At 63.5% G+C, this 56,220-nt stretch carries 52 protein-coding genes, 1 tRNA gene and 3 pseudogenes (2 of these 56 only partly in view); 39 read left to right on the forward strand and 17 right to left on the reverse strand.

Going from position 1 to position 56,220, the window contains the following annotated elements; genetic code table 11:
• The 20 genes and pseudogenes from SJI00_RS02990 to SJI00_RS03080 form a co-directional block, all read left to right on the forward strand.
• Positions 1-302, forward strand: the 3' portion of a protein-coding gene (locus SJI00_RS02990; protein ID WP_322460252.1) for a tail assembly protein. It extends 283 nt beyond the left edge of the window; 302 of the gene's 585 nt are visible here — the last part of the coding sequence; the start codon falls outside the window, past its left edge; its stop codon occupies positions 300-302.
• 33 nt (positions 303-335) lie between these two features.
• Positions 336-3,554: pseudogene (locus tag SJI00_RS22490) on the forward strand (TipJ family phage tail tip protein); the annotation flags it as partial.
• 2,157 nt (positions 3,555-5,711) lie between these two features.
• Positions 5,712-7,595 carry a phage tail tip fiber protein gene (locus SJI00_RS22495; protein ID WP_416220990.1) on the forward strand — a complete coding sequence of 628 codons (1,884 nt, stop codon included), beginning with the start codon at positions 5,712-5,714 and terminating at the stop codon, positions 7,593-7,595.
• The gene (locus SJI00_RS03000; protein ID WP_322460254.1) at positions 7,592-7,972 is read left to right on the forward strand and encodes a hypothetical protein; all 381 of its coding nucleotides are present in this window, start codon (positions 7,592-7,594) and stop codon (positions 7,970-7,972) included. Before SJI00_RS22495 ends, SJI00_RS03000 begins: the two co-directional genes overlap by 4 nt.
• Entirely contained in the window at positions 7,956-8,126 is a 171-nt protein-coding gene (locus tag SJI00_RS03005) for a hypothetical protein (RefSeq protein ID WP_322460255.1), read from the forward strand. Before SJI00_RS03000 ends, SJI00_RS03005 begins: the two co-directional genes overlap by 17 nt.
• Before the next feature lie 57 nt (positions 8,127-8,183).
• Positions 8,184-8,408 (forward strand): hypothetical protein, encoded by a 225-nt coding sequence (locus SJI00_RS03010; RefSeq protein ID WP_322460256.1) that lies wholly within the window; start codon positions 8,184-8,186, stop codon positions 8,406-8,408.
• A 59-nt stretch (positions 8,409-8,467) separates the two neighbouring features.
• On the forward strand, positions 8,468-9,007 hold the full coding sequence (locus tag SJI00_RS03015) for a glycoside hydrolase family 24 protein (RefSeq protein WP_322460257.1): 540 nt from the start codon (positions 8,468-8,470) through the stop codon (positions 9,005-9,007).
• Positions 9,004-9,525, forward strand: coding sequence for a DUF2514 domain-containing protein (locus tag SJI00_RS03020; RefSeq protein WP_322460258.1), 522 nt, complete (start codon positions 9,004-9,006; stop codon positions 9,523-9,525). Before SJI00_RS03015 ends, SJI00_RS03020 begins: the two co-directional genes overlap by 4 nt.
• Before the next feature lie 163 nt (positions 9,526-9,688).
• Entirely contained in the window at positions 9,689-10,483 is a 795-nt protein-coding gene (locus SJI00_RS03025) for a DNA adenine methylase (protein WP_322460259.1), read from the forward strand.
• Positions 10,484-10,537: 54 nt separating this feature from the next.
• On the forward strand, positions 10,538-10,747 hold the full coding sequence (locus tag SJI00_RS03030; protein WP_322460260.1) for a hypothetical protein: 210 nt from the start codon (positions 10,538-10,540) through the stop codon (positions 10,745-10,747).
• A 77-nt stretch (positions 10,748-10,824) separates the two neighbouring features.
• A complete protein-coding gene (locus SJI00_RS03035; RefSeq protein WP_322460261.1) occupies positions 10,825-11,121 on the forward strand; it encodes a hypothetical protein in 297 nt (98 codons plus the stop codon).
• Positions 11,118-11,315, forward strand: a pseudogene (locus SJI00_RS03040) (hypothetical protein); the annotation flags it as partial. The gene SJI00_RS03035 and the pseudogene SJI00_RS03040, both read left to right, overlap by 4 nt.
• A gap of 296 nt (positions 11,316-11,611) precedes the next feature.
• Positions 11,612-11,715 (forward strand) — tRNA-OTHER (locus SJI00_RS03045).
• A gap of 301 nt (positions 11,716-12,016) precedes the next feature.
• Positions 12,017-12,322: a DUF6388 family protein gene (locus SJI00_RS03050; protein ID WP_322460262.1), complete on the forward strand. Its 306-nt coding sequence runs from the start codon at positions 12,017-12,019 to the stop codon at positions 12,320-12,322.
• 240 nt (positions 12,323-12,562) lie between these two features.
• Positions 12,563-13,873 carry a trigger factor gene (gene tig / locus SJI00_RS03055; protein ID WP_322460263.1) on the forward strand — a complete coding sequence of 437 codons (1,311 nt, stop codon included), beginning with the start codon at positions 12,563-12,565 and terminating at the stop codon, positions 13,871-13,873.
• Between the two features lie 91 nt (positions 13,874-13,964).
• Positions 13,965-14,606 (forward strand): ATP-dependent Clp endopeptidase proteolytic subunit ClpP, encoded by a 642-nt coding sequence (gene clpP / locus SJI00_RS03060; RefSeq protein WP_312936257.1) that lies wholly within the window; start codon positions 13,965-13,967, stop codon positions 14,604-14,606.
• Positions 14,607-14,714: 108 nt separating this feature from the next.
• On the forward strand, positions 14,715-15,998 hold the full coding sequence (clpX, locus tag SJI00_RS03065) for an ATP-dependent Clp protease ATP-binding subunit ClpX (protein ID WP_312936256.1): 1,284 nt from the start codon (positions 14,715-14,717) through the stop codon (positions 15,996-15,998).
• Between the two features lie 158 nt (positions 15,999-16,156).
• Positions 16,157-18,553: an endopeptidase La gene (gene lon / locus SJI00_RS03070; RefSeq protein ID WP_322460264.1), complete on the forward strand. Its 2,397-nt coding sequence runs from the start codon at positions 16,157-16,159 to the stop codon at positions 18,551-18,553.
• A gap of 155 nt (positions 18,554-18,708) precedes the next feature.
• Positions 18,709-18,981, forward strand: coding sequence for an HU family DNA-binding protein (locus tag SJI00_RS03075; protein WP_312936351.1), 273 nt, complete (start codon positions 18,709-18,711; stop codon positions 18,979-18,981).
• Between the two features lie 185 nt (positions 18,982-19,166).
• Positions 19,167-21,038, forward strand: a complete 1,872-nt coding sequence (locus tag SJI00_RS03080) for a SurA N-terminal domain-containing protein (RefSeq protein ID WP_322460265.1) — start codon at positions 19,167-19,169, stop codon at positions 21,036-21,038.
• Positions 21,039-21,133: 95 nt separating this feature from the next.
• Here the strand turns inward: SJI00_RS03080 and SJI00_RS03085 are convergent, their stop codons facing one another.
• Entirely contained in the window at positions 21,134-22,174 is a 1,041-nt protein-coding gene (locus SJI00_RS03085) for a patatin-like phospholipase family protein (RefSeq protein ID WP_322460266.1), read from the reverse strand.
• A gap of 150 nt (positions 22,175-22,324) precedes the next feature.
• On the opposite strand from SJI00_RS03085, the gene SJI00_RS03090 reads away from it, so the two are divergent.
• Together SJI00_RS03090 and SJI00_RS03095 are read left to right on the forward strand one after the other, a co-directional pair.
• Positions 22,325-22,603 (forward strand): hypothetical protein, encoded by a 279-nt coding sequence (locus SJI00_RS03090; protein ID WP_312936354.1) that lies wholly within the window; start codon positions 22,325-22,327, stop codon positions 22,601-22,603.
• 15 nt (positions 22,604-22,618) lie between these two features.
• Positions 22,619-23,389 (forward strand): CHAD domain-containing protein, encoded by a 771-nt coding sequence (locus tag SJI00_RS03095; RefSeq protein WP_322460267.1) that lies wholly within the window; start codon positions 22,619-22,621, stop codon positions 23,387-23,389.
• Between the two features lie 3 nt (positions 23,390-23,392).
• On the opposite strand, the gene SJI00_RS03100 is transcribed toward SJI00_RS03095, so the two are convergent.
• The 4 genes and pseudogenes from SJI00_RS03100 to SJI00_RS03110 all read right to left on the reverse strand — a co-directional run bounded on the left by SJI00_RS03100 (position 23,393) and on the right by SJI00_RS03110 (position 26,075).
• Positions 23,393-23,626 carry a hypothetical protein gene (locus tag SJI00_RS03100; RefSeq protein ID WP_322460268.1) on the reverse strand — a complete coding sequence of 78 codons (234 nt, stop codon included), beginning with the start codon at positions 23,624-23,626 and terminating at the stop codon, positions 23,393-23,395.
• A gap of 76 nt (positions 23,627-23,702) precedes the next feature.
• The gene (locus SJI00_RS22500; RefSeq protein ID WP_416220991.1) at positions 23,703-24,587 is read right to left on the reverse strand and encodes a methyl-accepting chemotaxis protein; all 885 of its coding nucleotides are present in this window, start codon (positions 24,585-24,587) and stop codon (positions 23,703-23,705) included.
• Positions 24,573-25,232: pseudogene (locus SJI00_RS22505) on the reverse strand (HAMP domain-containing protein); the annotation flags it as partial. The gene SJI00_RS22500 and the pseudogene SJI00_RS22505, both read right to left, overlap by 15 nt.
• A 36-nt stretch (positions 25,233-25,268) precedes the next feature.
• Positions 25,269-26,075 carry a TatD family hydrolase gene (locus tag SJI00_RS03110; protein WP_322460270.1) on the reverse strand — a complete coding sequence of 269 codons (807 nt, stop codon included), beginning with the start codon at positions 26,073-26,075 and terminating at the stop codon, positions 25,269-25,271.
• Between the two features lie 148 nt (positions 26,076-26,223).
• On the opposite strand from SJI00_RS03110, the gene SJI00_RS03115 reads away from it, so the two are divergent.
• The 3 genes from SJI00_RS03115 to greB all read left to right on the forward strand — a co-directional run bounded on the left by SJI00_RS03115 (position 26,224) and on the right by greB (position 28,709).
• Positions 26,224-27,633 (forward strand): MltF family protein, encoded by a 1,410-nt coding sequence (locus SJI00_RS03115; protein ID WP_322460271.1) that lies wholly within the window; start codon positions 26,224-26,226, stop codon positions 27,631-27,633.
• A 217-nt stretch (positions 27,634-27,850) separates the two neighbouring features.
• Positions 27,851-28,165 (forward strand): hypothetical protein, encoded by a 315-nt coding sequence (locus tag SJI00_RS03120; RefSeq protein WP_322460272.1) that lies wholly within the window; start codon positions 27,851-27,853, stop codon positions 28,163-28,165.
• A 61-nt stretch (positions 28,166-28,226) separates the two neighbouring features.
• A complete protein-coding gene (greB, locus tag SJI00_RS03125) occupies positions 28,227-28,709 on the forward strand; it encodes a transcription elongation factor GreB (protein ID WP_322460273.1) in 483 nt (160 codons plus the stop codon).
• A gap of 3 nt (positions 28,710-28,712) precedes the next feature.
• On the opposite strand, the gene SJI00_RS03130 is transcribed toward greB, so the two are convergent.
• The gene (locus tag SJI00_RS03130; RefSeq protein WP_322460274.1) at positions 28,713-31,220 is read right to left on the reverse strand and encodes an ABC transporter permease; all 2,508 of its coding nucleotides are present in this window, start codon (positions 31,218-31,220) and stop codon (positions 28,713-28,715) included.
• A complete protein-coding gene (locus tag SJI00_RS03135) occupies positions 31,220-31,903 on the reverse strand; it encodes an ABC transporter ATP-binding protein (protein ID WP_322460275.1) in 684 nt (227 codons plus the stop codon). The genes SJI00_RS03130 and SJI00_RS03135 overlap by 1 nt, the downstream gene beginning before the upstream one ends.
• Positions 31,904-31,913: 10 nt before the next feature.
• Here SJI00_RS03135 and SJI00_RS03140 point away from each other — a divergent pair, with 10 nt between their 5' ends.
• From SJI00_RS03140 to SJI00_RS03150, 3 genes are all read left to right on the forward strand, one after another.
• Positions 31,914-32,519 (forward strand): arylesterase, encoded by a 606-nt coding sequence (locus SJI00_RS03140; protein ID WP_322460276.1) that lies wholly within the window; start codon positions 31,914-31,916, stop codon positions 32,517-32,519.
• 57 nt (positions 32,520-32,576) lie between these two features.
• Positions 32,577-32,858 carry a hypothetical protein gene (locus tag SJI00_RS03145; protein ID WP_322460277.1) on the forward strand — a complete coding sequence of 94 codons (282 nt, stop codon included), beginning with the start codon at positions 32,577-32,579 and terminating at the stop codon, positions 32,856-32,858.
• A gap of 106 nt (positions 32,859-32,964) precedes the next feature.
• On the forward strand, positions 32,965-33,942 hold the full coding sequence (locus SJI00_RS03150; protein WP_322460278.1) for a L,D-transpeptidase family protein: 978 nt from the start codon (positions 32,965-32,967) through the stop codon (positions 33,940-33,942).
• Between the two features lie 118 nt (positions 33,943-34,060).
• Here the strand turns inward: SJI00_RS03150 and SJI00_RS03155 are convergent, their stop codons facing one another.
• The gene (locus tag SJI00_RS03155; RefSeq protein ID WP_312933975.1) at positions 34,061-34,312 is read right to left on the reverse strand and encodes an Lpp/OprI family alanine-zipper lipoprotein; all 252 of its coding nucleotides are present in this window, start codon (positions 34,310-34,312) and stop codon (positions 34,061-34,063) included.
• A gap of 489 nt (positions 34,313-34,801) precedes the next feature.
• Between SJI00_RS03155 and SJI00_RS03160 the strand changes: the two genes are divergently transcribed.
• Entirely contained in the window at positions 34,802-35,083 is a 282-nt protein-coding gene (locus SJI00_RS03160) for a GNAT family N-acetyltransferase (protein WP_016714752.1), read from the forward strand.
• Positions 35,084-35,139: 56 nt separating this feature from the next.
• Here SJI00_RS03160 and SJI00_RS03165 read toward each other — a convergent pair whose 3' ends face one another.
• Positions 35,140-36,216 (reverse strand): 3-deoxy-7-phosphoheptulonate synthase, encoded by a 1,077-nt coding sequence (locus tag SJI00_RS03165; protein ID WP_322460279.1) that lies wholly within the window; start codon positions 36,214-36,216, stop codon positions 35,140-35,142.
• Between the two features lie 249 nt (positions 36,217-36,465).
• On the opposite strand from SJI00_RS03165, the gene SJI00_RS03170 reads away from it, so the two are divergent.
• The 3 genes from SJI00_RS03170 (at position 36,466) to cysB (ending at position 39,123) form a co-directional block, all read left to right on the forward strand.
• Entirely contained in the window at positions 36,466-37,416 is a 951-nt protein-coding gene (locus tag SJI00_RS03170; RefSeq protein WP_322460280.1) for a putative 2-dehydropantoate 2-reductase, read from the forward strand.
• 109 nt (positions 37,417-37,525) lie between these two features.
• On the forward strand, positions 37,526-38,023 hold the full coding sequence (locus tag SJI00_RS03175; RefSeq protein WP_322460281.1) for a universal stress protein: 498 nt from the start codon (positions 37,526-37,528) through the stop codon (positions 38,021-38,023).
• A gap of 125 nt (positions 38,024-38,148) precedes the next feature.
• Positions 38,149-39,123 (forward strand): HTH-type transcriptional regulator CysB, encoded by a 975-nt coding sequence (cysB, locus tag SJI00_RS03180; protein ID WP_322460282.1) that lies wholly within the window; start codon positions 38,149-38,151, stop codon positions 39,121-39,123.
• A 274-nt stretch (positions 39,124-39,397) separates the two neighbouring features.
• On the opposite strand, the gene SJI00_RS03185 is transcribed toward cysB, so the two are convergent.
• The 5 genes from SJI00_RS03185 to rloA all read right to left on the reverse strand — a co-directional run bounded on the left by SJI00_RS03185 (position 39,398) and on the right by rloA (position 45,255).
• Positions 39,398-40,132, reverse strand: a complete 735-nt coding sequence (locus tag SJI00_RS03185; protein WP_322460283.1) for a phosphoadenylyl-sulfate reductase — start codon at positions 40,130-40,132, stop codon at positions 39,398-39,400.
• A gap of 185 nt (positions 40,133-40,317) precedes the next feature.
• The gene (gene pabB / locus SJI00_RS03190) at positions 40,318-41,682 is read right to left on the reverse strand and encodes an aminodeoxychorismate synthase component I (RefSeq protein ID WP_322460284.1); all 1,365 of its coding nucleotides are present in this window, start codon (positions 41,680-41,682) and stop codon (positions 40,318-40,320) included.
• Between the two features lie 515 nt (positions 41,683-42,197).
• Positions 42,198-43,178 carry an alpha-L-glutamate ligase-like protein gene (locus SJI00_RS03195; RefSeq protein WP_322460285.1) on the reverse strand — a complete coding sequence of 327 codons (981 nt, stop codon included), beginning with the start codon at positions 43,176-43,178 and terminating at the stop codon, positions 42,198-42,200.
• Positions 43,178-44,713 carry an osmotic stress tolerance membrane protein RloB gene (rloB, locus tag SJI00_RS03200; protein WP_322460286.1) on the reverse strand — a complete coding sequence of 512 codons (1,536 nt, stop codon included), beginning with the start codon at positions 44,711-44,713 and terminating at the stop codon, positions 43,178-43,180. The genes SJI00_RS03195 and rloB overlap by 1 nt, the downstream gene beginning before the upstream one ends.
• A gap of 5 nt (positions 44,714-44,718) precedes the next feature.
• Complete coding sequence (gene rloA, locus SJI00_RS03205) at positions 44,719-45,255, reverse strand: retropepsin-like aspartic peptidase RloA (RefSeq protein ID WP_322460287.1); 537 nt, start codon at positions 45,253-45,255, stop codon at positions 44,719-44,721.
• Positions 45,256-45,546: 291 nt separating this feature from the next.
• Between rloA and SJI00_RS03210 the strand changes: the two genes are divergently transcribed.
• The 5 genes from SJI00_RS03210 to prpF all read left to right on the forward strand — a co-directional run bounded on the left by SJI00_RS03210 (position 45,547) and on the right by prpF (position 52,275).
• Complete coding sequence (locus SJI00_RS03210; RefSeq protein ID WP_322460288.1) at positions 45,547-46,263, forward strand: GntR family transcriptional regulator; 717 nt, start codon at positions 45,547-45,549, stop codon at positions 46,261-46,263.
• A complete protein-coding gene (gene prpB, locus SJI00_RS03215; RefSeq protein ID WP_322460289.1) occupies positions 46,260-47,150 on the forward strand; it encodes a methylisocitrate lyase in 891 nt (296 codons plus the stop codon). The genes SJI00_RS03210 and prpB overlap by 4 nt, the downstream gene beginning before the upstream one ends.
• A gap of 64 nt (positions 47,151-47,214) precedes the next feature.
• Positions 47,215-48,342 carry a bifunctional 2-methylcitrate synthase/citrate synthase gene (gene prpC, locus SJI00_RS03220; RefSeq protein ID WP_322460290.1) on the forward strand — a complete coding sequence of 376 codons (1,128 nt, stop codon included), beginning with the start codon at positions 47,215-47,217 and terminating at the stop codon, positions 48,340-48,342.
• A gap of 105 nt (positions 48,343-48,447) precedes the next feature.
• Positions 48,448-51,036, forward strand: a complete 2,589-nt coding sequence (acnD, locus tag SJI00_RS03225; protein ID WP_322460291.1) for a Fe/S-dependent 2-methylisocitrate dehydratase AcnD — start codon at positions 48,448-48,450, stop codon at positions 51,034-51,036.
• A 54-nt stretch (positions 51,037-51,090) separates the two neighbouring features.
• Entirely contained in the window at positions 51,091-52,275 is a 1,185-nt protein-coding gene (gene prpF, locus SJI00_RS03230) for a 2-methylaconitate cis-trans isomerase PrpF (protein WP_322460292.1), read from the forward strand.
• A gap of 408 nt (positions 52,276-52,683) precedes the next feature.
• On the opposite strand, the gene SJI00_RS03235 is transcribed toward prpF, so the two are convergent.
• Genes SJI00_RS03235 through SJI00_RS03245 form a run of 3 tightly spaced genes read right to left on the reverse strand, consistent with a single transcriptional unit; the run spans position 52,684 to position 54,850 of the window.
• Positions 52,684-54,039: a heavy metal sensor histidine kinase gene (locus SJI00_RS03235; RefSeq protein ID WP_322460293.1), complete on the reverse strand. Its 1,356-nt coding sequence runs from the start codon at positions 54,037-54,039 to the stop codon at positions 52,684-52,686.
• Positions 54,036-54,173 carry a hypothetical protein gene (locus SJI00_RS03240; protein ID WP_322460294.1) on the reverse strand — a complete coding sequence of 46 codons (138 nt, stop codon included), beginning with the start codon at positions 54,171-54,173 and terminating at the stop codon, positions 54,036-54,038. Before SJI00_RS03240 ends, SJI00_RS03235 begins: the two co-directional genes overlap by 4 nt.
• A complete protein-coding gene (locus SJI00_RS03245; protein WP_322460295.1) occupies positions 54,170-54,850 on the reverse strand; it encodes a heavy metal response regulator transcription factor in 681 nt (226 codons plus the stop codon). The genes SJI00_RS03240 and SJI00_RS03245 overlap by 4 nt, the downstream gene beginning before the upstream one ends.
• A gap of 151 nt (positions 54,851-55,001) precedes the next feature.
• Between SJI00_RS03245 and SJI00_RS03250 the strand changes: the two genes are divergently transcribed.
• Positions 55,002-55,664 (forward strand): cupredoxin domain-containing protein, encoded by a 663-nt coding sequence (locus SJI00_RS03250; protein ID WP_322460296.1) that lies wholly within the window; start codon positions 55,002-55,004, stop codon positions 55,662-55,664.
• A 61-nt stretch (positions 55,665-55,725) separates the two neighbouring features.
• Positions 55,726-56,220 carry the 5' portion of an NADPH-dependent 7-cyano-7-deazaguanine reductase QueF gene (gene queF, locus SJI00_RS03255; protein ID WP_322460297.1) on the forward strand. It continues 336 nt past the right edge of the window, so the window shows 495 of its 831 coding nt (coding positions 1-495); it begins with the start codon at positions 55,726-55,728; its stop codon lies beyond the right edge, outside the window.

Genomic DNA, 56,220 nt, shown 5'->3' on the forward strand with positions numbered 1-56,220 from the left:
TGGTGCTAGGCGTTGTGCTGATTGTGGCCGGCCTCCTCACCGGCGGCACAACTTCAGCTCTAGGCGTAGGGCTGCTCGCTGGCGGCGCCGGCATGGCAGTCGCCGGTGCCGTGCAGATGCTTTCGCCCACGCCGAAGACCGGCGGTCTTGATCGCAACGACGACGGCAACAACCCGTCCTACGGTTTCGGCGGCGCTGTCACCACCATCGCCCAGGGCAACCCCTACCCACTGCTGTACGGCGAGCGCGAGATCGGCGGCGCCGTCGAGTCCGGCGGCATTCGCACCGCCGATCAGCTGTAGCCCCACCCGGCCTCAACCCAATTCGGAGCAATCATGACCGCAGCCAAGAAGCCGCGCGGCCTCCGTGCGCCTGCACGCCGCCAAGTGGTGGGCCACAAAGGTGGCGAGAAGCAACAGAAAAAGCCCGTGGTGGCGTCCAACGATACCGGCTCTATCGCAACCGCCCAGCTGCTGTATATCTGGAGCTGGGGCCCCATCGTCGGCCCGGTGAATGGCCTGAAATCGATCAAGCTGGCCGGCACGCCGCTGGTGGCCGAGGACGGCACTGTCAACTACCCGGGCGTGAAGTGGCAGTTCCGCTCTGGCGAGCTGAACCAGGAGCGGCTGACGGGCATCACAGAGGCCAGCAATGAAATTCAGGTCGGCCAGGAGCTGCGCACCAAGGCCCCGTACCTGCGCAGCATCAACAACGCCATGCTCGACGCCGTGCGCGTGCGCCTCAGCTGGCCGCAGCTCACCCACCAGGACAGCACCGGCAATATCAGCGGCGTGCGCATCGAATACGCCATCGATGTGGCTACCGATGGCGGCCCGTACCAGACGCTGGTTGCCAGCGAGGTCAACCGCAAGAACATCACCAAGTACGAGCGCGACCACCGTATCGAGCTGCCGGCCGGCAGCCGGTGGACAGTGCGCGTGCGCCGGATCACGCCCGAGGCGGGTTCTGAGTTCATTCAGGATGGTATGTACGTCGAGGCCATCGCCGAGCTCGTCGACAGCGATCAGGAATACCCGCTGACGGCGGTCGGCAGTATTGAGTACGACGCCCAGCAGTTCGGCGGTGATATCGCCAAGATCGCGGTGCTGATGCGCGGCCGGATCGTCAAGGTGCCTGCGAACTACAACGCCGTCACTCGCACCTACGCGACATCCGGTCCCGGCACCAGCGGCGGCATCTGGGACGGCACCTTCAAGGAGGCGTACACCAACAACCCGGCCTGGGTGCTGTACGACCTGGTGCTGCACCCGTATTACGGCCTGGGCGAGCGTATCAACGCCTCGATGGTCAATCGCTGGTCCCTGTACCGCATCGGGCAGTTCTGCGACCAGTTGGTGCCGGACGGGATGGGCGGCCAAGAGCCGCGCTTCACCTGCAACCTGTACCTGCAGAAGCAGGCCGACGCCTGGGCGGTGATTCAGGACCTGGCCTCGATCTTCCATGGCTTGGCGTTCTGGGACGGCAGCCAGATCATCGTCAACGCCGACATGCCTCAGGATTCGGCCTACACCTACACGATGGCGCAGATCATCGGCGGCAATGCGGTGAGCTACCAAGGCTCAAAATGGCGCGACCGCCACAGCCAGGCCATCGTGTCGTTCGACGACCCGGCGCAGGGCTTCGATACCGACAAAGAACCGGTGTTCGATGAAGACGCCATTGCCGAGTTCGGCGTGCGCGAGCTGTCGGTCGAAGCACCCGGGTGCACCTCCCGTGGCCAGGCCCAGCGCGCCGGTCACTGGGCGTTGATGACCGAGCAGCTGCAAACCCGGGGCACCACGATCCGCGTGGGCCTGGACGGCTACATTCCCAAACCGGGCAAGGTCATCTCGCTGGCCGATCCCATGTTGGCTGGCCGGGCCAACGGCGGGCGCATCTCGGCAGTCGCCGGGCGCGTCGTGACGCTGGACCGTGACATCGTGGTACCAACCGGCGCGCGCCTGCTGGTCAACCTGCCCAGCGGCAAGTCCGAGGCGCGGCAGGTGCGCTCGGTGGCTGGTCGCAAGGTCACCGTCATGGCCGATTACAGCGAAGTGCCCCATGCCGAGTGCGGCTGGGCGCTGGATTACGACGACCTGAAGCTGATGCAGTTCTACGTGCGCAACGTCACGCGCCCGGAGTGGCACCAGTTCCAGCTCGAGCTGATCCAGCACGAGCCGAGCAAATTCTCGGCCATCGACTACGGCACCATGATCGACGACCGCCCGATCAGCGTGCTGCCACCTGGTGTGCAAGCCGCGCCGGCGCGTGTGCTCATCACCAGCCACTCGGCCATTGACCAGGGCATTGCCGTCACCACGATGACGATCGGCTGGGACGCTGCGCCAGGCGCGGTCGCCTATGAGGTGGAATGGCGCTGGGGTTCACGGGAATGGGTGCGCATGCCGGCCACGGGCGAGCTGGCCACCGACGTGCGCGGCGTCTACGCCGGCCAGTACCTGGCGCGGGTGCGGGCGATCAGCGCGATGGATGTGGCGTCGATCCCGACCACGTCGATGCTGACTCAGATTGCAGGCAAGACCACGCCGCCGCCGGCTGTCACGCATCTCACTACCGAAAGCCTGATCTTCGGCATCGGTTTGAAGTGGGGCTTTCCCGCTGGCGCCCAGGACACCCAGCGTACCGAGCTGTGGTACAGCGCCGGCAGCGTGCTGGCCGATGCCACCAAGCTGGCGGATCTGGCGTACCCGCAGGACAAACACACCCTGCAGGGCCTGCGCGCCGGGCAGCGCTTCTTCTTCTGGGCGCGCCTGGTGGACCGCTCCGGCAACGTGGGTCCGTGGTTCCCGAGCGGCACTACGCTCGTCACCGGCCAGGCCAGTGCCGATGCCGGCCCGATCCTCGAGCAGATCGCCAAGCAGATCGGCGAGAGCGAACTGGGCAAGGAGCTCACCAGCAAAATCGAGAAGATCGCGCTCATCGATGGCAACGGCCCGGGCTCGGTCAACGAGCGGGTCGGTACCGCCAAGACAGAGCTGGCCAAGCAGATCAGCGACGTCAACAACGCCCTCAACACCACCAAGGGCAATTTGCAGCAGCAGATCAATGCGGTGAGTGCTGACGTCACGGCTGCGAAGACCGACCTGCAGCAGCAGATTGCCAATGTTTCGGCGCTGGCCGGCTCGCTGCCGTACCGCAAGGACAAAGCCTACAGCGTCAACCAGAGCGCCCTTGGCAGCGACGGCAAGCTGTACCAGGCCATCAAGGCGGTACCGCTGAACACGCCGCCGCCGAACGCGACGTACTGGACGGATGTTGGCCAGGCCGTTGTTACGGCCAATGGCGTGGCCGCGAGGGTGTCGAAGGTCGAGACCGACGTCTCAACGCTCGACGGCAAGGTGACCGCGCAGGCCTCGCAGATCAGCGGGCTGCAAGCGGGTCTTTCCACGACCAACGACAATGTGACCAAGAAGGCCGATGCTTCAGCTGTGAACAGCCTGGGGCTGCGCGTGTCCGACGCCGAGGGCAAGCTGACGTCCCAGGCCACGCGCCTGGACGGCATGCAGACCAGCATCGACGGCAAGGCGAGCTCGCAGGCCCTGCAGCAGGTTACCAGCCGGGTGACGGCCACCGAAGATAAGGACAAGACCCAGGACCAGCAGTTGACCTCGCAGAGCCAGGCCCTGACCTCGCTCAAGGACAGTGTGGACAAGAAGGCCGATTCGTCGGCTGTTCAGTCACTGAGCAACGAGGTGAAACAGCAGGGGCAGACGCTCACGTCGCAGGGGCAGTCGCTGGTCGCTATCAACTCGACCATCGGCCAGCTGGGCGGGGAGAACTGGATTTACAACCCGTCTTTTGAAAAGACCGGTTCCGGCGGCCTGGCCGATGGCTGGGCGCGGGGAGGCGCCAGCGGCGTCACCGCCAATCCAAGCATCGTCCCTTCGGCGCTAGCCTCCGGAGAGTTTGCCCAGCGCATTGATGTGACTGGGGTATCGGCCTCGGCATGGAGCCGGATCGGGAACGTGGCCAATCGCCGGGTCAAAGTCAGCCCCGGCGCTGCTGTCACCCTGTCGGCCTATGTTCGCGGCACGGCTGGCTTGAACGTGCGTTGCGAGATCCAGTTCCTCAACGCCGCCGGCAGTGGTATCAGCGGCGTGCCCGTGGCCGCCAACACCTTGGCGACTTCGGACTATGCCCGCCTGTCGCACAGCGCAGTGGCGCCGCAGGGGACAGTCGAGTGCAACTTCTTCGTCACCTGCTACGGCACCGCGGCGATCAGCTCAGCGTTCCTTGAAGTCGACCGGTGCCAGCTGGAGTTCAGCCCCTCTGTGGGTGGCTGGCGAGATAATGGCGCGGTCAATGCCGATGCAGCCACTGCCGCTGCCTCTGCGGTGCAGAACCTCTCTGGGCGGGTGGATCAGACCGAATCGTCACTGACCTCCCAGTCGGGCGCGATCACCCAGCTGTCCAACTCGCTGAACACCACCAGCCAAGAGGTGAGCAAGAAGGCCGATGCCTCTACGGTCCAGTCGCTGGGCAATACCGTGTCGCAGCAGGGCACGGCTATCAGCGCCAACGGACGCGCCCTGACGGGGATCAGCGCGAGCCTGAGCAACCTCGGCGCAAGCGGCGTCAACCTAATCCCGGCAGAATACTGCGCGTTTGCAAAGGATCTGCCCGCGAACATGTATTCGAACGGTGGGGTGGCGATGAACACCGTGGCCGACGCTGCTGCCTTCAAGGGCTATGCGCTGAAGGCTGCCAACAGCAATGTCGATTCGCACACCTTTGGCTTGAACAGCGGGTTCACCGCGGCCGGCTGCAACATAGGCTTCAAGCCGGGCAAGTATCTGGTGTCGTTCTATGCCAGGGCAGAGGTGGCAGGTCACGTCGTCGGGGTGTACGCGCGCGTGCTCCTCGCTGATGGTTCGTCGTTCAAGACCTCGAACGCCCCGACCTTCACGTTGACCTCCGCGTGGGCCAGGTATGTAGGCGTCATCGACCTGACCGACCCGGCGTACACCGGTACGCAGATGCAGCTCGCGATCCAGAGCAACCGCTCCGGCGTCGCCAACCGGGTCACCTACTACGACCGCTTTATGTTCGAAGCTGCCGTCAACGACCAGGTAGAGCCGTCCACCTTCAGCATGGGCAACAGCTTCGACCAGTCGGCGGTGCTTGCCGAGGCGACCACGGCGCTGTCTGGCCGAGTCGGTAAAAACGAGGAAGGCCTGACCTCGACCAGTTCGCAGCTGACGCAGTTGAAGAACTCGATTGGCGGCAGCGGCGTGAACCTCTTGCCGGCCGAGTATTCGACGTTCCAGAAAACGCTGCCTGCCATTGACGGCAGCAGCTACGTGGCGAGCCTGGACAGCGATGCGGCGACCTTCAGCGGCGCCGCCTTGAAGTTCACTTGGTCGAGCGACTCGGTGGCGCTGGCCGCGTTCCTTGCGGCAAGCCGAAACGTTGGCAACATGGGCATGAAGCCGCAGAAGTTCATCATCTCGTATCGCGCGCGGGCGAGTGTCGCCGGGCACGTGGTGGCGCTATACCTGCGAAGCATCAACGCAGACGGCAGCGCCTCGAACAGCCCAGCGGCTACGCAACAGGCGCTGACCACGGCATGGGCTCGCTACTCTTATATCGCCGACCTGTCAGGAGGGGGATTCACCGGCGACAAGATGCTGCTGGCGCTGCAAATGAACCGGTCTGGGGTGTCGGGCCGATCGGTGTGGTTTGACCAGATCATGGTCGAGCAGGTGGTGGGCGATGGGACGGTGCCCAGCACGTTCGTGCCAGGCAACACCGCCGATCAAACCAGCGCTGCTGCCTCGGCAGTCGAATCGCTGAACTCGGCGGTGACTCAACAGGGCAAAGACCTCACCTCAGTTACTGGCCGCACGACCTTACTGGAAAACTCGGTCAACAGCACCAGCAGCGGCCTGGCCACGAAGGCCAGCACCAGCGCGCTACAGACCCTCACGGGTCGCGTGACGGCGACGGAAAGCGGCTTGACCGCCGCCAACTCGAGCATCACCCGCATCGGCAGCCAGGTCGGCGCCATCGGCGGTACCGGGTCCAACCTGATCCCGGCTGAGTATTCGACGTTTACCGACACGCTACCGGCATTCCGTGCCCAAGGCGGCCTCGGTATCACTGCCCAGGCGGACAGCACGGCTTATTCCGGTAGCTTGCTGAAAGTCGATTCCAGCTCAGGGTCCGGCTGGATGTGGCTGGCGGCCAGCCCCTCGGACTACAACCTTCGGCTGGTGGCCGGGCGGCAGTACATCGTCTCCTTCTGGGCCAAAGGCAGCACTGCGCACATCGTGGCGGTACGCCTGCGGTACCAGAACACCGCAGGGGGCGAGACGGAGATTGCGGCAGCGAACGTCAACGTGGCCACTGATATGGCGCGACTGAGCCTGACGTTCACGGCACCCGCGGCGCTGGTAGGACCTGCGTGCATCGTGCTGTTCACGCAGTCCGCGGCAAATGCGGGCATCACCTGGTTCGATGGCTTCATGGTCGAGGAGAAGATCGGCGAGGCTACGGCGCCGTCGGCCTTCACGCCAGGCACTTCGACGCGGCAGGCCGCTGGCCAGGCGCTCGCAGTGGCGGCGCTGGACACGAAGGTCACGCAGCAAGGGGCCAAGATCGAGTCGGAGGCCAAACGCACGGACGGGCTGTATACGTCGGTTGGGAATGCCAACGCTGCCATTCAAAGTGAAGCCTCCGCTCGCTCGGATGGCGACACAGCACTGGGTCGACGGATCGATACGGTGCAAAGCAGCGTAGGCAGCGCCAACGCCTCAATCCAGAGCGAAGCGCAAACGCGGGCCAGCGCTGACACGGCCCTGGGCCGGCGCGTTGATACGGTCCAGAGCAACCTGGGCAACACCAACGCGTCAGTGCAACAGGTCGCGACAGCTCAGGCGAATCTCAAAGGAGAGCTCAACGCCCAGTACTCAGTTCGGGTCCAGGTCAACCATCAGGGAGGGTATTACCACTTCGGCGGCTTCGGGATCGGCGTTACGGAACAGGGTGGAGTCGTCCAGTCTGCGTTCGTGGTGTATGCCGACCAGTTCATATTGATCAATGGCAATAGCGGCGGGTTGTCTTCGCCATGGTCAGTGGTGGGCGGACAGACGTTTATCGCCGATGCCTACATCCGTGACGCGAGTATCGGCACCGCCAAGATTGCCGATGCTGCTATTACCGCTGCCAAGATTGGTGTGGCAGAGGTTGATACGCTACGGATCAGGGGCAATGCGGTGACCGTCCCGACAACTTACACAGTACCCGACAGTAGCGCAGGCGCCGGCACTGGGGCATGGATGGACCTCGTTGCAATCCAAGTAACAATGGACCAGCCAGGCATGATCCAGGTCCAGTTTTCCTGTGCCCAGGACTACACCAACGCGCAGTATTTCTTCCGATCACTGTTTGAGGTGTACATCAATGGGACCAGGATCGCGACTGCAGGTGGGTCTGCGGTGTCCACATCCCCGGTATTGGTGGGCGCGATTGGCGTCGGTGCCGGGACATTCATTATCAAGGCACGCTGGTGGGCGGAGAACTCAACCATCGTCGTGCGAGACAAGGTGCTCTTTGCAATGGGGTGTAAACGATGAGCGAAATGGAGCGCTACGCGACCTACGACAGCACCGGACGGATTGTCGGGGTGCTCAGCTGTCCTGCCGGGATGGGGGCGGCGAATATTCGCCTGAACACAAGCTTGCCGGCGATCAAGGTGCCTTGCATGGTAAGCCCGGAAGAGCATTTCGTGAGTGACGGCACTGTGCGGGACCGACCCCAAGGCCTTGCCAGGCTCAAAGGCCGCACGCTTTTGGGCGTGCCGGCTGGTGCAGCGGTGACCATCGAAGGGAGTAAGTACCTGGCGGATGGAACTGACATCGAACTGCACTTTTCGGCACCGGGATGCTACCGCGTCTTGGTCAGTCTATGGCCATACCTCGAGCAGGAGTTCATCGTTGAAAATCCAGCATAAGTGCAACCATGAGGAGCGGCGCGCCGCTGATTACCCGCCGCTCGAAGAGCAGATGGATATGCTCTGGCATGCGATGGATCAAGGAACGATGCCCAAGGCCGAACCGTTTTACTCCACTCTTCAAAGAGTGAAGCAGCAGTACCCCAAGACCTGACGGTCAAACACACCGAAGCCCGCCTCTTGCGGGTATTTTTTTGCCTGGAGAAAACCCATGCCCTATGTAGCGATCAACCTCACCAACGACTACGACGCAGCCAACAAAACCCGCTATGCCACCCAGGAAGAAGCCGATGCCCGCGCTCGCGAGATCCTGAATCAGTTCCCGACTGCCCAGGTCTGCGTGGCCCAGGTGCTCAAGGACTACAGCGCCAAGGTCTCAATCACCGCCAAGGAGCCTGCCGCCGCTGTGCCGGAACATGAAGCGCCGGCCGCCTGACCTCTCGCATCCAATCCAAGCCCGCCCCGTGCGGGCTTTTTCATTTTTGGAGAACACATATGGCTCGAATCTCCGCCGCCGACGCTGGCGGCATCAATGTGCTCGCTTTCCTGGACATGCTGGCCTGGTCCGAAGGCACCTCAACCATCAAGGCCAGCGACGACGGCTACAACGTGCAGGTGGGCGGGGCGCTGTTCACTGACTACAGCCGGCACCCCGGTGTGAAGGTCTGGCTGCCGCGGTACCGCATCCACAGCAGCGCCGCCGGCCGGTACCAGTTCCTCGCCGGGACCTGGGCCGCCATCGTCAAGAACTACGGTTTCAAGGGGCGCTTCATCCCGGAAGCCCAGGACCTGGCCGCGATCAAGCTGCTGACGGAGTGCGGCGCGCTGCCGCTGATCAAAGCCGGTCGCATCGCCGACGCGATCGCCAAGGCTGCGCCGATCTGGGCCAGCCTGCCCGGTGCCGGCTACGGCCAGCGCGAGCACAAGCTGGCGGCGCTGCTCGGCATTTTTGAAGCGGAGCGGGCGGTCGAGGCCAAGCCGCAGGACCAGCTGCTGGCGATGTTTGCGGCCTGCGGCGGGGAGATGGCGGCGTGACCTGGCCGATTCGGCTTGGCCTGATCGCGCTGGTGTTGGCGTCCTACTGGGGCGCCTACCAACATGGCCGGTCGGTAGAGCGCAGCCGGGCCCTGACCGCCTCGGCGCAGCGCGACAGCGGCCACCGGCTGGCCGAGGCTGTGGGCGAGCGTAACGCCCGCGAGGAAGAACAACGAGGCGCCCAGGCGCAGGAGGAGGCGAGAGCCCATGCACACGAAAAACACCAGGTGGCTGACGCTGGCGCTGCTGGCGCCGATGCTGCTGGCCAGCGGTTGCAGCGCGACGCCGCCCAGTTCGCCACCGCCGTCAGTTGCCCCGGCCCGGATACCGCCGCTGTCTCCCGAGGCCAGGCAGCCACCCGCGCCGCCATGGTGCTCTCCGACCTGCTCGCACGGGCTGATGCTCGAGCGGGAGAGCTGGCGAAAGCGTATGACCGTGCCCGAGTAGCGGGAGAGCAGTGCGCGGCAGAGTACGACGCGCTGCTCAACAGACGGGCAAAGGGAGATGCCCACCAGTAATTCGAGGCTTCATGCAAAGAGAGCGGCCACCGGGGATGCGTCAACATCCCTGCTGACCGCCAGACCCGCAGACTAACCCTGCAAGCCCAGCCGAGGCTCCCGCTCTGTGCACAAAGCACGGCGAGCCTAGCACCTGTTTATCCATACAGTAAAGGTTTGCAAATTGACCAATCCAATTATTCCCTGGATGGGCGGCAAGCGTCGCCTGGCCGACCGCCTCATTCCTCTCTTCCCTGCTCACGAGTGCTACGTCGAGGTGTTCGCCGGCGGCGCTGCACTCTATTTCATGCGGCCCCAGCCCGCCCCCGTGGAGGTACTGAACGACCTCAACGGGGACCTCATTAACCTCTACCGCGTGGTGCAGAACCACCTCGAAGAGTTCGTCCGCCAGTTCAAGTGGGCGCTGTCATCACGGCAGATCTTCGAGTGGCAGAAGATGACCCGCCCGGAGACGCTGACCGATATCCAGCGCGCGGCGCGGTTCTTCTACCTGCAGCAGCATGCTTTCGGCGGCAAGGTCTCGGGCCAGACATTCGGTACCGCCACAACCGGCCCGGCTATCAACCTGATGCGCATTGAGGAAAATCTGTCAGCAGCCTGGCAACGGCTGGCTGGCACCTACGTCGAGAATCTCTCATGGCTGGACTGCGCGCAGCGCTACGACCGGGCGCACACGTTCTTCTACATGGACCCGCCGTATTGGCAGACGGCCGGTTACGGGGTCGGATTTGCTTTTGAGGAGTACGAGCGCATGGCTGCGTTCATGCGGGCCTGTAAAGGCAAGGTGATGGTGAGCATCAACGACCACCCGGATATCCGCCAAGCCTTCGATGGCTTCCACTTTGAGCAACTGGACATCAGGTACACCACGACTAACCAGAGGCATGGACAAGCCGAGGTCACTGGCGAGCTGATCATCATGAACTGGGAACCAGAGGCCTTGGGGCAGTTGTTCTGAGCCTCAGCTCCCGTGCCTCTATACTGCGTAGAAAGATCACCCAGGCCGTTATCGATGAATCGCACCATCCAAGGAATGAGCAAAGCGTGCGGGCCGCTGCTGAACGAGGCGATGGCCGCACTGCGCAGGTATCACGAGGCCCAGGCGGCAGCTGATTCACCTGAGCAGATCGAGCGGCTTCGCTTGGCGGCTGAGTCGGCTTTCCAAGCCGTTACCGACTATCACCTCCATGAGACCGGTCAGCTCAGTATCATCAAGCACTGACCGCTCGGCAGCCTGCCGTTTCCAAGCGCGCTAATATCTGGCTAGGATACTGTTTTTATATACAGTGTCGGTGTCCCATGCACTTCCTGCTTATCCGTCGACTTGAGCGAGGTATTGCCATCCCGGCAGGCCAGCTCCAAAAACTCCAGCCCATGCGGGCAGACGTTCACATCGTGGATTGCCACAGTACAGCGCTGAATCGCGTGTCGACTCAGGCTTGGCTGTTCAACCCCACGCCTGGCCCCGACCTAATCCCGCGCCTGCATGACGCGCGGATCAGAAATATGGCGCAACTGGGCCTGAGCATCTCAGGGGTGGAAGAGGTTGACGGCGCGCTGTATGCGCAGTCCTGGTGGTGCAGGGTGTGCTCATGAGGGGAATTCCGAAGGCGTGGAAGGATGAACTGGACGATCGCTATGAGCTGCTGATGGACCCAGACGGCCGGGAAGTTGTGCTGAGCGCGATGGCGTATGCAGCTTGGAGGCGCGAGGATGTGGGAGACGCGGAGCTATCCGACATGCTCGAGATGGCTGAGGCAGCTCGGCTGTGGGCTCTGCAGGAGTTGGAGTTTCTGTCCGGGCTGGATGAGGTGTTTCCGATGCCGGTGTCGATTGCTGGGGAGAGGGTGATTGAGGGACTCAGCACCAGGACGGTACTGGGGAGGCCAGAACGGCAGGGAGGATGGGAGCACTTGGATATTCCAGTCGTGCACGTCGACGGAGGGGCGGCAAGCTGGCTGGAGTTTGACCAGTCACAGGACGCTGACATGAAGGACGGGGCGTGAAGTCGAGCGTGAACAGATCGTGAATCACACGGTTTGCCAGCGTGTACTTCCAGTTGTTTCCTGAGACAAAATGAACAGCTGCGGGCGGCTCAAGTCGTTGATTTCAAAGGGCTGGCTGTTGCCAACTATGATTTAGGTTCCAGCGGCGCAAGCTGTAAGAGTTCGAGTCTCTTCGTCCGCACCATCTAGCGCCCGGTTGGGCACACGAATAAAGGCAGCCCTCGGGCTGCCTTTATTCGTTTCAGGTCGGTTGATGTGCCTTGCGTCCGCGTGTTTTTAGCCAATGCTCAGTTAAAGCGGGGGTGAGGGCAGGGGCGGTTTGACCCGTTCGCGTTGCCGTCCTGCGCGCAGAGGCGCAGTTTTCTGCGCACACCCTTGAATTTTCCGCACAGCCCCCCATTTCTGATCGCCACTGACACGCGTTTAGCCCTCGAGCGTCGAGTTCGAGGCAAGCGCCGTTCGCCGTGCTGGCAGAAGGAAGCCCCATGATTGCAAAAGAACACCGCCAGACCGTTGCGCTGCAGCGCTTTGCCGAGGCCAATGCGCAATTGCTCGAGGAGATAAAAAGCCTTGATGCGCGCGAGCAGGCCCAGCAGATCCAGTGGGCGTTCGAGGATCAGGCGCAGGCGCAGGGCCTGCAGGCCTGGGAGCTTGCGCTGGAGTTGATCGCCGAGTCGCCCGAGGCACTGGCCAGCATGCGCCTTGAAACCCACCAGGAGGTGGCCGAAGCGCTGGGGCTGGGCTGGGAGGAATACTGTCATTTCAATGAGCTCGACCCCGCTGCGCCTTGAGTGTCGCCGGCTGAGGTCCAGTCCATGGTTCGCAGAAGCGCGCACAGGTTTTGGTGTGTTCGCGCCCTGGTTTTGCCGGGTCTGGCGCAATGTCGCGAGGCCTTTATCACAAAAACGTCCGGCGCAGGTTTACGTCGTCTGGAGTGGGGTGACTTCTGGTGCATGAGTCACTAGAATGTTTGCCCTTGATTTCTGGAGTCGGGCTATCGCCGGCTAACGTCTGTGCAACGAGGAATATCCATGCAAGTTTCTGTTGAAAACACTTCTGCTCTCGAGCGTCGCATGACCATCGCCGTTCCGGCTGAGCGCGTCGAGAACGAAGTCAACAAGCGTCTGCAACAGACTGCCCGTCGTGCCAAGGTCCCAGGTTTCCGTCCTGGCAAAGTGCCTATGAGCGTCATCCGTCAGCGCTACGAAGCCGCTGCCCGTGAAGAAGCCTTCGGCGACCTGGTCCAGGCGTCCTTCTATGAAGCGATCGTCGAGCAGAAGCTGAACCCGGCCGGCGCGCCAGCGGTAGAGCCAAAATCGTTCGAAAAAGGCGGCGACCTCGAGTTCGTTGCGATCTTCGAAGTCTTCCCCGAGTTCACCGTTGCCGGCCTCGAGTCGATCAGCGTCGAGCGCCTGAGCGCCGAAGTGGCCGATGCCGACCTGGACAAGATGCTGGATGTGCTGCGCAAGCAGAACGTGCGCTTTGAAGCGGTTGAGCGCGAAGCGCAGACCGATGACCAGGTCACCATCGACTTCGTCGGCAAGGTAGACGGTGAAGTGTTCCAGGGCGGTTCGGCCAAGGGCACTCAGCTGGTGCTGGGCTCGGGCCGCATGATCCCAGGCTTTGAAGACGGTCTGGTCGGCGCCAAAGCTGGCGAAGAGCGTGTCGTCAACGTCACCTTCCCCGAGGACTACCAGAACCTGGAGTTGGCCAACAAGGCTGCCGAGTTCACCATCACCGTCAATGCCGTGGCTGCTCCTCAGCTGCCAGAGCTGAACGAAGAATTCTTCGCCCAGTTCGGCATCAAGGAATCGTCGCTCGAAGGCTTCCGCACCGAAGTTCGCAAGAACATGGAGCGCGAACTGCGTCAGGCAATCAAGGCCAAGGTCAAGAACCAGGTCATGGATGGTCTGCTGGAGGCTAACCCGATCGAGGTGCCAAAAGCGCTGCTGGAGAACGAAGTCAACCGTCTGCGCGTTCAGGCTGTTCAGCAGTTCGGCGGCAACATCAAGCCCGATCAGCTGCCTGCCGAGCTGTTCGAAGAGCAGGCCAAGCGCCGCGTCGTACTGGGTCTGGTCGTGGCTGAAGTGGTCAAGCAGTTCGAGCTCAAGCCTGAAGATGCCAAGGTCCGCGAGATGATCGAAGAAATGGCCTCGGCATACCAAGAGCCTGAGCAGGTCATCGCCTGGTACTACAAAAACGACGAGCAGATGAACGAAGTGCGCTCGGTTGTGCTCGAAGAGCAAGTTGTAGATACTGTTTTGCAGAAAGCGACTGTGACCGACAAATCGGTCTCTTATGAAGAAGCGGTAAAACCAGCACAGGCTCCGGCCGCTGAGTAACACGCGCCTCTCGTAGGAAGCCCTCACAAGCCAGCCTTCGCGCTGGCTTGTGCGTATTCAAGCCATGACTATTTCGGAGTGAGTGCAGGACATGTCCCGCAATTCTTATATTCAGCAGAGCTCTGACATTCAGGCCGCCGGTGGCCTGGTCCCAATGGTTGTCGAACAGTCCGCCCGCGGCGAACGTTCTTATGACATCTACTCGCGTCTCTTGAAGGAACGCGTGATCTTCCTGGTAGGGCCGGTCGAAGACTACATGGCCAACCTGGTCGTGGCGCAGCTGTTGTTCCTCGAAGCGGAAAATCCAGACAAAGATATCCACCTGTACATCAATTCCCCAGGTGGTTCGGTGACTGCCGGGATGTCGATCTACGACACCATGCAGTTCGTCAAGCCTGACGTTTCCACCATCTGCATGGGTCAAGCCTGCAGCATGGGTGCATTCCTGCTGGCTGCCGGTGCCAAGGGCAAGCGTCACTGCCTGCCTAACTCGCGGGTGATGATTCACCAGCCACTGGGCGGTTTCCAGGGTCAGGCAACCGACATCGAAATCCACGCCCAGGAAATCCTCAGCATCAAGGCGCGCCTGAACGAGTTGCTGGCCTACCACACCGGCCAGGACATCGACACCATCAAGCGCGACACCGAGCGTGACAACTTCATGAGCGCTACCCGCGCTGCCGAGTACGGTCTGGTTGACTCGGTGTACGACAAGCGGCAACTGGTTTCCTGATCACGGCGCCAGAGCAGGCGGGCGCTGTGCGCGCCTGCCTGTGGACTTGAAAAAGACCGCAGTTGCCTTCATCTTGTGTTGCAAGCCTACCCGGATTGGATCGATCGAATGACTGACACCCGTAACGGCGAGGACAGCGGCAAATTGCTCTATTGCTCCTTCTGCGGCAAAAGCCAGCACGAAGTGCGCAAATTGATTGCCGGGCCCTCGGTATTTATCTGCGACGAGTGCGTCGACCTGTGCAATGACATCATCCGTGAGGAGGTGCAGGAAGCCCAGGCCGAGAGCAGCGCGCATAAACTGCCTTCGCCGAAAGAAATCAGCGGTATCCTGGATCAGTACGTGATTGGTCAGGAGCGCGCGAAAAAGGTGCTTGCCGTAGCGGTCTACAACCACTACAAGCGCCTCAATCAGCGTGACAAGAAGGGCGACGAAGTCGAGCTTGGCAAAAGCAACATCCTGCTGATCGGACCTACCGGTTCGGGCAAGACCCTGCTTGCCGAGACGCTTGCGCGCCTGTTGAACGTTCCGTTCACCATCGCCGACGCCACCACCCTGACCGAAGCCGGTTATGTGGGTGAAGACGTCGAGAACATCATTCAGAAGCTGCTGCAGAAGTGCGATTACGATGTCGAAAAGGCCCAGATGGGCATCGTCTACATCGATGAAATCGACAAGATCTCGCGCAAGTCCGACAACCCGTCCATCACCCGCGATGTATCTGGTGAAGGCGTGCAGCAGGCCTTGCTCAAGCTGATCGAGGGCACCGTGGCCTCGGTGCCGCCTCAAGGTGGGCGCAAGCATCCGCAGCAGGAGTTCCTGCAGGTCGATACGCGCAACATCCTGTTCATCTGCGGCGGTGCGTTCTCGGGTCTGGAAAAAGTCATCCAGAACCGTTCCGCCAAGGGTGGCATCGGTTTCGGTGCCCAGGTGCGCAGCAAGGAAGAGGGCAAGAAGGTCGGTGAATCCCTGCGTGAAGTCGAACCGGACGATCTCGTCAAGTTCGGTCTGATCCCGGAGTTCGTGGGTCGTCTGCCTGTGCTCGCAACGCTCGACGAGCTCGACGAGGCTGCCCTGGTGCAGATCCTGACCGAGCCGAAGAACGCACTGACCAAGCAATACGCCAAGCTCTTTGAAATGGAGAGCGTTGACCTCGAGTTCCGCAGCGATGCACTCAAGGCTGTGGCGCACAAGGCGCTGGAGCGCAAAACCGGCGCTCGTGGTCTGCGTTCGATCCTTGAAGGCGTGTTGCTCGATACCATGTACGACATTCCTTCGGCGAAGGATGTCAGCAAGGTCGTGATCGACGAAAGCGTCATCGAGGGTACGTCCAAGCCGCTGTTGATCTACGAGAACAGCGAGCCGCAAGCCAAGGTTGCGCCCGACGCTTGAGTCGCTAGCGCACCCTCTGCAACACCCAAAGGGGCCCTCGGGCCCCTTTCTGCATTTACTGGCCGAAGCGCTTGTAATTTTGCGGACCTGCCCCCACATTAACCCCAAGCACTATTTCCACCGGTTTCCGGCCACAGGGCCGCTGTAGAGGCGAAATCATGAAGACCACCCTCGACTTGCCTCTTTTGCCATTGCGCGATGTCGTCGTATACCCGCACATGGTCATCCCGCTGTTTGTGGGGCGCGATAAATCCATTGAAGCCCTAGAGGCGGCGATGACGGGCGACAAGCAGATCCTCCTGCTGGCCCAGAAAAACCCAGCTGACGATGATCCAGGTGAAGACGCGTTGTACCGGGTCGGCACCGTTGCCACCGTTCTGCAACTGCTCAAGCTGCCCGATGGCACGGTCAAGGTCCTGGTCGAAGGCGAACAGCGCGGTGCGGTCGAGCGCTTCAGCGAACAGGAAGGGCACATCCGTGCCGAAGTCGCCCTGATTGACGAAGTCGAGGCTGCCGAACGTGAGTCCGAAGTGTTCGTGCGTACGCTGCTGTCGCAGTTCGAGCAGTATGTTCAGCTGGGCAAGAAAGTGCCTGCCGAGGTGTTGTCGTCGCTCAACAGCATCGATGAGCCGGGTCGCCTGGTCGATACCATGGCTGCCCACATGGCGCTGAAGATCGAGCAGAAGCAGGAAATTCTTGAAATCCTCGATCTGTCTGAACGTGTCGAGCACGTGCTGGCCCTGCTCGATGGCGAGATCGACCTGCTGCAAGTCGAAAAGCGCATTCGCGGTCGCGTCAAGAAACAGATGGAGCGCAGCCAGCGCGAGTACTACCTGAACGAGCAGATGAAGGCGATTCAGAAAGAGCTCGGCGATGGCGACGAAGGCCACAACGAAATCGAAGAGCTGAAAAAGCGCATCGATGCCGCCGGCCTGCCCAAAGATGCGTTGACCAAGGCCCAGGCCGAGCTCAACAAGCTCAAGCAGATGTCGCCGATGTCAGCGGAAGCCACCGTGGTGCGCTCCTACCTCGATTGGCTGGTGCAGGTGCCGTGGAAGGCGCAGAGCAAAGTGCGTCTTGACCTGGCCAAGGCCGAGGAGATCCTCGACGCCGATCATTACGGTCTGGAAGAAGTCAAAGATCGCATCCTCGAATACCTTGCCGTGCAAAAGCGCGTCAAGAAGATTCGCGGGCCCGTGCTGTGCCTGGTAGGGCCGCCCGGGGTGGGCAAGACCTCCCTGGCTGAATCCATCGCCACCGCGACCAATCGCAAGTTTGTCCGCATGGCGCTCGGTGGTGTTCGTGATGAGGCTGAAATCCGTGGTCACCGCCGCACCTACATCGGTTCGATGCCAGGCCGTCTGATTCAGAAGATGACCAAAGTCGGTGTGCGCAACCCCCTGTTCCTGCTCGATGAAATCGACAAGATGGGCAGCGACATGCGCGGCGATCCCGCCTCGGCATTGCTGGAGGTGCTTGATCCTGAGCAGAACCACAACTTCAACGATCACTACCTGGAGGTCGATTACGACCTGTCGGATGTGATGTTCCTCTGCACCTCGAACTCGATGAACATCCCGCCAGCGTTGCTGGACCGGATGGAGATCATTCGTCTGCCCGGTTACACCGAAGACGAAAAGATCAATATCGCAGTCAAATACCTGGCCAGCAAACAGATCAAGGCCAACGGCCTGAAGAAGGACGAGCTGGAGATCGATGTCAGCGCCATCCGTGACATCATCCGCTACTACACCCGTGAAGCGGGCGTGCGTGGGCTGGAGCGCCAGATCGCCAAGATCTGCCGCAAGGTGGTGAAAGAGCATGCAGGCGAGAAACAGTTCAAGGTCAAGGTCACTGGCGAGCAGCTCGAACACCTGTTGGGCGTTCGCAAGTTCCGTTACGGCCTGGCAGAGCAGCAGGATCAGATCGGGCAAGTCACCGGGCTGGCCTGGACCCAGGTCGGCGGCGAGTTGCTGACGATTGAATCGGTCGTGATTCCTGGCAAAGGCCAGCTGATCAAGACCGGCTCGCTGGGCGATGTCATGGTCGAATCGATCACCGCCGCGCAAACCGTCGTTCGCAGCCGGGCCCGCAGCCTGGGTATTCCTGCCGACTTCCACGAGAAGCATGACGTGCATATCCACATGCCTGAGGGTGCCACGCCCAAAGACGGCCCTAGCGCCGGGATTGGCATGTGCACCGCACTGGTGTCGGCCTTGACGCAGATTCCGGTACGTGCGGATGTAGCCATGACGGGTGAGATCACGTTGCGCGGCCAGGTGCTGGCCATCGGTGGCTTGAAGGAGAAACTCCTGGCAGCTCACCGCGGCGGCATCAAGACGGTGATCATTCCGGAGGAGAACGTACGCGACTTGAAGGAGATTCCTGAAAATATCAAACAGGATCTGCACATCAAACCGGTCAAATGGATTGACGAAGTCCTCCAAATTGCGCTGCAATACGCCCCCGAGCCCTTGCCGGACGTGGCTCCGGAGATTGTCGCCAAAGATGAAAAGCGCGACAGCGATGCGAAGGAAAGAATCAGCACGCACTAGGACGTATTTCCCTGGGTGGCCTTCCTTGACAATTTTTTCGAGGCCTTGCTATAAAGCGCCTCGCAACGTCACCGGGCCACCTAGTCAGCGTTATTTGTAAGCTTTATTACATACTTAGAAACAAACTCAATTTAGAGAAATTAAGGGGACTTAGAGTGAACAAGTCGGAACTGATTGACGCTATCGCCGCTTCTGCTGACATCCCGAAAAACACCGCCGGTAAGGCGCTGGACGCTGTCCTCGAATCGGTGACCGGTGCCCTGAAGCAAGGTGACGATGTGGTACTGGTTGGTTTCGGTACTTTCACTGTCAAGGAGCGCGCTGAGCGCACGGGCCGTAACCCGCAAACGGGTAACCCGATCAAGATCAGCGCTGCCAAGGTGCCAAACTTCAAGGCCGGTAAAGGCCTGAAAGACGCCGTCAACTAAGTCGTCTTTTTCAGCCGGCCCCGACCCTGTCCGGGCCGACCGCGTGACGGCGGGAATCCAGTTTTTCCCACCGGGCACGCCCGCTTTGAGAAGGCGCATCCACAGGATGCGCCTTTCTTTATATATGGACTCTACCCACGCTCCGCGGTTGTTTACGCAGTGGTACAACCGTTTCTGGGGGACGCATGCTGCAAAATATCAGGGACAATTCACAGGGTTGGATTGCCAAGACCATCATCGGCCTCATCGTGGTGCTGATGGCATTGACCGGCTTTGAAGCTATCTTCCAAGCCGCCAGCCACAGCCAGGATGCCGCCAAGGTGAACGGTGAGACCATCAGCCAGAACGAGCTGAGTCAAGCCGTGGACATGCAGCGCCGCCAGCTGATGCAACAGCTGGGCAAGGATTTCGATCCTGCACGTCTTGATGAAAAAATGCTCCGCGAAGAAGCGTTGAAGGGACTGATCGAGCGCAAGTTGCTGCTCGATGGTGCCAAGGATGCGAAGTTCGCCTTCTCCGAAGCCGCACTGGACCAGGTCATTCTGCAAACGCCCGAATTTCAGGTCGATGGCAAGTTCAGCGCAGAGCGCTTCGATCAGGTGATCCGTCAGTTGGGTTATGGCCGCATGCAGTTCCGCGACATGCTCGGCCAGGAGATGCTCATCGGCCAGTTGCGTACCGGCCTGGCAGGCAGCAGCTTCGTGACTGACAAACAGGTGGAAGCTTTTGCTCGTCTTGAAAAGCAGACCCGTGACTTTGCCTCGCTGACCTTCAAGGCGAACCCCGCCTCGGTCAAAGTCAGCGATGAAGCGGTCAAGGCCCACTACGACCAACACGCAAAGGAGTTCATGACTCCTGATCAGGTGGTGGTGAATTACATCGAGCTGAACAAGTCCGATTTCTTCGCCCAGGTCGAGGTCAGCGACGACGCATTGCAAGCGCAGTATGAGAAGGAAACGGCCAATCTGGCCGAGCAGCGTCAAGCCGCGCACATTCTCATCGAAGTCAATGACAAGACCGACGATGCACAGGCCAAAGCCCGTATCGACGAGATTCAGCAGCGTCTGGCCAAGGGCGAAGATTTCGCCACGCTGGCCAAGGAGTTCTCGCAAGACCCGGGTTCGGCCAGCTCTGGCGGTGATCTTGGTTTTGCAGGCCCCGGCGTCTATGACCCAAGCTTTGAAGATGCGCTGTACAAGCTGAACGAAGGTCAGGTCTCGGCGCCGGTGCGTACCGAGTTTGGCTATCACCTGATCAAGCTGCTGGGCGTCGAGGCGCCTGAAGTGCCGAGTTTCGCCAGCCTCAAGCCCAAGCTGACCCGCGAACTCAAGACCCAGCAGGTCGAGCAGCGCTTCGTGGAAGTGACCAAGCAGCTTGAAGATGCGGCGTTCGAGTCCTCCGACCTGGCGCAGCCTGCCCAGGACCTGGGTTTGAAGGTACAGACCTCCAAGCCGTTTGGCCGTGAGGGTGGCGAAGGCATCACCGCCAACAGTGCGGTGGTGCAAGCCGCCTTCAGTGAGGAAGTGCTCGACGAAGGCGCCAACAGCAACGCGTTGGAGCTGGACCCGGAAACCATCGTCGTGCTGCGCGTCAAAGAGCACCGCAAGCCTGAGCAACTGCCGCTTGAAACCGTGGCCCAGAGCATTCGCCAGCAGTTGGCCAAGGACCAGGCAACCGCTGAACTCAAAGCCAAGGCCGACACGTTGGTTGCAGGCCTTGAAGCGGGTTCGGTGGCGCCCGATGCCGCCCACGAGGGCCAGAACTGGAAGGTGCAGGAAGCGGTCAGCCGCAGCCAGGAAGGCATCGATCCTGTCGAGTTGCAGGCAGTGTTCCGCATGGCCAAGCCTCAAGCCAAGGACAAGCCGGCTTACAGCAGCGTGGTACTCAAAGATGGCAGCCTGGTGGTACTGAAACTCAAGGGTGTCAATGAAGGGGCCCCGGCCACCGAGCAGGAAAAGCAGCAGATTGCCCGCTACCTGGCCTCGCGCGTGGGTCAGCAGGACTTCGCCGCCTACCGCAAACAGTTGGAAATAAACGCCGACATCACCCGTTATTGAGTGAGTCGTGTGAACTGAAACGGGCCGCAGATGCGGCCCGTTTCAGTTTCTGCGGCTTTTGGTTTGTACGGCTTTGAGTTCAAAGGTCCGCGGCCTCAGCGCTGCTGGTTTTCGTAGTTGTCGAGCGTGTCGCGGGCGATTTCTCGACCCAGGGCGATCAGCTCTGGCGCTTTGTAAAACTCGAAGAAACGGCAAACCCGCTTGGGCACGTTGATCAGCACGTCCGGCGGGTAGCCGGCAATCTTGTACTGCGCCAGCGACGTTTGCATGACCTCGAAGCTCTGGTTGATCAGGTCCAGCAGTGAGGCAGGCCCGACGTTGTCGATGATGAACGAACCCGCAGCGGATTTCGGCGCACCTTCGGTTTGCGGCGCGGCGGCAGGTTGCTGCGCTTCGGGGTCGGCCGGCTCGGTCAGCCATGGGTTGGACTTGGCGGATTGCTCGGCCGCCATTTTCTGATCGATGCGCATGAGCTTTTCGGCGGGTGTGCGGCGGAACGGCAAGTGCGCGCCCAGCGAGTTGATCAGCGCATCGAAGCGCATCTTGAACGCCGGGGGGCGTTCGATGACCGGCAGTTGATAGTGGTTCTGGTTGGTGGCGTTGAGGTTGACCGCAATGATCAGGTCACAATGGCTCGACACCACCGGCACGATCGGCAGGGGATTGAGGATGCCGCCGTCTACCAACATGCGGTTACCCTGCTGCACCGGTGTGAACAGGCTGGGGATCGCTGCCGAAGCGCGCATGGCCTGGTGCAGGCAGCCTTCCTGGAACCAGATTTCCTGTTGGTGGGTGAGGTCGGCGGCAACGGCGGTGTAGGGAATGCGCAACTGCTCGATGTTGATCTCGCCGACGATCTTGCGGATCTGTCCAAAGACCTTGTCGCCGCGAATCGCGCCCAGACGGAAACTGACATCGACCAGGCGCAGTACATCGAGGTAGTCGAGGCTTTCGATCCAGCGCCGGTATTCGTCGAGCTTGCCAGCGGCGTAGACGCCGCCAATCACTGCCCCCATCGAACACCCCGCGATACAGGCGATGTCATAGCCGCGGCGCTCGATTTCCTCGATCACGCCAATGTGTGCATAGCCGCGCGCGCCGCCCGAACCCAGCACCAGTGCTACCCGTTTGCTCATGAAGTCTCCCCGCCTTGTGTGCGTGCGAGCCACAATGACCCACTGTGGGCGGGTATTCAATCGTGGCCGTCGCAGGTTGCCGCCGACACGGCACTTTCGCTGAGCTTTGCCGTCGAACAGGCACTGCGTCTCAACCTGTGAGGTCCCCTGATGAAAGCCTGGATTTGTCTTCCCCTGATCGTTCTGGCGCTGGCTGGTTGTGCAGGCAAGACGGCGTACCGAGAAAGCTGCGGGACGCAGCTCAATGCCGCCTGGAAAGAGCTGGACCTGGCCAAGGCCGAAGGCTTCGCCGGCACGGTCAGTTACTCCAAGGCGCTGTCGCTGCTGACCGGCGCCAAAACTCAGCAGCAATTCGAAGGTTTCGAGGGCTGCACGCGCAAAGCCGAGAAGGCACGCTTCTATATCCGTGAGTCCCGCGCCGGGCGTTGACCGAGGAGTCTGACCATGTCTGCCATGCTTGATCACGTCGTGGGTGAGTTGTTGTCGTTGCAGGTGCGCCTGCTTTCATGTCGCGAGCGGTTGGCGGCCAATACCGACAGTGAGGCGTTGCATGACCTGCGCACCACCACTCGGCGCTTGCGCAGCCTGGTTCGCCCATTGCGCGGTTTACCGGGCATCGAGCAGCTCGAAGACGCGGCGCGGGCCATGGGCCGCCTGACCACACCGATGCGTGATCGAGAGGTGCTCGATGCGCATCTGCTTGAACGAGGCCATGCCATGGCCGTGCACCCACTCGGGCAGCAGGCCCGGGCCTTTGCCGGCGTTGCCAGAAGCGCCGAGCTGACCCGGCTATTGGCCATCCTCGACGCATCGCCGTCGTTCCTGCGTTCGGCGCAGCGTGAAGGGCTGCTGCCCAAGCCAGGCGCGCATGTCGAAAAACGCCTACGCAAACAATGGCGCAAGCTGCGCGAAGGGTTGAAAGATCCGGCGCACGATCGGCATCGCCTGCGCTTGTTGATCAAGCGCGTACGGTATGGCGATGAGGCCTTCGCGCAGCTCGATCACGCCGGCAAAACACTGCGCACGGCGCTCAAGCGCGCGCAGGGCGATCTGGGCGACTGGCATGATCGGTTGCAGTGGCTGTTGCAGGCCGAGCAGCAACCGCAGCTGGCTGCGTATGCACCGCGTTGGCAGCAAGAGCTGCAGGCGCTGGAAGCCAAGGCGGATAAAACCCTGCAGCGGCTCGGCGCGGCACTGGCCAAGCGCCGGCACTGAAGGTCACGGCTGGAGAGGGCGGCTGCGGCGCAGCAGGCGGCCGCCGGCAATGCCCACAAGGACACCGATGGCCAGTTGGCTGACGTCTGTCGCAAACGCCCCAGACAGTACAAGCAGTGCTCCAGGCACCAGTAACAGGACCCCCAACAGCTGGCGCATCTGTTGCGCGGTGGGCTGGGCAGCCTCAGGCGAGGCGCGCCAGGTGTGGTTGAGCAGGTGGGACAGGCGTTTGTTCATGGGGCGATTCCTCTCGGCGACCCCATGAGCGTAGTGCTCTGTTGCACAGGCGGCCAATCGAGGCTGGCTATAGTGCTTATAGCGCCAGCTGGCCGATCGCCTTGTTCAACTCCCCAGCCAGGGTCGCCAGCTCGCGGCTGGTGCTGGCCGAGCCGACCGTCTGCTGCACGGTCTCTTCGGTGACGTCGCGGATGCTGACGATCGCTCGATTCATTTCTTCTGCCACTTGGCTCTGCTGCTCGGCCGCCACGGCAATCTGGGTATTGCTCTCGCGCATCTGCGCCACCGCCTGGGTAATTTCCGCCAAGGCCTCGCCCGCCTCCTTGGCCTGGCGAACACAGTCATCGGCCTTGAGTGAGCTTTCGTGCATGTAATCGACCGCATCGCGAGTGCCGCTGTGCAGGGTCGAGATCATGCCGGTGATTTCATCGGTCGAGCTCTGCACGCGTTTGGCCAGGTTGCGCACCTCATCGGCGACCACCGCAAAACCGCGACCCAGATCGCCTGCGCGGGCAGCTTCGATGGCGGCGTTGAGGGCCAGCAGGTTGGTCTGCTCGGCGATGCTGTGGATCACGCCCACCACACCGGTGATCTTCTGCGTGTCATCGGCCAGTTGCTGGATCATTTCTGCGGTCTGCTGGACGCCGCTGGACAGCCCGGCGATCGACACCTGCACGCGGCTGACCACCTGCTGGCCGCTGCCGGCCAGGGCGTTGGCGGTCTGCGACAGATCGCGGGTGGCACCGGCGTGCTGGGCGATGTGATGCACGGTGGCGGTCATTTCATTGATGGCGGTGGCTGCCTGATCGGTCTCGCTCTGCTGGCCAAGCATGCCGTGGCGCACATCACTCATGCTCGCCGCCAACTGCGCGGCGCCGGCATCCAGCTGCGCAGCCGATTGGGCCACGGTGCCGACGACGCGATGATAGGTCGACTGCATGGCGTTGAACGCAGCAGCCATCTGGCCCACTTCATCGCCGCAGGCCAGCGGTACGCGGGCAGACAGATCACCGGTTTTTTCCACATGCAGCATGACGTTTTTCAGCGTGTTGAGCTGACGCAGCAGGAAGCGAATGAGCAGCTGCGAGGCGCCAAGCATCAGCAGCATCAACCCCATCACGCACAGGGCGTAATGGCCGAAGCGGTCTAGAAAGACCTCGGTGAAGCCGGGGGCCATCGCGAGCACCGCCACACGGTTATCGCCAAGGCGCACGACCTGTGCGCCGTTGACGCCGGTGGCGTCGAGGCGGGTGCTGTCTGGCAGGGCAACCCAACCTTCGGCGTCGCGCAAGGCGACAAGCTCGGCACCGTTCAGGCTGGGCGTCTGGCCGCCGGACCACTGCAGCCGATGCGCAGCTGCCGGTAGCGGCTGCCCGGCAGGCCAGCGGGCCAGCAGCTGGGCCTCGCGCTGGGCTGCCGAACGAGCTGTGTCGGCTCGAGCCTGTTGCTCCAGGCTCACCGCGTAAAGGACCAGCAGCAGGGTGGTGAAGAAGGCCACGGCGTTGACGGCCCAGAATTTGTACTTGAGTGAAACGTTGCTAAGCCAGGCACCCATGGAAGGTCTTCTCTGAATTGAGCGGAAACGATATTGGCAAGGTGCCATCATTGTGCCCGCGCGCGTCAGTGAAGTCGTTGATGCCCGTCAAGGAATCTCGGGTAAAGCGAAAAACCGGCGTGCGCAGGCCGTGGTATGGGCTGCGGTGTGCTCGGGGGTTTCGCCACGGTGGCGAGCCACCTCGTGCAGCACGGCCGGCAAGTGGGCCGGTTCGTTGCGACCGCTCTTGGGCTTGGGCCGGAGCGTGCGCGGCAGCAGGTAGGGCGCGTCACTTTCGAGCATCAGGCGCCCTGGCGCAATGTTGCCCACCAGCGCGTGCAAGTGCGTACCGCGGCGCTCGTCACAGATCCAGCCGGTGATGCCGATGTGCAGGTCCAGGTCGAGGTAGGCGAACAACGCCTCGCGTTCACCGGTGAAGCAGTGCACCACGGCAGCGCTCAGCTGGTCGCGAAAGCCCTTGAGTATCGCCAGCAGGCGCTGGCTGGCATCGCGCTCATGCAGAAACACCGGCAGGCCGCTCTCCACCGCCAGCGCCAGTTGCGCCTCCAGGGCCTTTTCCTGTTGCGGGCGAGGGCAGAAGTCGCGGTTGAAGTCCAGTCCGCATTCGCCTACCGCCCTGACCCGAGGGTGCCTCAGCAACTGGCGCAGGTGCGCCTCGCTGCCGGCTTGCCAGTGGCTGGCATCGTGCGGGTGCACACCGGCGGTGGCGAACAGGCTTTGCGCCTGTTCATCGAAACGCTCGCACAGCGTCAGGGCTTGCTCGCTGCCAGGCAGGCTGGTGCCGGTCAGCACCATTTGCACCACGCCGGCCTGCTGCGCACGCTCGATCACGGCGGCGTGCTGCTCGTCGAAGCTGCTGTTGGTCAGGTTGACGCCAATATCGATCAGTTGCATGGTGCTACCTCGTGCCACGGGCCGGCCAGCATAGCAAACCCCCATCAGAGGAACTATTTCTTAGAACCTCAAGGGGTTGCGACGGTCTGTTGATGTCAGTTGTCATCCATGCGCCTCCTTGGGAAGCGCAGCTCAAACGGATACGCATGTGACAGTACGCTCCTTGTTCACGGCTTTACTGCTGATCGGGCTCCTGGGCGCGGGCCCGGCCAATGCGCGCTTGACGGGTCCGCAGCAGGCGGCCAGCCCAACGCACAGCCGAGACCTGGCGCAGATCCGCCAGAGCAAGGTGCTGCGGGTGCTGGTCAATCAGAGCCGCAACAGCTCCGGTGAGGTCAAGGGTGAGCCGGTCGGTGTCGAATACCATCGCCTGCGTGCACTCGAACACTTTCTCAATTCCCGCCAGGGCGGTAGTCAGGGTGTGCAGGTCAAGTTGATCCCCAAGGCCAAGGGCCAGCTTCCTGGTGCGTTGCTGCGCGGGGAGGGCGACATTGCCGCGCCAGGCGAACGCTTCGATGCGGCTGCCGTGCAGCAGCTGGCCTTCAGCGCACCGGTCGTGGACCGGGTCGCGCTGGTCGTGGTAGGGCGCAAGGGCGGGCGCAGCCTCGCTCGCGCCGAGCAGTTGTCGGGGCGCACCGTGGCATTGGTCAATGCCAGTGCTGCAGGCGTCGCCATCGAGGCCATCAACCGTCAGCTGGCGCTGCGCAAGCGGGCACCGATACGCGTCGAATGGGTCGACCCGACGCTGGCCATCGAGGATGTGCTGGAAATGGTTCAAGCAGGAATCTACCCCTTGACCGTGGTCGAACGGCCGATTGCCGAGCGCTGGCTGCGCGTGATGCCCAAGCTGCGCCTGGACACCCGCGTGCAACTCGGCCAGCCCGAGGCCGTGCGCTGGTACCTGCGGCCGGATGCGCCGGTGCTGCAAGACACCCTCAATCGCTTTCTCGCCACCTACCGCGCGCCGGAAAACCAGAATGCCGCATTCGAGCGCATCTACCGCCGCCAGTACCGCGTGCATAACCCGTTGGCCACGCAACAGCGCCGGCGTCTGGAGGCTGTGCGCACGGTGTTGCAGCGCCATGCTGCCACGCAGCAGATCGACTGGCTGAACCTGGCCGCGCTGGCCTATAAAGAGTCGACCCTCAACCCCAAGGCGCGCGGCGGCGGCGGGGCGCATGGCCTGATGCAGATCACCCCCTCGGCGGCCCAGCGGGTGGGGGTCAGTGATATCGCGACCGTTGATGGCAATGTGCAAGCTGGGGCCCGTTACCTGGCGATGATCCGGCGCAAGTTCTTCTCCAGCCCCGCGCTCAACGACCGCGAACGCATGGCCTTCACCTTGGCTGCCTACAACCTGGGTCCGGAGCGGGTGCAGGCCATGCGCGTCGAAGCGCGCCGGCGTGGGCTCAATGCCAATCAATGGTTCTTCCAGACTGAGCGGGTGGCCATGGAGCAGGTGGGCATGGGGCCGGTGAACTTCGTCAACAGCGTCAACAAATACTTCCTGGCGTACAACCGTGAGCGGGTGGCGCTGGAGCGCCCGCGCCCGCGCTGAGGGCTTGCCACGCTGCAATGCGCTGCCGCTGGACGGTAACGCGCCGCTTGTATCTTGCTCGGCAAGCCCCTAGCATGGTCCCTGCGCCGATTTAAACAGCTACTTGCGGGGCGCCAGGCAGGGCTCTCTCCGAGCTCGCCGAAATACCGCTAAAGCGCTGGTTCGGTGACGCCTCCCACCGCTGCCCAGCGGGATTCGCGAGGCAGAGATCAAACCCATGAGTTGTCCACGTACCAGCGTCTGCCTGAGCCCCCTGGCCGTTCAGCCGTCCGCCCGCACCCCCCGCATCCTGCTCGGCGGTGCCCATCAGCCCACGTTGTTGCGTCACCTTGAAGGCCTGTCACGGCGCAAGGGGCATGCCCGGGCCTTTCTCATCCAGTTCGTCGACGTTTCACTGCAGGTGGACCTTGCCCGGTACGCCAACGATCGCTTCGACCTGGCCGTGATCCAGGCACCGGCCGCAGACGTCGCCGATCAGGTGATCGCCCAGCTCACGCGCATTGCGCGACAAGGCTTGATCACGCGGCGCTGAGTGTCATCCTGATACCCTGCCGGCCGCCAGCACTGGCCGGCATGGCGCGAGGAGAGAGTTGTTGAGCACCAATATCATCACGACCGAAGGGCACCAGGCGCTCAAGCAAGAGCTCGACCATCTGTGGCGCGTATACCGCCCGGAGATCACCCAGAAGGTGGCCTGGGCGGCGTCGCTGGGCGATCGCAGCGAGAATGCCGATTACCAGTACAACAAGAAGCTGCTGCGCGAGATCGATCGACGCGTGCGCTACCTGCGCAAGCGGCTCGAAGATGTGCGGGTAGTGGCCTATGCGGCTGAACAGGAGGGCAAGGTGTTCTTCGGTGCCTGGGTCGAGATCGAGAACGACGAGGGTGAGGTCAAAACCTTTCGTGTCGTCGGCTATGACGAAATTTACGGGCGCAACGATTACATCTCCATCGACTCGCCCATGGCCCGCGCCCTGCTGAAGAAGCAGCAGGGCGACGAGATCGTGGTGCAGACCCCGACCGGCGAGGCCGCCTGGTACGTCAACCGTATCTGGTACCCCGCCAGCCCCGCCTGATCTTCACCCCGCGCGCAGTACCGCCAGCGGGCTGGCGTTCAACGCGCGGCGCGTGCCCAGCGTGCCGGCGCCGCCCACCAGCACGGCGCCGGCCAGCGGTAGCAGCAGCAACGAGGGATGTGGGCTCCAGTCCAGGGCAAAGGCATAGCGGTACAGCACCCAGGTGATCACTTCGCAGCCCAGCGCCGCGAGCACCCCACTGGCGGCCCCCAGCAGGCCGAATTCAATGCGTCGGGTACGTACCAGCAGGCTTCTCGAAGCGCCGAGGGCGCGCAGCAGTGCGCCTTGGCGAATGCGCTCGTCCAAGGTCGCTTGCAGGCCTGCGAACAGCACCGCCATTCCCGCCGCCAGCACGAACAACAGCACGTATTCCACCGCCAGGGTGACCTGGGCCAGGATGCTGCGCAGCTGGCTGAGCAGCGCATCGACCTGCAGGATGGTCACTGCCGGGAACGCCCGCGACAACGCGACCACTTCCTGGTCATGCCCGGGGGCCAGGTAGAAGCTGGTCAGGTAGGTGATCGGCAGACCTTGCAGGGTGCCGGGCTGGAAGATCATGTAGAAGTTCGGCTGGAAGCTGTCCCAATGCACGGTGCGCAGGCTGGTGACCTTGGCCTTGTGCTGCTGGTCGGCGATGTCGAAGGTCAATTCATCGCCCAGTTCCAGGCCCAGGCTGGTGGCCAGTTCCGCTTCCACCGACACCCCCGGCATGTCGTCGCGAGGGGGCGCCGCCGCCCACCAGTTGCCTTGGCTGAGGGCATTGCCCGAGGGCAGCTCGGCTGCCCAGGTCAGGCTCAGGTCGCGCTGTACCGCGCGCTCGCCGGTGGAGTCCTTGCTCACCACCTGGTTGACCGGCTCATTGTTGATGGCGATCAGGCGCCCGGGCGTCACGGGGTACAGCGGCGCCGAGCGGGCATTGACCGCCTGGAGTTGCTCGGCGAACGGCTGGCGCTGGTCGGGAAGGATGTTCAGCGCAAAGTGATTGGGGGCGTCGGCCGGCAACTGTGCCTGCCAGGTGTCGAGCAGTTCCCCACGCAACAAGGCGACCAGGCCCATGGCCAGCAGGATCAGCCCGAAGGCCAGTGCCTGGCCGGCGGCAGCCAAGGGGTGGCGCAGCAACTGGCCCAGGCCCAGGCGCCAGGTCAGTGGCGCACCGGCCAGTAGTGTACGCAGGCTGCGCAGGCCGACCAGCAGCAGCCCGCCGAGCACCACCGCGGCCACCAGCCCACCGCCGAGCAGGGCAAAGGTGAGCAGCAGGTCAAGGCTCAATCGCCACATGATCAAGCCGAGCGCCAGCAGCGCGGCGCCGTACACCAGCCAACTGCTCGGCGGTACCGGCAGCAGGTCGCGGCGCAGTACCCGCAGCGGCGGCACGCGCCCGAGCGCGGCCAGCGGCGGCAGAGCAAAACCGGCCAGCGCGACCAGACCGGTGCCGATCCCCGCCAGCGCCGGGGCGATGCCGCCCGGCGGTACGGTGCTGGGCAGCAGGCCATGCAGCACGCGGAACAGCCCCAGTTGCGCCAGCCAGCCCAACAGCGCGCCGACCAGCGCGGCCGCCATGCCGAGCATCGCCAGTTGCAGGCAGTACAAGCCCAGCGCCTGGCGCCGGGACAAGCCCAGGCAACGCAACAGCGCGCTGGCATCCAGACGCCGTGCGGCGTAGCGACTGGCCGACAGCGCCACGGCAACGCCTGCCAGCAGCACGGCCACCAGGCTCGCCATGTTCAGGTAGCGCTCGGCCTTGCCCAGCGCGCCGCCGATCTGCCGGTTGCCATCGCGGGTATCGAGCAGGCGCTGGTTGGCCGACAGGTCCTTGTTCGCTGCCTCGCGGTAGCCGGTGAGGGCCTGAGGTTCGCCGCGCCAGAGGTCGCGGTAGCTGACCCGGCTGCCGGGCTGGATCACGCCGGTGGCGCCGAGGTCGGCGATGTTCATCAGCACGCGCGGTGTGAGGCTGTAGAAGTTGTTGGCGCGGTCTGGCTCGTAGGTCAGTACGCGGGCAAGCCGCAGGGTTTTCTGGCCGACATCGACGCTGTCGCCCACGGCCAGGCCCAATGCGACGAGCAGGCGCGGTTCGACCCAGACCTCGCCGGGGGCGGGGCCGCCGCCAGGTGTCTCGGCGCCATAGGGGGCCGGAGCGCTGCGCAGCTCGCCGCGCAGCGGATAGCGCTCGTCGGCGGCCTTCACGCTCGACAGCTGAATGCCGTTGTCGCCACCGACCATGCTGGTGAACTCCACCACGCGCGCATGCGCCAGCCCAGCGGCGATGCCGCGGTCGAGCTGTTCGGCGCGTGGCGGCGAGGTGCCTTGCAGCACCAGGTCGGCACCCAGGAACTCCGTGGCGCGCAGTTGCATGGCGCCGTTCAGGCGGGCGCCGAAATAGCCAATGGCGGTGCTGGCCGCGACCGCCACCAGCACTGAAAAGAACAGCACGCGCACTTCGCTGGCGCGAGTGTCGCGGCGCAGCTGGCGGGCGGCGAGGGCGATCAGGGCAGAGACAGTCAGACGGCTCATCAAGGCTCCAGGGGCGCGACCAGGCGGCCCGCATCCAGGCGAATCGAGCGGCGGCAGCGTTTGGCCAGTCGCTCATCGTGGGTGACCAGTACCAGGGTGGTGCCGCGTTCCTGGTTGAGCTCGAACAGCAGATCGCTGATCCGCTCGCCGGTCAGGCTGTCGAGGTTGCCCGTCGGCTCATCGGCAAACAGCACCGAGGGCTGTGCGGCGAAGGCGCGGGCGATCGCCACCCGTTGCTGCTCGCCACCTGACAACTGGCGTGGCGTGTGGCTCAGGCGCTGGCCCAGGCCGACGCGCTCGAGCAGCTCGCTGGCGTGCTCACGGGCATCGCGCCGGCCTTCGAGCTCCAGCGGCAGCATGACGTTCTCCAGCGCGTTGAGGCTGTCGAGCAGCTGGAATGACTGAAAGACGAAACCCACGTGCTCTGCGCGCACCTGGGCGCGCTGGTCCTCGTCGAGCGGGGCGAGGTCTTTGCCGGCCAGGATGACCGTGCCGGCGCTGGGCTGGTCAAGGCCGGCGAGCAGGCCGAGCAGGGTCGATTTGCCCGAGCCCGAGGCGCCGACGATGGCCAGGCTGTCGCCTTCGGCCAGGGTCAGCGACAGTTCGTGGAGAATGGTCAGCTCGCCTTCCGCGCTGGTGACCACTTTGCTAAGGTTCTGCGCAACGAGAATGCTGGGGCCCATGGAGAATCCAATGCGAAGAGGGTGGTTGAGTGTCGGTCTGGTCCTGTGTTGTCTGGCGCAGACTGCGGTGGCGGGAACGTTGCTGGTGGTCGGCGATAGTATCAGCGCCGGTTTTGGCCTGGATACCGGCAAGGGTTGGGTAACCCTGCTGCAGAAACGCCTCAAGCAAGAGGGTTTCGATACGCAGGTGGTCAATGCCTCCATCAGTGGCGACACCAGCGCAGGCGGTCAGGCCCGCTTGCCAGCGCTGTTGCAGGCACACAAGCCAGCGTTGGTGGTGGTGGAACTGGGGGGCAACGATGGCCTGCGTGGGCAGCGCCCTGATCAATTGCAACAAAATCTTGCCTCGATGATCGACAAGGCCCGCGACAGTGGCGCCAAGGTAGCCCTGCTGGGCATGCGCCTGCCGCCCAACTACGGCGTTCGCTACACCACGGCGTTCGCCAATGTGTATTCGGACCTGGCCAAGGCCAAGGACGTTCCGCTGGTGCCGTTTTTCCTGGAGGGGGTCGGTGGTGTGCCTGAGTTGATGCAGGCCGACGGCGTGCACCCGGCGCTGGGTGCGCAACAGCGCTTGCTGGACAACGCCTGGCCAATCATTAAACCGCTGCTTTGACGCTTTAATCGGGGGTGGCTTTGGGCTAAAGTTGCGCCCCCGTTTCGAGTGCCCCCGATGCCGCGCCCCGCCTGGTCCCTGTTCGCTTACCAATTGATCGAGCCTGATGAGCAACTCGATCTGTTCGCCTGCCAGGAAGTTCGTGTCCACCTTGTCACCCGCCAGCTCGAACTCGGCGCGCCTGCCGACCGTACCCTGTGCGGCGGCCTGCTGCCGGCGCAGCCGCGGTGGTCGGTGGCAACCCGCAGCCTCTACCGTGATCAGCGCCTGTGCCAGCTGTGCAAGGCCATTCTGCTGGCCCAGCGGGGCGGTACTCGGCCGGTCTGGCCACTGCTCTGAGCGCCTTTCATCATCTGCCCTCGGCTGCACGAGCCCGCGCCTCCCGCTTCCCCTGGCGCGCGTGTACACTTGAATGTCTTGAACCCGATTGCCAAGGATCCACTGGATGTCGCCGCGCTTTCCTGTCGTTGCCCGTTGCCTGACTCTGGCCGCCCTGCTGGTTGCAGGCCCCGCTGTCGCGCTGGAACTGCCATTGCCACCGCCCGGTGAAGATGTGGTGGGCCAAGTGCGCACGGTCACCGCCAAGTACGAAGACACCTTCGCCGATATCGCCACGGCCAATGACCTGGGCTACCTGGAAATGATCGCGGCCAACCCGGGGGTCGATCCATGGTTGCCGGGCGCCGGCACCGAAATCATTCTGCCCACGCGCTACGTGCTGCCGCCCGGGCCGCGCGAAGGCGTGGTGATCAACCTGGCCGAGTACCGCCTGTACTACTACCCCAAGGGCGAAAGCGTGGTGTACACCTTCCCGCTGGGGATCGGGCGTGAGGGCTGGGGCTCGCCGATTGCCAACACCAAGATCATTGCCAAGACGCCCAACCCGACCTGGACCCCGCCTGCCTCCATCCGCGCCGAGCACGCCGCCGATGGCGATATTCTCCCGGCCGTGGTTCCGGCAGGCCCTGACAACCCGCTCGGGCCGTTCAAGTTCACCCTCGGTGTTCCGGGCTACCTCATTCATGGCTCGAACAAGAAGTTCGGTATTGGCATGCGTACCAGCCACGGCTGCTTCCGTATGTTGAACAACAACGTGCTGCAACTCTCGGGGCTGGTCCCGGTCGGCACCTCGGTGCGCATCATCAACGAGCCTTACAAGTTCGGCCTCAGTGCCGGCAAGGTCTATCTCGAGGCGCACACGCCGCTGGACGAGAGTGGCAATCCGTCGGTGGTCGACAAACACACGGCAGTGATCAATGCCTTGCTCAAGCGTGAAGACTTGGCCAACAGCCTGCAGATGAACTGGGACATGGTGCGTGATGTGGTGGCGGCCGAAGATGGCATGCCGGTGGAAATTGCGGTGCCGTCGACCAATGGGGGTGTTGCAGCAGGGGACGGCGGTCTTCCGCCCGAACTGCAATAAGCGCTGGTGCGCTTGATCAGCCCGCCCTGTGCGGGCTTTTTTGTGTTCGTGGCTTTTCGACGGGCAATAAAAAGCCGATCCGGCAAGGGATCGGCTTAACAATAATCCGTGAGGATTATTACTTGCGGCTGGCTTTGTCCAGCATACGCAGAGCGCGCTCATTGGCTTCGTCAGCAGTTTGCTGAGCCTTCTGAGCAGCGGCCATAGCGTCGTCAGCTTTGCGGTAAGCTTCGTCTGCACGGGCTTGGGCGCGAGCTGCTGCGTCTTCGGTAGCGGTCAGGCGAGCTTCGGTTTCTTTGGTGACGCTGCTGCAACCGGTAGCCAGAACTGCGGCCAGAGCCAGAGCAGAGAATTTCAGAACGTTGTTCATCGTGTTCCCCTTCAAGGACTTTATATCTATTAAAGAGCCATCTCTCGAAAATGAGAAACTGGCCGGCGTACATAGTACCCATTACTTGTAGTAAGTAAACTGACTGAACGCAAGAAGCTTGAAAAAATCTGGCGGCCTTGGCGGCGTGTAAGGTAACTGTCATGGCCGCTTGAGCCCGTCTGGCCTGCAGGCACTTGCAGAGTAACTTTTTCGTTGAACTAAGGGTGACTTTTCCTGTCGCTCAACGTCTATGCTTTTTGAATATCTGGCTGATCTTTGCATCATTCAACGCAGGCGTGGTCGCTGTATTATTTGCCGGCCTCGGCTTGAGTAAGCTGTTGCACAACGCCTACTATTCAAGCGTCCCGCGCAGCAGAACGATTGTGCAAGTTGTGCTGTCGAACGCGCAACGGGGGCGCAGAGGCGGTTCAGCCGTAACCACCCTATCGATAAGGCGAAGGTCTGCCAGAAGACCTGCAAGGAGCTGTGATGAGTGAAGCGTTGACCATCCACCATGACCAGGCCGGTCATCAGTTCGAGACCAATGTGGACGGTCACCGGGCCTACCTGACGTACATGGACCTGGGCAAGCAGACGCTGGACATCTACCGCACCTTCGTACCCAACGCCCTGCGCGGTCGTGGAATTGCGGCCGCCTTGACCGAACAGGCGCTGGCCTACGCCGAGCAGATGGGTTACACGGTAATTCCGTCCTGTTCTTATGTAGAACGCTACATGGAGCGCCAGCAGCGCCACTCCAGCAAAGCGTGAATCGACTACGTGAAAACGCCGGGCATTGCCCGGCGTTTTTGTACCTGCGCCAATGATCAGCCGCGCTGGCGCTTGGGCAGTACCTCCTTGAGCTTGGCGTGCATGCTGCGCAAGGCGGTCTCGGTGGCCGCCCAGTCGATGCAGGCGTCGGTCACCGACACACCGTATTGCAGGTCTTCGAGGTTTTTCGGAATGGACTGGGCGCCCCAGTTCAGGTGGCTCTCTACCATCAGGCCGATGATCGACTGGTTGCCTTCCAGAATCTGGTTGGCCACGTTGTCCATCACCAGCGGCTGCAGGGCCGGGTCCTTGTTGGAGTTGGCGTGGCTGCAGTCGACCATGATGTTCGGCTTGATCTTGGCCTTGGCCAGGTCCTGTTCGCACAGGGCAACGCTGACCGAATCATAGTTGGGCTTGCCATTGCCGCCGCGCAGTACCACATGGCCGTAGGCGTTGCCCTTGGTGGTGACGATCGACACGCCGCCCTGCTGATTGATGCCCAGGAAGCGGTGCGGCTTGGACACCGACTGCAAGGCATTGATGGCCACGGTCAGGCCGCCATCGGTACCGTTCTTGAAGCCCACGGCCGAAGACAGGCCAGAAGCCATTTCCCGGTGGGTCTGCGATTCGGTGGTGCGTGCGCCGATGGCCGACCAGCTGATCAGGTCTTGCAGGTACTGGGGCGAGATCGGATCAAGCGCTTCGGTGGCGGTGGGCAGGCCTTGCTCGGCGAGGTCGAGCAACAGTTGCCGACCGATGTGCAGGCCATCCTGGATCTTGAACGAGTCGTCCAGGTACGGATCGTTGATCAGGCCCTTCCAGCCGACGGTGGTGCGCGGTTTCTCGAAATACACCCGCATGACCAGATACAGCGTGTCCGAGACCTCTTCAGCCAGCACCTTCAGGCGCTCGGCATAGGCATGGGCGGCTTTGAGGTCGTGGATCGAGCAGGGGCCCACCACCACGAACAGGCGATGGTCCTTGCCGTCGAGAATGTTGCGCACCACTTCACGGCCCTTGGTCACGGTGTCCAAGGCCTTGCGGCTGAGGGGGATTTCTTTCTTGAGCTGATCGGGGGTGATCAGGGTGTCGTTGGAGGCGACGTTGAGGTCATCGATCGGTAAATCAGCCATCGTGTTACTCGTCAGGTCACGGGTGCCGGCCGCCAGCAACCCCGTGCGGCCCAGCAGCAGATTGTTCGCAGCGGGGAGGGCCGAACCTTAGCGCGTTAACGGGGCCTGCGACAATGGGCAAACCCCGACCGCTGTGGGGTTTTTGCAGGCCGGGGCGTTGAGTTGTCGCCCTTGGGGCGATGCCAGGCTCGAAATCGGCCTGGCTGGCGTGCCAAGATCGTCTGCTGTCAAAGCCCCCTGGAGAACTGGATGACTTCTACCCCTGTACGTATCGGCATCATTGGCAGCGGCGCCGTTGGCGGCTTCTATGGCCTGATGCTGGCCCGCGCCGGCTTCGATGTGCATTTTCTCTTGCGCAGTGACTACGCCCGCGTGCGCGACCAGGGCCTGACGCTGGACAGCGCCCGACACGGCGCGGTGTCGATGAAGGTGCAGGTCTATAACGATGCTGCCGATCTGCCGCCATGCGACTGGTTGCTGGTCGGTGCCAAGGCCACCAGCAATGCCGAGTTGGCCCCGCTGATCGTGCAGGCCGCCGCCCCTGGCGCCAAGGTGCTGTTGCTGCAGAACGGCCTGGGCGTGGAAGAGCAACTGCGCCCGGCGCTGCGCGAGGACATGCACCTGCTCGGTGGGTTGTGTTTCATCTGCGTGAGCCGCCAGGCACCTGGCGTCATCCGCCACCAGGCGTTGGGCGCGGTGAATGTGGGCTACCACAGTGGCCCGGCCGCGCACGATGACCGCCGCGGCATCGTCGATGCCGCGGCGCAGCTGTTCCACGCCGCGGGCCTCGACTCCCAGGCGATGGACGACCTGGGCCTGGCGCGCTGGCAGAAGCTGGTCTGGAACGTGCCTTACAACGGCCTGTCGGTGCTGCTGCGCGCCAGCACCACCCCATTGATGGGCGATGCCGACAGCCGCGCGCTGATCCAGGCGCTGATGGGCGAGGTGGTGCAGGGCGCACAGGCCTGTGGCTATGCAGTGGACGACGACTACGCCGCGCACCTGCTGCGCGTTACCCAGCAGATGCCCGACTACTGGCCCAGCATGTACCACGACCATGTGCAGCAACGGCCGCTCGAGCTGCAGGCGATCTACGCCGAGCCGCTGGCGCGTGCCCGCGCGGCCGGCTGCCATTTGCCGCGCATCGAGGCCCTGTACCAGGCGCTGTCATTCATCGACCGGGCCAACCGGCAAGGTTGAATCGCGTTCTGCCTGGGCCGGCTGAGCGACGCCCCACGCGGCCCTGCGGCCGGCCAAGGCGCTGCTAAGCTCAACCGTGCCCTGCCGCTGTGGCAGTCGAGGAGGCCGAATGATCCGTTCCCTGCTGTACGCCAGCGACCTGGGCGTTTATGCCCCTTTCGTGATGCAGCACGCGCTGGCCCTGGCGCGTACCTTCGATGCCAGCCTCTATGTCGTTCATGCAGTAGAGCCCATGGGCCAGTTCGCCGAGTCGTTGCTGCAGAGCTATCTGGATGAGCGCACGTTGGACCAGTTGCACAATCAGGGCGTCAACACCGTGCTGGCCAATATCGAGCAACGGGTGCTCGAGAACTTTCGCGAAGAACTGGGCGAGCCGGCCGATCTGGCGCTGATCAAGGCGGTGCGTGTGCGCCAGGGCGATCCGGCGCAGGTGATTCTCGACCAGGTGGAGCGGGTGCAGGCCGACCTGCTGATATTCGGCAGCCATAGTCAGGGTGCGGGGGTGGATGTGCCGATTGGCCGTACCGCCGTGCGGCTTTTGCAGCTGTCTACGGTGCCGGTCTACATGGTCCCGCTCTCGCAACACCTTGGGCGTAGGAAAGTATGAACCTAGCCGTCAGTTATTTCCCTGTCAGGCCGACGAAAAAGTTCTAGATTTATTTGTTTATCCACTAATATAGTTATAACCCGTCACCACCCGCTGCTGACCCAACGCTGATCCGAGGGACACCTATGAAGCTTCAACAATTGCGCTACATCTGGGAGGTGGCGCACCACGATCTCAATGTGTCTGCCACCGCGCAGAGCCTGTACACCTCTCAGCCCGGGATCAGCAAACAGATTCGCCTGCTCGAAGATGAACTGGGTGTCGAGGTGTTCGCCCGCAGCGGCAAGCACCTGACCCGTGTCACGCCCGCCGGCGAACGCATCATCACCACGGCGGGTGAAATTCTGCGCAAGGTCGAAAGCATCAAGCAGATCGCCCAGGAATTCTCCAACGAGAAGAAAGGCACGCTGTCCATCGCCACCACCCACACCCAGGCGCGTTACGCCTTGCCACCGGTGATCAGTGGGTTCATCAAGCAGTACCCGGATGTGGCCCTGCACATGCACCAGGGTTCGCCCATGCAGATCGCCGAGATGGCTGCCGACGGCACCGTCGACTTCGCCATCGCCACCGAGGCGCTGGAGCTGTTCAACGACCTGATCATGATGCCGTGCTACAAATGGAACCGCTGTGTGGTGGTGCCCCAGGGCCATCCGCTGAGCAAGCTGCCCAAGCTCACCCTGGAAGCCTTGGCCGAATACCCGATCGTGACCTACGTGTTCGGCTTCACCGGCCGCTCCAAGCTCGACGAAGCCTTCAGCCACCGTGGCCTGACGCCGAAAGTGGTGTTCACCGCGGCCGACGCCGACGTGATCAAGACCTATGTGCGTCTGGGCCTGGGCGTGGGCATCGTGGCGGGCATGGCGGTCGACGCCAAGCTCGACAATGACCTGGTGGCCCTGGACGCCAGCGAGCTGTTCGAGCCGAGCATCACCAAGATTGGCTTTCGCCGTGGCACCTTCCTGCGCGGCTTCATGTGCGACTTCATCGAGAAGTTCGCCCCGCACCTGACCCGCGAAGTGATGGCCAAGGCGATCCAGTGCCACAACAAGCAAGAGCTTGAAGCGCTGTTCGAAGGCGTCGAACTGCCTGTGCACTGAGTGCTACAGGTCTGAAAAACCGGCCTGCGAGCCTGATATCGGTCAGTTCGTAGTCCGGGGGGCCGCTTAGCGGCCCATCGCGGCAGTAGCCGCTCCGACCCTGACCGCGCGCTCCTGAGGCATCAGGTCGGCAACCGACCCGATTCAGGCGCCGCGACGCAGCAGAGCAAGCGAGGTGGCAGCTTCAGGCCGGCTGCGCCGCCCACCACAGCAATGCCGGAGCGCCGGACCGTCCGCTCCTACCCCCCGACCATGCTCGCCCGAACGCTTGCTCTCAGCCCTTGCTGATCAGGTTGCCGGCATGCAGCCCGCATTCCTTCTGCGTTGACTCCTCCCACCACCAGCGCCCCTCGCGCTCGTGCTGGCGCGGCAGCACCGGGCGAGTGCAGGGTTCACAGCCGATGCTGATGAAGCCGCGCTCATGCAGGCTGTTGTAGGGCAGTTCGAGCATGCGGATATAACCCCACACTTCTTCGCTGGTCATCTGCGCCAAGGGGTTGAACTTGTACAGCGGGCGCTCGGGTGTGGAGAACGCGCCGTCCACTTCGATGGCCGGTACATGGCTACGCGTGCCGGGGCTCTGGTCGCGGCGCTGGCCGGTGGCCCAGGCGCTGACGGTGGCCAGCTTGCGCCGCAGCGGTTCGATCTTGCGCACGCCGCAGCATTCGCCGTGGCCATCGCGGTAGAAGCTGAACAGGCCCTTTTCCTTGACGAAGGCGTCGAGCTTGTCGCGGTCGGGGCTGAGCAGTTCGATCGGCAGGTTGTACTGCTCGCGCACCTGCTCGATGAAGCGGTAGGTCTCGGGATGCAGGCGGCCGGTGTCGAGGCTGAACACCTTGACCTGTTTGTTGAGTTTCCAGGCCATGTCCACCAGCACCACATCTTCGGCGCCGCTGAAGGAAATCCACAGATCATCACCGAAGTGCTCGAAGGCGAGCTTGAGGATGTCCTGGGGGGACTTGCTGGCGTAGGTCGCGGCCAGGGCGGCGACGTCGAAAGGTTGGCTCATCAGGCGGTTTCCATCGTGATAGTGGCGCTGGGCGCTCGTAGTGGCTCGATGGTAACAAAAAATGGCAGATCAGCGACGGGGCAGGGCGTGTCGACGGTCGCTGTGCGCAAGGCCATCAGGCCTGGTTCAGGACGCGCGGGCAGTGGCAGGCGCGGGCACCTGGTGTGCACCGGCCTGACCGGTGATCAAGGTTGTTCAGGTCGCGTGCCCAGCCCTTGCAGGGTTTCCATCAATACCCTGACCTTGGCGATCGACTCCTCGTACTCAGCCTGCCAGTGCGAATCGGCCACCACCGCGCCACCGCCCCAGCAACTGACCTGACCGTCCTTGATCAGCAGGCTGCGAATGGCGATGGAGCTGTCCATTTCGCCGCGCACATCCAAGTACAGCAAGGAGCCGCAGTACAGCGCCCGGCGAGTCGGCTCCAGCTCGTCGATGATCTGCATGGCGCGGATCTTCGGCGCGCCGGTGATCGACCCGCCGGGGAAGCTGCCGGCGATCAGGTCCAGCGCATCGTTGCCCGCCGCCAGGCGCCCGGTGACGCTGCTGACCAAATGATGCACGTTGGGGTAGCTTTCCAGGCTGAACAGCTCGGGCACCTGCACCGAACCGATCTCGCAGGTGCGGCCCAGGTCGTTGCGCAGCAGGTCGACGATCATCAGGTTTTCCGAGCGGTCCTTGGCGCTGCCGAGCAGCTCGCGGGCGTTGGCGGCGTCTTGGTCGGGCGCGCTGGCACGGGGGCGGGTGCCCTTGATCGGACGGGTTTCCACCTGGCGGCCGCGCACCTGAATGAAGCGCTCGGGGGAGAAGCTCAGCAGCGTCGTGCCGTCGGCCAGTTGCAGGAAGCCCGAAAACGGTGTCGGGCAGGCGCTGCGCACGGCTTGATAGGCGTGCCAGGGGTCGCCTTCGCACCGCGCACGAAAGCGCTGGGTGAGGTTGATCTGGTAGCAGTCACCGGCCTGAATGTAGGCCTGAACACGGTCGAAGGCGGCTCGATACTGCGCAGCGTGCAGGTCCCCTTGCATGGGTGCGAGCAGGCGAAAGGGGCCAGCCTGCGCAGCGCAGCAAGAGGCGAACAGGTGCAGCAACCGATGGCGCTCGCCGGCGTCCAGCTGCGGGTGAAACACCAACTGGCTGGTGCGCAGGTGGTGGTCGGTGACCAGCGCCCAGGCGTACAGCCCCAACTGCGCGTCTGGCAGCCCCAGGTCATCCAGCGCGTGCGCCGGCAAGGGCTCCAGGCGCCGACCGAAGTCATAGCTCAGGTAACCGATCAGGCCGCCGGCGAAGGGCAGCTCGCAGTCGTCTGGCAACTGCGCCGTGCCCAGCCTGCGCAAGGCCTGGCGCAAGCGCGCAAGGTAGTCGTCGCCGCGTTCACCCGCCTGCACCTGAAACTGCTCCAGCGGCCAGGCACTGAGCAGGTCGAAGCGCCCGCGTTGAGCGTCAGGGCGGGCGCTGTCGAGCAGCACCGCACCCGGCGCAGCACGCAGGTGAGCGAAGTAGACGGCGGGGTCAGGCTGATAGGGCAGCGGGTGAAGCGTACAGGTCGGCATGGGTCGGGACAGGGCTGGCAAAGCGAGGAGGGCGATTGTAGTCCGCTGCAGGAAAGCCGCCTAGCGTCGGAGCGACATTCTCGCGCTGTTCAGCGCTGGGCTGACTTCGCGATGGCCAGCGCCGGCTGATCGTGTGAGGCGATAGCCTGATCAGCCCCAGCGCCCTCAAGGCGGACATCACCGTCCTGATGAGCCCCCAGCGCCCTCCAGGCGGGCATCACCTCCCTTGATCAGCCCCAGCGCCCTCAAGGCGGACATCACCGCCCTGATCGGCCCCCAGCGCCCTCATGGCAAACATCACCACCCTTGATCAGTCTCAGCGCCCGCACGGCAGGCGTCGCCGGCTGGGATCGGCGGGCGGTCGTCACGCGGGCAAACGCCTGTACGGCGGCTCGGCGCCACCGCCACGCGCAGCCCCCTGAACGACAGCGCCGGTGCAGCACAGGCCCCGTATCAACACCTCGATACGGGGCCTGTGCTGCACCGGCGCGGTAACAGCCTGTAAAACGCTTGGCTCAGTGCTGCGGCACGTGCCCGAACAGGTTCTGCGCCACCCGCACGCGCTCTTCAGGCGTTTCGGTCTTGCCTTCCTTGGCCAGCGCCTCGATATGCGCCTCGATGGCGTGGGTGCGCTGGGTCAGGCCGCAGTCGTTGGCGATCTGGATGTTCAGGCCGGGGCGGGCGTTGAGTTCGAGAATCAACGGGCCCTTGTCCTGATCCAGCACCATGTCCACGCCGATGTAGCCAAGACCGCACAGCTCATAGCAATTGGCGGCCAGCTTCATGAAACCGTCCCAGTTCGGCAACTGCACACCGTCTACCGAGTTGGTGGTATCGGGGTGCTTGCTGATGATGCGGTTCAGCCAGGTGCCGCGCAGGGTCACGCCGGTGGCCAGGTCCACACCGACGCCGATGGCGCCCTGGTGCAGGTTGGCCTTGCCGCCGGACTGGCGGGTCGGCAGGCGCAGCATGGCCATCACCGGGTAGCCCATCAGCACGATGATGCGGATGTCCGGCACGCCTTCGTAGCTGATGCTCTTGAAGATCTGGTCGGGGGTGACGCGGTACTCGATCAGTGCGCGGTCGCGGTGCCCGCCGAGCGAATACAGACCGGTGAGGATGCTCGAGACCTGATGCTCGATTTCCTCATGGCTGATGATCTTGCCCGACACGGTGCGGTAACGGTCCTCGAAGCGGTCGGCCACCACCAGAATGCCGTCGCCACCGGCGCCTTGCGCCGGCTTGATGACGAAGTCGCTGCGCTTGCCGAGAATCTCGTGCAGCGTATCGATCTGCTTCTCGGTCTCGATGATGCCGTACATTTCCGGCACATGAATGCCGGCCGCCAGTGCCCGCTCCTTGGTGATGATCTTGTCGTCCACCACCGGGTACAGGCTGCGCTTGTTGTACTTGAGCACGTAGTCGGCGTTACGCCGGTTGATGCCCATGATGCCCCGCGCCTCCAGGGCCTTCCAGGTCTTGATCAGTCCGAACATCAGGCATCAGCCTTCTTCAGGAACGCCTTGAAGCGTACGAGCTCGGTCAGGCGGTAGCCGCGGTAGCGACCCATCGCCAGCATGAAGCCCACCAGGATCAGCAACACGGCCGGGAAGGTGAAGACGAAGTACACCAGCTCCGGCACCATCATCAGCAGGTGCGCGAGCGATGCAGCGAACAGCGTGCCGATGGCCACTTTCATGGCATGGCCACCGCCACGCTCTTCCCAGGTGATCGACAGACGCTCGATGGTCATGGTCAGAATCACCATCGGGAACAACGCCACCGACAAGCCGCGCTCCAGGCCCAGCTTGTGGCTGAACAGGCTGATGGCGGCGATGAGCACCACCACGAAGGTGAGCACCACCGACAGGCGCGGCAGCATCTGCAGCTTCAAGTGTTCGAGGTAGGAGCGCAGCGACAGCCCCAGCGCCGTGATCACCGTGAACAAGACGATGCCGAAGCCCAGTTGCGTTTCGCGGAAGGCCAGGGCGATCAGTACCGGGGTGAAGGTACCCAGCGTCTGCAGGCCGATCAGGTTGCGCAGCACCAGGATCACCAGCACACCAATCGGGATCATCACCATGATCATGAAGGTCTGCTGGGTTTGCAGCGGCAGGCTGTAGAGCGAGTACTCGAGGAAGTCGGCGTCGGTGTTCTCGTCGGTGAGCTTGGCCAGGCGGATGGCATTCATCTCGCTGTTGTTCAGGCTGAAGGTGACATTGGCGCGTTTGCCGCCATCGACCGTGATCAGGTTTTCGTCGCCGCTCCACCACATCAGGCGGTCGTTGGGCAGGCCTTGTTCACCGGTGTCGGGGTTGAAGTACAGCCAGTCATTGCCGTTGAAGCTGCGCAGCCAGAGTTCAGGGCTCTGCGGGGTGTCTGCAACCAGGCGGATGGTGTGGACCTTCTCGACCGGTACGTGGGCGATGGACAGCAGCAGATTGACGACTTTGGCCTTGTTCAGCGACGAGGTATCGCCCGCGAGCAGCAGCTTGACGTTGTCGTCGTTGGGGTTGTTGACCCGCTTGATGGTTTCGCTGACGAAGGTTTCGACGTCAGCAGAATGCTGGCGAATCGGTGCGATCAGCGCTTCGGCGGCGATCTTCTCCGGGCCTTCGACGGCCAGGCTGTCGCGGAAGGTCGGGCCTTTGATCTTGGCTTTTTCGGTGCTGAAGCGCTTGGTCAGGACCAGGCGGTAGTACAGCGTCTGGTTGCCATTGGCGCGACGCGCCGACCAGGTCACCTTGCGGTTGCCATCGGTGCGATTGACGCTCACGCCGTAGTTGTTGGAGATGAAGCTCTCGTTGAGGCTGACGTAATCGCGATTGAGCGGCGGCACGAACATCTGCACCTTGACCGGATCCTTGGAACTGGCCACGAACTCGACCTTGGCATCGATGTTCCACAAGTCGTCGGTTTCGTCTTCGGTCACCGGAATGCCGAGGAAGAAAATCTGATAGGCCGTGACCATTACGCCCAGGAGCACCAGAACGGTGATCAGGACTTTCAGGTGAAGGGTAAGAGAACGCATCGGAATTACTCTGCGGTAGGAGCTTCGGGGGCACAGGCAGGTTTGCCGGCCGCGTATTTAAGGCTTGGATCGACGACTGCGGAAAAGTGCTTGAGCGCCTCCGAGCCGATCAGCAACGGGAATTGGAAGGCACTTCGGTCGGTGAGGTTGACCTCGATGGTGCGTTGGGTCTGGCCCATGCAGATGGCCAGTTCGATGACCGGGCGAGCGGTGTAGGCCTTGCCCGATTCACCATCGTAGTCACTGGCCCGGCGCTTGATCTTGCTGACGCGGGCCAGCGGGCGTTCGATCGGGTGTTTGTGAGCGGTGTCGATGCCCAGGTAGAAGCGCACCCAGCTTTCCCCGTCGCGCTTGAAGCGCTTGATGTCACGGGCGCTCAGCGACGCGGTCTTGGCGCCGGTGTCGAGCTTGGCTGCCACTTCAAGGTCCAGGTCGCCCAGGCGGGCGTACTCGTTCAGACCATAGACGGTCTTTTCCGCCGCCTGGCCCAGGGCTGGCAGCAATAGAAGGCAGAGCAACGATAGGGCGGGTGTGAGTTTCATAATCCTGGCGCAATACGGTGCAAAGTCGAGGCAGGATGCAAGGCGCAGCGCCTTGCCATCCTCATTCAGCTGCCATCGCGCTTGTAGCGCGGCCAGCAAGGAATCCTGCACCGGCAAACGGCGCGGCAGTCTATCACGCCGAGGCCGTCACGCCAGCGCGCGGCGTTCAGACAGCGAAGCGGGAGTGGAGTTTCTTGAGGGATCGATTGTCGACAATCTTCATTTTCTAGATTGACCTCAACCTGTTTATTGGCTACTTTTCAGGCAATACGAGAAAAGGTGTCGACAATAATGCAGGATATTGCCACGGCCCCCGCAGCCCAGACCGAAGACGGCGAAACGCTCTCCGAACATGTCTTTCGGCGCATCCAGGCTGCCATCATCAGCGGCGAAATCGCGCCCGGCAGCAAGATTTCCGAGCCAGAGCTGGCCCGTACCTACGGTATCAGCCGCGGGCCACTGCGCGAGGCCATCCATCGCCTGGAGGGCCAGCGCCTGGTGGTGCGGGTGCCGCACGTCGGGGCGCGGGTGGTGTCGCTGAGCACCCACGAACTGATCGAGCTGTACCAGATTCGCGAGTCGCTCGAAGGCATGGCCTGTCGGCTGGCCGCCGAGCGCATGAGCGCCGAGCAGATCCGCGCGCTGCGCCAGGTGCTCGACACCCACGAGCAAGACGCCGCCTTCCAGGCAGGCCTGGGCTACTACCAGCAGGAAGGCGACTATGACTTCCACTACCGGATCATTCACGGCAGCGGCAACCAGACCCTGGTGCAGATGCTCTGCGGCGAGCTGTACCAGCTGGTGCGCATGTACCGCATCCAGTTCTCCAGCACGCCCAATCGCCCGCACCAGGCCTTCGCCGAACACCACCGTATTCTCGACGCCATCGAGGCCGGCGACGGCGAGCTGGCCGAACTGCTGATGCGCCGCCACATCGGCGCGTCGCGACGCACCATCGAGCGCCACGCACTGGGCGCCGACTCCCCTGACCTTCGAGGTGATGCATGACAAGGATGAGTACCCCTGGCCAACGGTTTCGCGAAGCGGTCGCCGCCGAGCACCCATTGCAAGTGGTCGGCACGATCAACGCCAACCATGCGCTGCTGGCCAAGCGCGCCGGCTTCAAGGCCATTTATCTGTCCGGTGGCGGCGTTGCGGCGGGCTCGCTGGGTGTGCCGGACCTGGGCATCAGCGGCCTGGACGACGTGCTGACAGACGTGCGACGCATCACCGATGTATGCGACCTGCCATTGTTGGTAGACGTCGACACCGGCTTTGGTGCCTCGGCCTTGAACGTGGCGCGCACCGTGCGCGCGATGAGCAAGTTCGGCGCGGCGGCCATCCACATCGAAGACCAGGTCGGTGCCAAGCGCTGTGGTCACCGCCCCAATAAAGAGATCGTGACCCAGCAGGAGATGGTCGACCGCATCAAGGCTGCCGTGGATGCGCGCCTGGACGACAGCTTCGTGATCATGGCGCGCACCGACGCCCTGGCCGTGGAAGGCTTGAACGCCGCCCTCGACCGCGCCGCCGCCTGCGTCGAGGCCGGCGCCGACATGATCTTCCCCGAGGCCATCACCGAATTGGCCATGTACCAGCACTTCGTCGACCGCGTGAAGGTGCCGGTGCTGGCCAACATCACCGAATTTGGCGCCACGCCGCTGTTCACCACCGAGCAACTGGCGTCGGTGGACGTGTCGCTGGTGCTCTACCCGCTGTCGGCCTTCCGCGCCATGAACAAGGCCGCCGAGAACGTCTTCGCCGCCCTGCGCCGCGACGGCACCCAGCAGCAGGTGGTCGACACCATGCAGACGCGCATGGAGCTGTACGACTGCATCGGTTACCACGCCTTCGAGCAGCACCTCGACGCCCTGTTTGCGCAGGAGAAACGCTGAGGCGCGCGACACACCCCCGATGAGCCCATGACTCCCCCGACAATTTCAATAAAGGAGCAACACCATGGCCGAAGCAAAAGTACTCAGTGGCGCCGGCCTGCGTGGCCAGGTTGCCGGGCAGACCGCCCTCTCTACCGTGGGCCAGGCCGGCGCCGGGCTGACCTACCGCGGCTATGACGTGCGCGACCTCGCCGCCCATGCCCAATTCGAGGAAGTGGCGTACCTGCTGCTCTACGGCGAGCTGCCCAGCGCCGCCGAGCTGACCGACTACAAGCACAGCCTCAAGGGCCTGCGCAGCCTGCCCCAGGCGCTCAAGGAGGTGCTCGAGCGCATCCCTCGCGACACCCACCCGATGGACGTGATGCGCACCGGCTGCTCGATGCTCGGCACCCTGGAGCCGGAGCTGACCTTCGGCGCCCAGCGCGAGCGCACCGACCGTTTGCTGGCGCTGTTCCCGGCCATCGTCTGCTACTGGTACCGCTTCAGCCATCATGGTGTGCGCATCGAGTGCGAAAGCGACCAGGACACCCTGGGCGGCCACTTCCTCCAGCTGTTGCTGGGCAAGGCGCCGAGCGAGTTGCATGTGAAGGTGATGAACGTTTCGCTGATTCTCTACGCCGAGCATGAATTCAACGCCTCGACCTTCACCGCGCGGGTCTGCGCCTCGACCTTGTCCGACCTGTATTCCTGCATCACGGCCGCCATCGGCTCGCTGCGCGGCCCGCTGCACGGCGGCGCCAATGAAGCGGCCATGGAGCTGATCGAACGTTTCGGCAGCCCGCAGGAAGCCACCCGCGAACTGCTCGCCATGCTGGAGCGCAAGGACAAGATCATGGGCTTCGGCCATGCCATCTACAAAGAGTCCGATCCGCGCAACGAGGTGATCAAGGGCTGGGCGGCCAAGCTGGCCGACGAGGCGGGCGATCGTGTGCTGTACCCGGTGTCCGAGGCCATCGACAAGACCATGTGGGAGCAGAAACGGCTGTTCCCCAACGCCGATTTCTATCACGCCTCGGCGTACCACTTCATGGGCATTCCGACCAAGCTGTTCACGCCCATCTTCGTCTGTTCGCGCCTCACCGGCTGGGCCGCGCATGTGTTCGAGCAGCGCGAGAACAACCGCATCATCCGCCCCAGCGCAGAGTACACCGGGGTGGCGCAGCGCCCGTTCGTGCCGCTTGAGCAGCGCTGACCGTTGAGCAGTGGGCCGCAGCCTTGAATGCTGCACCGGGGGCGTTCGCCCGTCCTCGGCGACCCGTGGCAACACTCGATTACCGTGATAGAGCCTGATAACGATATGAACACTGCCTACCGAACCGCTTTGCCTGGCACCGACCTGGACTACTTCGACGCCCGCGCGGCAGTCGAAGCGCTGCAGCCCGGCGCCTATGACGGCTTGCCCTACACCTCGCGCGTGCTGGCGGAAAACCTCGTGCGCCGCTGCGATCCGGCCACGCTCGACGCATGCCTCGGCCAGTTGATCGAGCGCAGGCGCGACCTCGACTTTCCCTGGTACCCAGCCCGTGTGGTGTGCCACGACATCCTCGGCCAGACCGCGTTGGTGGATCTGGCCGGCCTGCGCGATGCCATCGCCGACAAAGGCGGCGACCCGGCGCAGGTCAACCCGGTGGTGCCGGTGCAGCTGATCGTCGACCATTCCCTGGCGGTGGAGTGCGGCGGCTACGACCCGCAGGCCTTCGAGAAGAACCGCGCCATCGAGGACCGCCGCAACGAGGACCGTTTCCACTTCATCGACTGGACCAAGCGCGCGTTCAAGAACGTCGAAGTGATCCCGCCGGGCAATGGCATCATGCACCAGATCAACCTGGAGAAAATGTCCCCGGTGATCCACGCCGAGCACGGCGTGGCCTACCCCGACACCTGCGTCGGCACCGACAGCCACACGCCGCATGTCGATGCGCTGGGCGTGATCGCCGTGGGCGTCGGCGGGCTGGAGGCCGAGAACGTCATGCTCGGCCGCGCCTCGTGGATGCGCCTGCCAGAAATCATCGGGGTGGAGCTGCGCAACCGGCTGGCGCCGAACATCACCGCCACCGACCTGGTGCTGGCGCTGACCGAATTTCTGCGTCAACAGAAAGTGGTCGGTGCCTACCTCGAGTTCTACGGCGAGGGCGCCCGTGCGCTGACCCTGGGCGACCGCGCGACCATCTCCAACATGGCGCCCGAGTACGGCGCCACCGCGGCCATGTTCGCCATCGACGAACAGACCCTTGATTACCTGCGCCTGACCGGGCGCGAAGCGCAGCAGGTGCAGTTGGTGGAAACCTACGCCAAGGCCGCCGGGTTGTGGGCCGACAGCCTGGCCGGCGCCGCTTACGAGCGGGTGCTGAGCTTCGATCTTGCCAGCGTGGTGCGCAACCTCGCCGGGCCGTCCAACCCGCACGCCCGCGTCGCCACCGGCGACCTGGCGGCGCGCGGCATTGCCGGGGCCTGGGACGATGTGCCGGGGCAGATGCCTGACGGCGCGGTGATCATCGCCGCCATCACCAGTTGCACCAACACCAGCAACCCGCGCAACGTGATTGCCGCAGGCCTCTTGGCGCGCAACGCCAACCGTCTGGGGCTGACCCGCAAGCCGTGGGTCAAGTCGTCCTTGGCGCCCGGCTCGCGCACGGTGGAACTGTATCTGCAGGAAGCGGGGCTTGAAACGGAGCTCGAGCAGCTCGGTTTTGGCATCGTCGCCTTCGCCTGCACCACCTGTAACGGCATGTCCGGCGCGCTCGACCCGCAGATCCAGCAGGAAATCATCGACCGCGACCTGTACGCCACGGCCGTGCTGTCGGGCAACCGCAATTTCGATGGGCGCATCCATCCGTATGCCAAGCAGGCGTTCCTGGCCTCGCCGCCGCTGGTGGTGGCCTACGCCATCGCCGGCACCATCCGCTTCGACATCGAGAAAGACGTGCTGGGCGTGGTCGAGGGCCGCGAGATTCGCCTGAAGGATATCTGGCCGAGCGATGCCGAGGTCGATGCCATGGTCAAGGCGGCGGTCAAGCCCGAGCAGTTCCGCCAGGTCTACATCCCCATGTTCGCCATCGAGCAAGACACCGGGCCCAAGGTGGCGCCGCTGTATGACTGGCGCCCCATGAGCACCTACATCCGCCGCCCGCCGTACTGGGAAGGCGCGCTGGCCGGCGAGCGCAGCCTGACCGGCATGCGCCCGCTGGCGGTGCTGCCCGACAACATCACCACGGATCATCTGTCGCCGTCCAACGCGATCATGCTCGACAGCGCGGCGGGCGAGTACCTGGCGTCGATGGGCGTGCCGGAGGAAGACTTCAACTCCTACGCCACCCACCGCGGCGACCACCTGACCGCGCAGCGCGCCACCTTCGCCAACCCCAAGCTGTTCAACGAAATGGTTCGCGGCGCCGACGGCAAGGTGCGCCAGGGTTCGCTGGCGCGCCTGGAGCCGGAAGGGCAGGTGGTGCGCATGTGGGAGGCCATCGAAACCTACATGGCGCGCAAGCAACCGCTGATCATCGTGGCCGGCGGCGACTACGGCCAGGGCTCGTCGCGCGACTGGGCGGCCAAGGGCGTGCGCCTGGCCGGGGTCGAGGCCATCGTCGCCGAGGGGTTTGAGCGCATTCACCGCACTAACCTGGTGGGCATGGGCGTACTGCCGCTGGAATTCCACCCGGGCACCGACCGCCACACCCTGGCCCTGGACGGCAGTGAAACCTATGACGTGGTCGGCCAGCGCACCCCGCGTGCGACCCTGACCCTGGTCATCACCCGGCGCGACGGCGAGCGCTTGGAGGTGCCGGTGACGTGCCGCCTCGACACCGGTGAAGAAGTGTCGATCTATGAAGCCGGTGGCGTGCTGCAACGCTTCGCCCAGGACTTCCTCGAAGCCTCCGTCTGACTCAACCCGCCAGCTCCGTCGCGGTGCGGCGGGCCTGGCCGACAGGAATTCACCATGGCCCATCCCGCACAACTGAAGATTCCTGCCACCTACATGCGTGGTGGCACCAGCAAGGGCGTGTTCTTTCGCCTGGCCGACCTGCCCGAGCCTGCCCAGCGTCCAGGCCCGGCACGCGATGCGTTACTGCTGCGGGTGATCGGCAGCCCCGATCCCTACGGCAAGCAGATCGACGGCATGGGCGGGGCCACGTCGAGCACCAGCAAGGCGGTGATTCTCGCACCCAGCCTGCGCCCCGAGCATGACGTCGACTACCTGTTCGGACAGATCGCCATCGACCGCGCTTTTGTCGACTGGAGCGGCAACTGCGGCAACCTGTCCGCAGCCGTCGGTGCCTTCGCCATCGCCAGCGGGTTAGTGGACGCGGCGCGCATTCCTCACAACGGCATCGCCACCGTGCGCATCTGGCAGGCCAACATCGGCAAGAGCATCATCGCCCACGTGCCGATCACGGCCGGTGAGGTGCAGGAGACCGGCGACTTCGAGCTCGACGGTGTGACGTTCCCAGCCGCCGAAGTGCAACTGGAGTTCCTCGATCCGGCCGCCGATGAAGGCGACGGCGGCGGCGCCATGTTCCCCACCGGCAACCTGGTCGACACGCTGGAGGTGCCGGGCTTGGGCAGGCTACAAGCGACGTTGATCAACGCTGGCATTGCGACCATCTTCGTCAACGCGGCGGACATCGGTTACACCGGCAGCGAGTTGCAAGAGGCCATCAACGGTGACCCGGCCGCGCTGGCACGTTTTGAAACCCTGCGCGCCCATGGCGCCTTGCGCATGGGCCTGATCAGCACGCTTGAGCAGGCTGCCGATCGCCAGCACACACCGAAGGTCGCGTTCGTTGCAGCGCCTGCCGATTACATCGCTTCCAACGGCAAGCCGGTACCGGCAACGGATATCGACCTGCTGGTGCGGGCGCTGTCGATGGGCAAGCTGCATCACGCCATGATGGGCACGGCGGCGGTGGCCATCGGCACAGCTGCGGCGATTCCAGGGACATTGGTCAACCTGGCGGCCGGGGGCGGCACCCGCACTGCGGTGCGCTTCGGGCACCCGTCCGGCAGCTTGCGCGTGGGCGCCCAAGCGCAACAGGTGAACGGCCAGTGGACGGTGACCAAGGCTCTGATGAGCCGTAGTGCGCGGGTGTTGATGGAGGGGTGGGTGAGGGTGCCGGGGGTGTAGCAGTATGGAGTGCGGTATGACATGGAGCCGGCACTCCAAGGTAAGGCCTGCGGCGAGACGGGCAGGGCATGAGGCTGCAGAATTCGGGTTGGGCGCGTGCGCTGGGATGCCCGTTCTTCCGGCCTGGCGTGCTGGCTGAATCAGGCCGGCTTTGCCGGCCATCGCGGCTGAAGCCGCTCCCACAAGCGGGATAGCCATCGCGACTGAAGCCGCTCAAGGGGATGACCATCGCGACTCAAGTCGCTCCGGAACCGCGTGGTGCGTGGGAATCTCGCGGTCGTGTAGAAGCGGCCGGTCCAGCGCTCCGGTTAGTCGCGATGCCCGGCGCAGCCGGGCCAATGCCACACCCTCCATTTGACTGTTTCTTACGCGATCCCTGACTCCCCCCTCCGATACCCAACCGGCCGCTCACACGGCCTCAACGGGCAACTCAATCCTCACCCGTGTCCACCCACCCTCACTCTCGACCTGAATCTCCCCGCCATGCGCCTGGATGATCGAGCGAGTAATGGCCAGCCCCAACCCGGCATGCTCACGCCCGCTGTCGCTGCGCGCGGGGTCTGCGCGGTAGAAGCGGTTGAACAGTCGCGGCAGCACCTCCGGGTCGATGGCCGGGCCGGTATTGGCTACGCACAATTGCACGCCAGGGGTCAGGCTGACGCGGATCTCCCCGCCTGCCGGGGTAAAGCGCAGGGCATTATCGATCAGGTTGGACAGGGCGCGGCGCAGCATGTGGCGATCCCCTCTCAACGCGGCGTGGCCCTCTCGGCTCAAGCGCACCTCGGCGTCTTCGGCCAGCACCGCGTAATACTCCAGCAACGCATCCACTTCGTCTTCGAGCTGCAACGGCTGCTGCCCTGGCACTAGCAGGCCATGGTCAGCCTTGGCCAGAAACAGCATGTCATTGACCATCTGCGCCATGCGCTGCAGCTCTTCCAGGTTGCCATGCAGCGCCTCGCGGTACTGCTCCAGGCTGCGCGGGTGGGTGAGGGTGACCTGGGTCTGGGTCAGCAGGTTGGACAGCGGCGTGCGCAGCTCATGGGCGATGTCGGCCGAGAACGCGGACAGGCGCTGAAAGGCATCGTCCAGGCGGTGCAGCATCGCGTTCACCGCAGTGGCCAGTTCGGCCAGCTCTTCGGGCAGCTGCGCGGCGGGCAGGCGCGTGGTCAGCGAGCGCGCCGAGACACTGGCGGCCACCTTGCCCATCTGCCGCAGCGGGCGCAGGCCGCGGCGCACCGCCCAGGCGCCGAGCAGCGCCGTGGCCAGCGCAGATAGCCCGACAGTGAGCCAGATCAGCTGCTGCATGCGCTGCAGGAAATGCTGGTGGTGGGTGATGTCGAGGTAAAGCGTCAGGCGTGGCGACTGCGGTTGCTGGGCGTACAGCGGAGCGTCCAGGCTGCGGTAGTCAATGCCGTTGGCATGCTGGGTGGTCAACCCTGGCTGGGTCGGCGCGGGTGGCAGCTCACTGCGACTGGTGAACCAGGTATCGCCCTGCGCGCTTTGAATGCGCAGGGCCAGGTCGGCCTGATGGCCGAGTTGAGCGCGCAGCTCGGCCAGGCGCGGCGCCAGGTCCGGCTTCTCGTGCAGACGATTCAATTGGGTGCGCCACTGCGACAGTCGCGCATCAAGCAACTGTTGGTCGAGCTCGATGAAATGCCGGGCACTGGCCTGGCTGAACAGCAGCCCGGCGGTCAACGACACCGCTGCGGTGCAGGCGGCGAACAACAGGCCCAACCGCATACCCAGAGACAGACGCGACATCATCCGGCGCTCGCTTGGAGCACGTAAAGCATGCCTTTCACCGGGTGGATCAGTCTCGCGGTATGCGCATCCTCGCCGTCGAGCAGCAGGCGGCGGATCGCCCCTTCAATCACGTTGGCACCACTGTCGAGCTTCATTCGGCGCGCTCTTCGAGCACGTAACCCATGCCGCGTACGGTGTGGATCAATTTGGCGGAATGCGCGTCATCGATTTTCAGCCGCAGGCGGCGAATCGCGACTTCGATGACATTGGTGTCGCTGTCGAAATTCATGTCCCAGACCTGCGAGGCGATCAACGATTTGGGTAGCACCTCGCCCTGGCGGCGCAGCAGCAGTTCCAGCAACGCGAACTCCTTGGCGGTGAGGTCCAGGCGCCGCCCGGCACGCTCGACGCGGCGGCGGATCAGGTCAAGGCGCAGGTCGGCAAGGCTCAGGCAGGTGTCGTGCGCGGTGCTGGCGCCGCGGCGCAGCAGGCTGCGTACCCGCGCCAACAGCTCGGCAAAGGCGAACGGCTTGACCAGGTAGTCGTCGGCGCCCAGTTCCAGGCCGCGCACGCGGTCTTCGATGGTGTCGCGGGCGGTGAGAAACAGCACGGGCGTTTCCAGCCCGGCCTGGCGCACGCTTTGCACGATCTGCCAGCCATCGCGACCGGGCAGCATCACGTCAAGCAGCAGCAGGTCGTAATCACCGGTCAAGGCCAAGTGCTGACCGCTATCGCCGTCACTGGCCAACTCCGTGCTGAAGCCCGCCTCGCGCAGGCCTTGGCAGAGGTACTGGCCAGTCTTGGCCTGGTCTTCGACGATCAGCAGTTTCATGGGCTGGCTTTTTCCAGAGGCGGGGAGGGCAAGGATACGACAGGCGCGCCGATGCGGGCCAAGCTGACAGCTTTGTAATCTGCGTGTCAGGTCAGTGCCAGCGCTGGCTGGGTAAGGTTGCGGTCACTGTTCGATGGGTTCTGGAGTTCCTATGAAACCGCTGTTGCTTACCGCCGCCTTGTCGCTGCTCAGCCTGCCGGCGCTTGCCGAGACCTTTGCCTTCGGCGAGCCCGCCTCGGCCGAGAAGGCCACCCGGAGCGTCGAAGTGTTGATGAAGGACATCGCCTTCGAGCCCACCACGTTGCAGGTCAAGGCCGGCGAAACGGTGCGCTTCGTGCTGATCAATGAAGGTCAGTTGCCGCATGAGTTCAACCTTGGCGACAAGGCCATGCATGTCGAGCACCAGAAAGAGATGCTCGCCCTGCAGGGCAAGACGTTCGCTGCGGCTGGGCAGGGGGGGATGGCGCACGGTGGGGCTGCGGGTGAGCCGGCGGGGAAGGCCAATGGTGAAGCTGCGGGTGGGCCGGCGGCGAAGGGCCATGGCGAGGCTGCGACTGACCAGGCCGGGATGGCGCATGGCGGGGCTGCTGGCGGACACGCGGGGATGGACCACGGTCAGACGCCCGGCGCCCATGCCGGCATGGCCCACGGCGATGCCGGCCACGGCCACGGCGGCGGCAACACCGTGCTGGTGCAGCCAGGCCAGCGCGCCGAACTGACCTGGACCTTCACGTCGTCGGCGCCGATCGAGTTCGCCTGCAACGTGCCGGGGCACTATCAGGCAGGGATGGTCGGGCCGCTGACCATCGAGTGAGCCACAGGCGCTAGGAAAAATCGGTAAACTGGTCGGCATTTGACTCTGCAGGGCCGATCTCATGCATCCTTCCGCCGAAACCTCGCCGCTGGGCAAATCCAGCGAATACGTCGCCACCTACACGCCATCGCTGCTGTTCCCGATCCCACGCCAGGCCAAATGGACCGAGCTGGGCGTGACCGCGCAGACCCTGCCCTGGCAGGGCGTGGACTACTGGAACTGCTTCGAGTTGTCGTGGCTGCTGCCCTCGGGCAAGCCGGTGGTGGCTATCGGCGAGTTCGCCATCCCAGCCGATTCGCCGAACATCATCGAGTCCAAGTCGTTCAAGCTCTACCTCAACTCGCTGAACCAGACCGTGTTCGCCACGCCAGGCGAGTTGCGCGTGTGCCTGGAAAAAGACTTGTCGGCCGCTGCCGGCAAACCGGTGGCCGTGCGCGTGCGCACCTTGGGCGAAGTGGAGGAGGAAGGCACCACGGCGCTGCCTGGGCTGTGCATCGATGCGCTGGATATCACCGTCAGCAGCTATGACCACCCACAACCCGAGCTGCTGGCCTGC

It is taken from the genome of Pseudomonas gebzensis (genome assembly GCF_034427815.1).
In the GTDB taxonomy this organism is placed as follows: domain Bacteria; phylum Pseudomonadota; class Gammaproteobacteria; order Pseudomonadales; family Pseudomonadaceae; genus Aquipseudomonas.

Bases quoted from the DNA above. Each gene is read 5' to 3' on its own strand.
- SJI00_RS22495 (WP_416220990.1), top strand. From the start codon at position 5,712: ATGGTCGAGCAGGTGGTGGGCGATGGGACGGTGCCCAGCACGTTCGTG.
- SJI00_RS03000 (WP_322460254.1), top strand. From the start codon at position 7,592: ATGAGCGAAATGGAGCGCTACGCGACCTACGACAGCACCGGACGGATT.
- SJI00_RS03010 (WP_322460256.1), top strand. From the start codon at position 8,184: ATGCCCTATGTAGCGATCAACCTCACCAACGACTACGACGCAGCCAAC.
- SJI00_RS03015 (WP_322460257.1), top strand. From the start codon at position 8,468: ATGGCTCGAATCTCCGCCGCCGACGCTGGCGGCATCAATGTGCTCGCT.
- SJI00_RS03030 (WP_322460260.1), top strand. From the start codon at position 10,538: ATGAATCGCACCATCCAAGGAATGAGCAAAGCGTGCGGGCCGCTGCTG.
- SJI00_RS03035 (WP_322460261.1), top strand. From the start codon at position 10,825: ATGCACTTCCTGCTTATCCGTCGACTTGAGCGAGGTATTGCCATCCCG.
- SJI00_RS03050 (WP_322460262.1), top strand. From the start codon at position 12,017: ATGATTGCAAAAGAACACCGCCAGACCGTTGCGCTGCAGCGCTTTGCC.
- tig (WP_322460263.1), top strand. From the start codon at position 12,563: ATGCAAGTTTCTGTTGAAAACACTTCTGCTCTCGAGCGTCGCATGACC.
- clpP (WP_312936257.1), top strand. From the start codon at position 13,965: ATGTCCCGCAATTCTTATATTCAGCAGAGCTCTGACATTCAGGCCGCC.
- clpX (WP_312936256.1), top strand. From the start codon at position 14,715: ATGACTGACACCCGTAACGGCGAGGACAGCGGCAAATTGCTCTATTGC.
- lon (WP_322460264.1), top strand. From the start codon at position 16,157: ATGAAGACCACCCTCGACTTGCCTCTTTTGCCATTGCGCGATGTCGTC.
- SJI00_RS03080 (WP_322460265.1), top strand. From the start codon at position 19,167: ATGCTGCAAAATATCAGGGACAATTCACAGGGTTGGATTGCCAAGACC.
- SJI00_RS03085 (WP_322460266.1), bottom strand. From the start codon at position 22,174: ATGAGCAAACGGGTAGCACTGGTGCTGGGTTCGGGCGGCGCGCGCGGC.
- SJI00_RS03090 (WP_312936354.1), top strand. From the start codon at position 22,325: ATGAAAGCCTGGATTTGTCTTCCCCTGATCGTTCTGGCGCTGGCTGGT.
- SJI00_RS03095 (WP_322460267.1), top strand. From the start codon at position 22,619: ATGTCTGCCATGCTTGATCACGTCGTGGGTGAGTTGTTGTCGTTGCAG.
- SJI00_RS03100 (WP_322460268.1), bottom strand. From the start codon at position 23,626: ATGAACAAACGCCTGTCCCACCTGCTCAACCACACCTGGCGCGCCTCG.
- SJI00_RS22500 (WP_416220991.1), bottom strand. From the start codon at position 24,587: ATGGCTGCTGCGTTCAACGCCATGCAGTCGACCTATCATCGCGTCGTC.
- SJI00_RS03110 (WP_322460270.1), bottom strand. From the start codon at position 26,075: ATGCAACTGATCGATATTGGCGTCAACCTGACCAACAGCAGCTTCGAC.
- SJI00_RS03120 (WP_322460272.1), top strand. From the start codon at position 27,851: ATGAGTTGTCCACGTACCAGCGTCTGCCTGAGCCCCCTGGCCGTTCAG.
- SJI00_RS03130 (WP_322460274.1), bottom strand. From the start codon at position 31,220: ATGAGCCGTCTGACTGTCTCTGCCCTGATCGCCCTCGCCGCCCGCCAG.
- SJI00_RS03135 (WP_322460275.1), bottom strand. From the start codon at position 31,903: ATGGGCCCCAGCATTCTCGTTGCGCAGAACCTTAGCAAAGTGGTCACC.
- SJI00_RS03140 (WP_322460276.1), top strand. From the start codon at position 31,914: ATGCGAAGAGGGTGGTTGAGTGTCGGTCTGGTCCTGTGTTGTCTGGCG.
- SJI00_RS03145 (WP_322460277.1), top strand. From the start codon at position 32,577: ATGCCGCGCCCCGCCTGGTCCCTGTTCGCTTACCAATTGATCGAGCCT.
- SJI00_RS03150 (WP_322460278.1), top strand. From the start codon at position 32,965: ATGTCGCCGCGCTTTCCTGTCGTTGCCCGTTGCCTGACTCTGGCCGCC.
- SJI00_RS03155 (WP_312933975.1), bottom strand. From the start codon at position 34,312: ATGAACAACGTTCTGAAATTCTCTGCTCTGGCTCTGGCCGCAGTTCTG.
- SJI00_RS03160 (WP_016714752.1), top strand. From the start codon at position 34,802: ATGAGTGAAGCGTTGACCATCCACCATGACCAGGCCGGTCATCAGTTC.
- SJI00_RS03165 (WP_322460279.1), bottom strand. From the start codon at position 36,216: ATGGCTGATTTACCGATCGATGACCTCAACGTCGCCTCCAACGACACC.
- SJI00_RS03170 (WP_322460280.1), top strand. From the start codon at position 36,466: ATGACTTCTACCCCTGTACGTATCGGCATCATTGGCAGCGGCGCCGTT.
- SJI00_RS03175 (WP_322460281.1), top strand. From the start codon at position 37,526: ATGATCCGTTCCCTGCTGTACGCCAGCGACCTGGGCGTTTATGCCCCT.
- cysB (WP_322460282.1), top strand. From the start codon at position 38,149: ATGAAGCTTCAACAATTGCGCTACATCTGGGAGGTGGCGCACCACGAT.
- SJI00_RS03185 (WP_322460283.1), bottom strand. From the start codon at position 40,132: ATGAGCCAACCTTTCGACGTCGCCGCCCTGGCCGCGACCTACGCCAGC.
- pabB (WP_322460284.1), bottom strand. From the start codon at position 41,682: ATGCCGACCTGTACGCTTCACCCGCTGCCCTATCAGCCTGACCCCGCC.
- SJI00_RS03195 (WP_322460285.1), bottom strand. From the start codon at position 43,178: ATGTTCGGACTGATCAAGACCTGGAAGGCCCTGGAGGCGCGGGGCATC.
- rloB (WP_322460286.1), bottom strand. From the start codon at position 44,713: ATGCGTTCTCTTACCCTTCACCTGAAAGTCCTGATCACCGTTCTGGTG.
- rloA (WP_322460287.1), bottom strand. From the start codon at position 45,255: ATGAAACTCACACCCGCCCTATCGTTGCTCTGCCTTCTATTGCTGCCA.
- SJI00_RS03210 (WP_322460288.1), top strand. From the start codon at position 45,547: ATGCAGGATATTGCCACGGCCCCCGCAGCCCAGACCGAAGACGGCGAA.
- prpB (WP_322460289.1), top strand. From the start codon at position 46,260: ATGACAAGGATGAGTACCCCTGGCCAACGGTTTCGCGAAGCGGTCGCC.
- prpC (WP_322460290.1), top strand. From the start codon at position 47,215: ATGGCCGAAGCAAAAGTACTCAGTGGCGCCGGCCTGCGTGGCCAGGTT.
- acnD (WP_322460291.1), top strand. From the start codon at position 48,448: ATGAACACTGCCTACCGAACCGCTTTGCCTGGCACCGACCTGGACTAC.
- prpF (WP_322460292.1), top strand. From the start codon at position 51,091: ATGGCCCATCCCGCACAACTGAAGATTCCTGCCACCTACATGCGTGGT.
- SJI00_RS03235 (WP_322460293.1), bottom strand. From the start codon at position 54,039: ATGATGTCGCGTCTGTCTCTGGGTATGCGGTTGGGCCTGTTGTTCGCC.
- SJI00_RS03240 (WP_322460294.1), bottom strand. From the start codon at position 54,173: ATGAAGCTCGACAGTGGTGCCAACGTGATTGAAGGGGCGATCCGCCGC.
- SJI00_RS03245 (WP_322460295.1), bottom strand. From the start codon at position 54,850: ATGAAACTGCTGATCGTCGAAGACCAGGCCAAGACTGGCCAGTACCTC.
- SJI00_RS03250 (WP_322460296.1), top strand. From the start codon at position 55,002: ATGAAACCGCTGTTGCTTACCGCCGCCTTGTCGCTGCTCAGCCTGCCG.